The organism is Kluyvera sichuanensis, assembly GCF_014218705.1.
Classification (GTDB): Bacteria; Pseudomonadota; Gammaproteobacteria; order Enterobacterales; family Enterobacteriaceae; genus Kluyvera; species Kluyvera sichuanensis.
In genome coordinates, this window is sequence record NZ_JABBJF010000018.1 from 1 (window position 1) to 52,654 (window position 52,654).

Below are 52,654 nucleotides of genomic sequence, written 5' to 3' on the forward strand. Positions count from 1 at the left end.
CAGATTGTCTGATAAATTGTTAAAGAGCAGTGCAACACGGCTTTCGCTCACTGTTGCGAGGTGGCGTATATTACGCTTTCCTCTTTCAGAGTCAACCCTCATTTTCAGGTTTTTCTCTTCAACCGAACCGGCTAATTAGTGTGAAGTGATTCACGTTTGCCGTCTCAGTGGGTGCGCATTATAGGGAACTTTGTTTTTCACACAACCCCTTTTCTCACTTTTTTTTCTAAGTGTCGTTTTTTCACGCTTTTTGCGTCGTAAGTGTGCAATTTGCTTAATTTTTGAGATGAGAAACAACCAAATTGGGCCGATAATGGGAAGAAATCTCACCATGACACCGTTTCAAAGAGGTAAACATGTCTGCCGTTTTACGTCGCTATAAAGATTTATTCCCCGTCATCGGCGATCGCGTGATGATCGACGACTCTAGCGTGATCGTTGGCGACGTTCGTCTAGCTGATGATGTCAGCATCTGGCCACTGGTAGCTGCACGCGGTGACGTTAACTACATTCAGGTTGGCGCCCGCAGTAATATCCAGGATGGCAGCGTTCTTCACGTCACGCATAAATCAGCGAAAAACCCAGAAGGCAATCCGCTGATCGTTGGTGAGGATGTGACGGTCGGACATAAGGTCATGTTGCACGGCTGCACGATAGGCAATCGCGTATTGGTTGGTATGGGTTCTATATTACTGGACGGTGTCGTCGTAGAAGACGATGTGATGATTGGTGCCGGTAGCCTGGTCCCGCAACATAAGCGTCTGGAAAGCGGTTATCTTTATCTTGGCAGCCCGGTGAAACAGGTTCGTCCGTTGAAAGAGGCCGAACTGGAAGGGTTACGCTATTCGGCCAATAACTATGTGAAGTGGAAAAACGACTATCTGGATCAGGACAACCAAACCCAACCCTGATTATCTTCCTGCTGTTCACGAATAAGATCGCTGGCTTCCTCTTCCAGATCCCAGCGATTTTCGCAAAACAGCGAGAGCCACTGTTGAGACGTCTCGCCACCAAAGCGGCGCGCTATGATCTCAGCCCTGAGCGCGCACGTTAGCTGCATGCCGTTCACCAGCGCAGGGAAACAAACGGCCTCCACGTCCTCACGCCACTCTTCACGCTCGGGAAACTGGATCGCCTGGTTCATACACCCAGCTCGCGTTTTAGGGATGCAATCACCGGTTCGACATCCGGCAAAATCCCATGCCACAGTAATACCGCATGAGCAGCCTGGCCCACCAGCATACCGAGCCCATCAGCATAGCGTTTAGCGCCGTGCTCGGCACACCATGCGAGAAATGCGGTATCACCTTTCTGATAGAACATGTCATAGCAGCAAACATGATGGTTAATCAGCGACTCGGGGATAGGCGGCGTCTCTCCGGCAATACCGCTGGAGGTTGCATTAATGATGAGATCGAATTCGTGTCCGGAAAGCTCGGACATTGGGATGGCGTTGACGCTTCCAGTATGGTGGAACAATTCCGCTAATGTCTGGGCACGAGCATGGGTACGGTTGGTCAGCGTCACGTTACAATCCAGAGAGAGTAAAGGCAGCAGCACGCCACGAGCCGCTCCACCCGCGCCAATCAACAGCACACGATAGCCAGGCTTAATCAGCCCCAGACGTTCCAGGTCGCTCAGCAGACCAATGCCATCGGTGTTATCACCGAGAATTCGCCCATCATCAAGACGCTTAAGCGTGTTGACCGCCCCCGCCAGCGCAGCGCGTTCCGTCAGTTCATCTGCCCGGGCGAATGCCTCTTCTTTAAAGGGCACCGTGACATTGGCCCCCTTTCCACCCTGTTGGAAGAAGGTGTTTAGCGTATCGACGAAGCCATCCAGCGGCGCCAGCATACGCCCATAGGGGTGGGCGATACTCAACTGTTCGGCAAACTGCTGATGAATGAACGGTGATTTGCTGTGCGCAATCGGGTTACCAAAAACAACGTAGCTTTCCACGGTTTACCCCTGGCGAAAACGTTCGCCCGTCAGGGCATCAAGAATTTCAGATGGATTCAGTCGTCCCCCAGTCGGCGCATCAACCACCGGGAAATCATCACCAAACTGCGCAAGCACTTCGGCGGTGGTCCGGCACGGCGGCAGACCGGTCAGGTTTGCGCTGGTAGAAACCAACGGTTTACCGTAGGCCTCACAGAGTGCAATCACCACTGGGTGATCCGTGACACGAACGGCCAACGAGCTAAAACGACCGGTTAACCAACCTGGCGTGGTTGATTTCGCCGGGAAGACGAAAGTCACCGGGCCCGGCCAACGCGCAAACACGGTGGCGCGCTGCGCTTCGGTCAGCATGCTGTCGTCAATATAAGGTTTAAGCTGATCAAAGCTTGCGGCGATCAGGATTAATCCTTTCTCTACCGGGCGCTGTTTCAGCGCCAGCAGGCTCATGACGGCTTCTTCACTGTCGGGATCGCAACCAACGCCAAATACGGCTTCGGTTGGATAAGCGATGACTTCTTTATTGTTCAGAGCGACAACCGCACGCTGTACGGCCTCTGATGGCAGGTTTTTATTCACTGATTTGTTTCGCCGGTACCGGCTTTCCACATTGTTTGCTGGCACAAAAGCGTTTTACGCCCTGCGCCGTTTTCTTTTCGATAAGCAGCGGGTAATGGCACTCGGGGCACTCCCCCGCTACCGGAGTGAAGTTAATGACGAACTGACATTCCGGATAGCGATCGCAGGAATGAAAGTTTTTACCAAAGCGAGAACGGCGCTGCACCAGGTGCCCTTGCTGACACGCGGGACAGACGATTGCCGTTTCATCGGGTTTATCAATAACCTCAGTGTGTTCACATTCAGGATACTGGCTGCATCCAATGAACATGCCAAAGCGCCCCTGGCGCAACACCAGTACGGCACCACACTCTGGACATGACTGCCCCTCCAGAATTTTAACGATATGTCCATCCGCCTGGCTTTTCAGGGGACGAACGTAATCGCATTCCGGATAATGGGAACAGCCCAGAAACGGCCCGTGTTTACCGGACCGTATAACCAGTTCAGCCCCGCACTGCGGACAGGGCTCGTTTTTAGACACCGAAAACAGTGCAGATTTGGCCATAACAACTCTTGATGCCACAAAATGAATTAATGCAGCATACCTTCATTCGTCTCGAAGAGTAATTCTTCCATTTGTTGATAGGCGTTTTCGCAGCCCGGAAGATTGAACAGAACCATCAAAATGACCCACTTCAGTTCTTCCAGCTCAAACTCTGCGGTATCCAACGCCATGACGCGTTCAATCACCATTTCCCGCGTTTCGAGGTTCAGCACCTGAATCTGCTCAAGGAATAACAGGAATCCCCGGCAGCTGGCATCCAGTCGTTGACTCTCTTCCTCAGTGAAAATACGCACGGAGAGAGGGTCGGACGCAAGCTGCATCGGTTCTACGAGGCCTTCCTGATAGTCGGCGAGCTTTTCCAGCCATATTAGCGCGTTGAAGATATCTTCACGTTCGAACCCTGCATCGGTAAGATCCCGAGTCAGTTTGTCCTGATCCACGCGCATGTCTGTTTCTGTATGGATGTAGGTCTCAAACAAATACATTAGTACGTCGAACATGGCCTGCCCTCCTTAATCGGACATAGCCGCCGGGTACAGCTGCGATCCACCCTGCTAACTCCAGTTCAAGTAGCTGAGCCACGGTCACTGGCACAGGTTGGCCGGCACGTTCAGCGACGACGTCAACAGGTGTTACCTCATCTCCTACGTTAGCCAGGAGCTCAGGAAATGGCAATGCTACACATTCCTTATCTGCACAATTATTTGTCATTTCGGGCGGTTCGGACAAATGTCTGTTTAATCCAGGAAAAAGCGCCAGAATATCCTCAGGTTCCGTCACCATCATCGCCCCCTGCTTGATAAGCCAGTGCGGCCCTTCCATGCCAGGATTTCCCAGCGGGCCGGGTATCGCAAACACCTCTCGCCCTTGCTCGAGTGCGCACCTCGCTGTCACTAACGAGCCGCTACGCAGCGCGGCCTCCACCACCAGGACGCCACGGCTCAGACCGCTAATGATGCGGTTACGACGGGGGAAGTTATACGCCGCAGGCGCGGCACTTAACGGAAACTCAGAAACCAGCGCCCCGCCATGTTCAACAATCTGCTCAGCTAGCGCTCGGTGTCGATGGGGGTAAATATGAGCCAGGCCGCTACCCAGAATGGCGATAGTGTTCCCTTCCACCTGCAGGGCGCTACGATGCGCCACACCGTCAATACCCAATGCCAGACCGCTGGTGATAGTCACTCCCTGCCTCGCCAACACCTCACAAAAGTACCTCCCCCACCGTTCACCATAGTGTGAGTGATGGCGACTGCCGACAACCGCAAGCTGTGGAGAGCGTAATAATGTGAGATTGCCGTGCACGCACAGCACGGCGGGATAATCGCGGATAGCACGAAGCGGCTCAGGGTAATAAGGAGAGTCGGCGAGTAAAAGGTGGTTTCCTGGTATGTCCAACCAGCGCTGATTGTCCTCTATCTCGCTCTGCGTTAGGGCGAAAAATCGTTCGGCCTGCTTAATACTAAACCCTAACGCAAAGAGCGTCTGGCGAGTGATATTGCTTTCCCGGCGAAGCGTGCAAAGCGCATACAGCATCTCATCGCCATACAAATCATTTACCTTCATCAGCCGGAAGGCTATATCTTCTGGCGACATCCTTTCCCCCTTGCCACATGCGGCATCAGCAATCCTTGCGATTGGTCACTGATGCTGTCAATTAGAGGGGGTTTTGTCTAGAATAGAGGTAATAATCTTTCCTACTCCTGAACAGAACTCTGGATATTTATGGCAGTTTTGCAAGTATTACATATTCCGGACGAGCGTCTTCGCAAAGTCGCCGCACCGGTAAAAGAAGTGAATGAAGAAATTCAGCGAATTGTCGACGATATGTTCGAGACAATGTACGCCGAGGAAGGTATTGGCCTGGCGGCAACGCAGGTCGATATTCATCAACGCATTATCGTTATCGATGTGTCAGAGGATCGCGCCGACCAACTGGTGCTGATCAACCCTGAGCTGTTGGAAAAAGACGGTGACACCGGTATTGAAGAAGGTTGCCTGTCCATTCCTGAACAGCGCGCGCTGGTTCCTCGCGCTGAACGCGTGAAAATTCGCGCTCTCGACCGTAACGGTAAGCCGTTCGAGCTTGAAGCCGATGGTCTGCTGGCTATCTGCATTCAGCATGAAATGGACCACTTAGTCGGTAAACTGTTTATCGATTATCTTTCTCCGTTAAAACAGCAACGTATTCGCCAGAAAGTTGAGAAACTGGATCGCCTGAACGCGCGTGCCTAAGGATAAGGATTAACGTGTCAGATTCACTACGTATTATTTTTGCGGGTACCCCTGACTTTGCAGCGCGTCATCTTGACGCGCTGTTGTCGTCTGAGCACCAGGTCGTTGGTGTATTTACCCAGCCAGACCGCCCTGCCGGTCGCGGTAAGAAACTGATGCCAAGCCCGGTCAAAGTGCTGGCGGAAGAGAAAGGTATTCCGGTCTTCCAGCCAGTCTCACTGCGCCCTGAAGAAAACCAGAAGCTGGTCGCTGACCTGCAGGCTGACGTGATGGTCGTGGTCGCCTACGGGCTTATCCTGCCGAAAGCCGTGCTGGCTATGCCGCGCCTCGGCTGTATTAACGTTCACGGTTCCTTGCTGCCGCGCTGGCGTGGTGCTGCACCCATTCAGCGTTCGCTCTGGGCAGGTGATAGTGAAACCGGCGTCACCATCATGCAGATGGACGTAGGTCTGGATACGGGCGATATGCTGCATAAGCTCTCCTGCCCGATTACCGCTGAAGATACCAGCGCCAGCCTCTACGACAAACTGGCCGAACTGGGCCCGCAGGGACTGCTGCATACGCTGCATCTGCTGGCGACCGGCGCGGCTAAGCCTGAAGTTCAGGATGAAGCATTGGTCAGCTACGCTGAGAAGCTCAGCAAAGAAGAAGCGCTGGTTGACTGGACGCTCAGCGCAGCACAGCTTGAGCGCTGCATCCGCGCCTTCAACCCGTGGCCGATGAGCTACATCGTCATTGATGAGCAGCCGGTAAAAATCTGGCAGGCGACGGTGATTGATAAACCCGCCGGCGCCGAGCCAGGTACCATCCTGGAAGCGACTCGCCAGGGAATTCAGGTCGCAACCGGTGACGGTATCCTCAACCTTATTTCGCTACAGCCAGCGGGTAAGAAGGCGATGAGCGCACAGGATCTGCTGAATTCACGTCGGGAGTGGTTCATTCCCGGTAACCGTCTGCTTTGACGGTTCATACCTTTTAAAGCCCGGAGTCTCCGGGCATTTTTATTTTTGCGGTTATGAAAAAACATCTTAATTTACGCAGTATGGCGGCGCAGGCCGTAGAGCAGGTCGTCGAAAAGGGCCAGTCGTTAAGCAACGTGCTGCCTGCATTGCAGCAAAAAGTGGCCGATAAAGATAAAGCACTATTGCAAGAGCTGTGCTTCGGCGTGCTGCGCACACTCTCTCAGTTGGAATGGATGATCCAGCAGCTGATGGAGCGCCCGATGACGGGCAAACAGCGCACCGTCCACTATCTGATTATGGTTGGCTTTTATCAGTTGCTGCATACCCGTATTCCCCCGCACGCCGCGCTGGCCGAAACCGTTGAAGGTGCCGTGGTCATCAAGCGTCCGCAGCTCAAAGGGCTGATCAACGGAGTATTACGCCAGTTTCAACGTCGTCAGGAAGAGCTGCTGTCTGAATTCTCCCAAAGCGAACTGCGTTTTCTGCACCCGTCCTGGCTGGTGAAACGCATCAAGAATGCCTATCCGCAGCAGTGGGAAGCCATTCTTGAGGCCAACAACCAACGCCCGCCAATGTGGCTACGCGTCAACCGTAATCACCATACCCGCGATGCCTGGTTAGACTTACTGACGGAAGCAGGCATGACCGGTTTCCCGCACCCGGATTATCCAGATACCGTGCGTCTGGAAACACCTGCATCGGTGTTAGCATTACCAGGCTTCGAGCAGGGCTGGGTTACCGTACAGGACGCTTCCGCTCAGGGCTGCATGCGTTATCTACAGCCGGAAAACGGTGAGCAGATCCTGGATCTGTGCTGCGCGCCAGGGGGGAAAACCACACATATCCTGGAAGTCGCACCACAGGCTGACGTGCTGGCGGTTGATGTTGATGAAAAGCGCCTGTCACGCGTTTACGACAACCTTAAACGTCTTGGCATGAAGGCAACCGTTAAGCAGGGCGATGGCCGCTATCCAGAGCAATGGTGCGGCGAGCAGTTGTTCGATCGTATCCTGCTGGATGCGCCATGCTCCGCCACCGGGGTTATTCGTCGTCACCCGGACATCAAGTGGCTGCGCCGCGACCGCGATATCCCTGAGCTGGCTCAGCTGCAGGCTGAAATTCTCAATGCTACCTGGGCTCACCTGAAGCCGGGCGGTACGTTAGTTTATGCAACCTGTTCTATCCTGCCAGAAGAGAATCAGCAGCAAATTGCCGCGTTCCTGGCGCGGACACCTGATGCCGTGCTCAGCGATACAGGTACACCTGAACAGCCTGGCCAACAGAATTTACCGGGTGCAGAAGAAGGCGATGGTTTCTTCTACGCTAAGCTAATCAAGAAGTGATGAGATAACGGGTCGCAACTGATGAAAATTATCATTCTGGGTGCCGGACAGGTTGGCGGCACACTGGCGGAAAACCTGGTCGGGGAAAATAACGACATCACGATTGTCGATACTAACGGCGAGCGGCTGCGCAGCCTGCAGGATAAATTCGACCTGCGCGTGGTTCAGGGTCACGCTTCTCATCCCCGGGTACTGCGCGAAGCGGGTGCCGATGATGCCGATATGCTCGTCGCGGTGACCAGTTCAGATGAAACCAACATGGTTGCCTGCCAGGTGGCCTACTCACTGTTCAACACACCAAACCGTATCGCCCGTATCCGTTCCCCGGACTATGTACGCGATGCGGAGAAACTGTTCCACAGCGATGCCGTACCTATCGATCACCTGATTGCACCAGAACAGCTGGTTATCGATAACATCTACCGCCTGATTGAGTACCCAGGCGCGCTGCAGGTGGTAAACTTTGCCGAAGGTAAGGTGAGCCTGGCTGTCGTTAAAGCCTACTACGGCGGGCCTCTGGTGGGTAATGCGCTTTCGACTATGCGCGAACATATGCCGCATATCGATACCCGCGTAGCCGCTATTTTCCGTCACGACCGACCTATTCGCCCGCAGGGCTCAACTATCGTTGAGGCTGGGGATGAAGTCTTCTTTATTGCCGCATCGCAGCATATTCGAGCGGTAATGAGCGAGCTTCAGCGTCTGGAGAAACCATACAAGCGCATTATGCTGGTCGGCGGCGGGAACATCGGTGCAGGCCTGGCGCGCCAGCTGGAAAAAGATTACAGCGTGAAGTTGATTGAACGTAATCAACAGCGTGCGGCGGAGCTTGCTGAAAAGCTGCAGAATACGATCGTATTCTTTGGCGATGCATCGGATCAAGAACTGCTGGCGGAAGAACATATCGATCAAGTTGATCTGTTTATTGCCGTCACCAACGATGATGAAGCCAATATCATGTCAGCGATGCTGGCTAAGCGAATGGGCGCCAAGAAAGTGATGGTGCTGATTCAACGTAAAGCCTACGTTGATTTGGTGCAGGGGAGCGTTATCGATATTGCGATCTCCCCGCAGCAGGCAACGATCTCCGCACTGCTGAGCCACGTGCGTAAAGCGGATATTGTGGGCGTTTCTTCTCTTCGCCGCGGCGTTGCCGAAGCTATTGAAGCCGTCGCACACGGTGATGAAAGTACTTCGCGCGTAGTGGGCCGCGTTATCGATGAAATCAAACTGCCGCCAGGTACTATTATTGGCGCGGTGGTACGCGGAAATGACGTGATGATTGCTAATGACAATTTACGCATTGAGCAAGGCGACCACGTGATTATGTTCCTGACCGATAAAAAATATATTTCGGACGTGGAACGCTTGTTCCAGCCAAGTCCCTTCTTCCTTTAATTACCCAAAGGCGCTCAATAGAGCGCCTTTTTTATTAACCCGCTATTATTTAAGGGTTAATTAATACTGCCATATTTATTATCACCAATGGAAAATAGATAAACATTTGTTAAACTTATAAACGTCAGCTAGCACAAGGGAGAATAAAATGAGCATTATTAAAGAGTTTCGCGAATTCGCGATGCGAGGAAATGTTGTCGATTTGGCAGTGGGTGTCATTATTGGTGCAGCGTTTGGCAAGATTGTATCGTCATTAGTTGCGGACATCATCATGCCGCCGCTGGGGCTGCTCATTGGTGGGATTGATTTCAAGCAGTTCGCGGTAACGCTGCGCGATGCGCAAGGTGATGTACCGGCAGTGGTCATGCATTATGGCGTATTCATTCAGAACATCTTCGATTTTGTGATTGTTGCCTTCGCCATCTTTATGGCGATAAAACTTATCAACAAGCTTAACCGTAAGAAAGAGGAGCCAGCTGCTGCTCCTGCACCAACCAAAGAAGAAGTCCTGCTGTCTGAAATTCGTGACCTGCTGAAAGAACAGAACAACCGTTCTTAATCAGGCCGCAGAAAGCAGAAAGCCAGTGGTAAAAAAGCGCATCGCTTGTTTGCCACTGGCCTCCCGCCCGTACCCCTTACCGTGTTTTTCTTTCCGCAGATAGCTGCCTTTACCTTTCTTATTTTTCTCTACGCGCTGACGAAACAGCGGGTCATGTAATAGGGCTTCGATGGCATTGTCTTTAATCTGCCCCTTCGTATGCTGATAGCGGCTCATAACATCTCCTGATTGTGTGTTTATTACGCGGCGAGTGTAGATCTAATTATGTAAACACTCAACTCACATTTTACGATGCCCCCGCCCCCTCTTCCAGAATCCCGAGAATAGAGCAATGTTGGCTGCTATGCGCAGTCCCACAGCAGGCATCATTCAGCTGTTTTAGCGCGCGCTGCATCGCCTGCAGTTCTTCGATTCGAGATTCAACTTCGCTCAAGCGAGCCTGTACGATCCCTTTTGATTCCTGGCAGGTGTGGTGAGCGGGATCCACGCGGATCGAAAGTAATTCGCGGATTGACTCAAGAGTAAACCCCAACTGTCGGGCATAGCGAATAAACTTCAGGCGCTGAAGATCGTCCGCAGTATAAAGGCGAAAGCCGCCTTCAGTGCGAATATCATGGCTCATCATCTGCTGTTTTTCATAATAGCGCACGGTATCCGGCGTCACGCCGGCAAGCTTTGACAGTTCACCAATGCGGTACATAGCTACTCCTCGTTAATTTTACTCATCAGCTTATCGGCATAGTCACCGCGCAGAAAATCAGTACTTAATCCTGCTTGCTGCAATTTCAGTTCCATTAGCGCCAGTCGACGGCTCAGTTCCTGATAGCGCGCATCTTCCCGACGAATACCTTTCAGCAAATCGGCTAATTCAACGGCCTGCTTACGCTGCTCAAGTTCTGGGGGCAAACACCCCGCGTTCTTCAACAACCGATAGCCAGAACGTAACGCTTCGGGTACGGCGGAATCATCGTCAAGCACCAGTGGTTCACCCTGACCTGGCAGGTTATCAAACTCACCTTTGCGCTGCGCATCGGTAATATGGCGTTCGGCCCATTGATCCAGTAACCACATGTACCTACTCCGGAGAAATGAACAGAAAAGATACGACTATTGTAGAAGGGTGGGGGTAACGGGGATATAAAAAAACCCGCCGAGGCGGGTTTTTTTACTTTACTACAGATTACTCTGCAGCTGCTTCTGCTTTCGATTCTGAACGATCAACCAGCTCGATGTAAGCCATCGGCGCGTTGTCGCCTGCACGGAAGCCACACTTCAGAATGCGAGTGTAACCACCGGTACGGCTCGCGAAACGCGGGCCCAGTTCGTTAAACAGTTTTGCCACGATCTCGTTATCACGAGTACGGGCGAATGCCAGACGACGATTAGCAACGCTATCAGTCTTGGCAAGAGTAATCAGCGGCTCAACTACGCGACGCAGTTCTTTCGCTTTAGGCAGGGTCGTCTTGATGATTTCATGACGAACCAGTGAACCTGCCATGTTGCGGAACATAGCCTGGCGATGGCTGCTGTTGCGGTTCAGTTGACGACCACTCTTACGATGGCGCATGACCTTATCCTTCTCAGTAAAACCTTAACCTGTGATCCGGTTACTCGTCAGCAATGCTTGCCGGCGGCCAATTTTCCAGGCGCATGCCCAGAGAAAGACCACGTGAGGCCAGCACGTCTTTAATCTCGGTAAGAGATTTTTTACCCAGGTTAGGCGTCTTAAGAAGCTCAACCTCGGTACGCTGTACCAGATCACCGATATAGTGGATAGCTTCTGCCTTGAGGCAGTTAGCAGAGCGGACAGTCAATTCCAGATCGTCAACAGGGCGCAGCAGGATCGGATCGAATTCTGGTTTCTCTTCTTTCACTTCCGGCTGACGTACATCACGTAAGTCAACGAAAGCTTCCAGTTGTTCTGCCAGGATGGTTGCCGCACGACGAATCGCCTCTTCAGGATCGATTGTGCCGTTGGTTTCCATTTCGATGACCAGCTTGTCCAGGTCGGTACGCTGTTCTACACGCGCTGCTTCAACATTGTAGGCAATACGCTCTACAGGGCTGTAGCATGCGTCGACCAACAGACGGCCGATCGGGCGCTCATCTTCTTCCGAATGAATTCGGGCAGAAGCCGGCACATAACCGCGACCGCGCTGAACTTTGATACGCATGCTGATAGCTGCGTTCTCATCGGTCAGGTGGCAGATCACGTGCTGCGGCTTGACGATTTCGACATCACCATCATGGGTGATATCGGCTGCGGTCACAGGGCCAATGCCAGATTTATTCAAGGTAAGAATAACTTCATCTTTACCCTGAACTCTCACCGCCAGCCCTTTCAGGTTGAGCAGGATTTCAAGGATATCTTCCTGAACGCCTTCTTTGGTGCTGTACTCATGAAGTACACCATCAATCTCAACCTCGGTCACCGCGCAACCCGGCATCGATGAGAGCAGAATACGGCGCAGTGCGTTACCCAGAGTATGGCCAAAGCCACGCTCTAAAGGCTCAAGGGTCACCTTGGCGTGCGTCGAACTCACTTGCTCGATATCTACCAGGCGCGGTTTTAGAAACTCTGTCACAGAACCCTGCATTGTGTCCTCTCTTTGGTACTAAGCTTTACTTGGAGTAAAGCTCGACGATCAGGTGTTCGTTAATGTCCGCAGACAGATCAGAACGCTCAGGCTGACGCTTGAACGTGCCTTCCATCTTGCCAGCATCAACTTCCAGCCAGGTTGGCTTTTCACGCTGTTCAGCCAGCTCCAGAGCGGCTTTAACGCGAGATTGCTTTTTCGCTTTCTCACGGATGCTAACAACGTCATTCGCTTTAACCTGATAAGAAGCGATGTTAACAACACGACCGTTTACCATGACTGCTTTATGGCTAACCAGCTGACGTGCTTCTGCACGAGTGGCGCCAAAGCCCATACGGTATACTACGTTGTCCAGACGACCTTCCAGCAGAGCCAACAGGTTTTCACCGGTGTTGCCTTTCAGACGTGCTGCTTCTTTGTAATAGTTACGGAACTGACGCTCCAGCACGCCGTAGGTACGACGAACTTTTTGCTTTTCACGCAACTGCACACCATAGTCAGACAGACGCGGTTTACGCGCACCGTGCTGGCCAGGAGCTTGTTCAATTTTACACTTGGTATCGATCGCGCGAACGCCAGACTTAAGGAATAAGTCGGTGCCCTCACGACGGCTCAGCTTGAGCTTAGGACCCAAATATCTTGCCATTTTCTTTCTCCAACAAACCTGGAAAACGAAGCGTTATACGCGACGTTTCTTCGGCGGACGACAACCGTTATGAGGGATCGGAGTCACATCAGTAATATTAGTGATGCGGAAACCAGCGGCGTTCAGAGCACGAATAGTAGATTCGCGGCCTGGACCCGGACCTTTAACCATAACTTCCAGATTCTTGATGCCGTATTCTTTAACGGCGTCAGCGCAACGCTCTGCTGCAACCTGAGCTGCAAACGGAGTGGATTTACGCGAACCACGGAAACCGGAACCACCGGCTGTTGCCCAACCCAGCGCATTACCCTGACGATCGGTAATAGTTACGATGGTGTTGTTAAAAGAAGCATGGATATGAGCCACGCCATCAGAGACTTGTTTTCTTACACGCTTACGTGCACGAACTGGTGCCTTTGCCATTATTCAATCACCCCGATTATTTCTTGATCGGTTTGCGCGGTCCCTTACGGGTACGTGCGTTGGTCTTGGTACGCTGGCCGCGAACCGGGAGACCACGACGATGACGCAAACCGCGATAGCAACCAAGATCCATCAGGCGCTTGATGCTCATGCTAATTTCACGGCGCAGATCACCTTCAACGACAAATTTGGCAACTTCGTCACGCAGCGTGTCGATTTGTCCTTCAGACAGCTCACTGATCTTAACATTTTCAGCGATACCCGCAGCAGCCAGGATGGCTTTAGAACGGGTCTTGCCGACGCCATAGATCGAGGTTAACGCGATCACAGCATGTTTCTGATCAGGAATGTTAATGCCTGCTATACGGGCCACTATGCACTCCTACTATTTAATATGTACGCACCATGCTGAAAAGCCCGTTTTCAGGATACTCAAATGGAAACGTACAGACATACAAAAGATTGGCTGGCTAATCTAGCCAGCTCAACCCAACTTTGCAAGAAAAATATGCGAATAAATCAGCCTTGGCGCTGTTTATGCTTCGGCTCGGCGCTGCAAATCACACGGATGACACCATCACGCTTAACGATTTTGCAGTTACGGCATAATTTCTTGACGGAAGCACGAACTTTCATTTTTACTCTCCGTAACTTCTCGGGCGACCTTTTAGCGGCTATAGCCTTTGAGGTTCGCCTTCTTCAATGCAGACTCGTACTGACTTGACATCATCAGAGTTTGCACTTGAGCCATAAAGTCCATAATCACGACAACAACGATCAGTAGCGATGTCCCACCGAAGTAGAACGGCACTTTCATTGCATCACGCATGAACTCCGGGATCAGGCAGATAAAAGTAATATACAACGCACCAACGAGAGTCAGGCGAGTCATTACTTTATCGATATACTTCGCCGTTTGCTCTCCCGGACGAATTCCTGGTACAAATGCACCGGACTTCTTCAGGTTATCTGCTGTTTCACGCGGGTTGAAGACCAACGCCGTGTAGAAGAAACAGAAGAAGATGATTGCAGACGCATAGAGTAACACATAAAGCGGTTGCCCAGGCTGCAAATACAGCGAAATTGTTGTCAGCCAGTTCCAACCGGTACCGCCCCCGAACCATGACGCGATGGTCGCAGGGAACAGAATAATACTGGAAGCGAAGATTGCTGGGATTACCCCGGCCATATTCACTTTCAGCGGTAAATGTGTGCTCTGTGCAGCATAGACACGACGACCTTGCTGACGTTTCGCGTAGTTTACCACAATGCGGCGTTGACCACGTTCAACAAATACAACAAAGAACGTCACTGCAAACACTAATACTGCAACCAACAGCAACAGGAGGAAGTGCAGGTCGCCTTGACGTGCTTGCTCGATAGTATGGGCAATGGCTGGCGGGAGTCCCGCAACGATACCAGCGAAGATAATGATTGAGATACCGTTGCCGATACCACGCTCAGTAATCTGTTCGCCGAGCCACATCAGGAACATAGTCCCTGTAACCAGACTCACAACAGCGGTGAAATAGAATGCAAAGCCTGGATTGATTACCAGGCCCTGCATACCAGGCATATTCGGTAAACCGGTAGCAATACCGATTGACTGGAATATTGCCAGCACCAGAGTGCCGTAACGGGTGTACTGGCTGATCTTACGACGACCAGACTCCCCTTCTTTCTTGATTTCTGCCAGCGTTGGATGAACCACCGTCAGCAGCTGGATAATAATCGATGCCGAAATATACGGCATGATACCCAGGGCAAAGATAGAAGCACGGCTGAGAGCACCACCAGAGAACATGTTGAACATTTCAATGATAGTGCCTCGCTGTTGCTCAAGCAGTTTGGCAAGTACAGCGGCATCAATACCAGGGATCGGAATAAAAGAGCCAATACGGAACACAATAAGCGCACCGATTACAAACAACAGTCTGCGTTTCAGCTCGCCTAAGCCACCTTTGGCACTTTGAAAATCTAATCCCGGTTGTTTAGCCATCTGCTACTTATTCCTCGATTTTACCGCCAGCAGCTTCGATAGCAGCACGAGCGCCTTTAGTAACACGCAGGCCACGAACAGTTACCGGGGTAGAAACCTCACCAGACAGGATCACTTTCGCGAACTCGATCTGAATACCGATAATGTTAGCTGCTTTCAGCGTGTTCAGGTCAACAATACCGCCTTCCACTTTCGCCAGGTCAGACAGACGGACTTCCGCTGTAATCGCTGATTTGCGAGAAGTGAAGCCGAACTTCGGCAGACGACGGTACAGTGGCATCTGGCCACCCTCGAAACCACGACGTACGCCACCGCCAGAACGAGACTTCTGACCTTTGTGACCACGACCGCCGGTTTTGCCGAGGCCAGAACCGATACCACGACCCAGACGGCGACCCGCCTTTTTAGAGCCTTCGGCCGGAGACAGAGTATTTAAACGCATCTCTTACTCCTCAACTTTAACCATGAAGTAAACCGCGTTGACCATACCACGAACAGCAGGAGTATCCTCGCGTTCTACGGTGTGACCAATACGACGCAGACCCAGGCCAAGCAGCGTTGCCTTGTGTTTCGGCAGACGACCGATTGCACTGCGGGTTTGAGTAATTTTAATAGTCTTTGCCATGGTTTATTTCCCCAGAATTTCTTCAACGGATTTACCACGCTTGGCAGCGACCATTTCCGGAGATTTCATATTTTCCAGACCGTCGATAGTTGCACGAACCACGTTAATCGGGTTGGTGGAACCATACGCTTTAGCCAGAACGTTACGAACCCCAGCGACTTCCAGGACGGCGCGCATTGCACCACCGGCGATGATACCGGTACCTTCAGAAGCCGGCTGCATGAATACACGAGAACCCGTGTGAGTACCCTTAACTGGGTGCTGCAGGGTGCCGGTATTCAGCGCGACGTTAATCATATTGCGACGGGCTTTTTCCATCGCTTTCTGGATCGCTGCTGGAACTTCACGCGCTTTACCGTAACCAAAACCAACGCGACCGTTACCATCACCAACTACAGTCAGAGCTGTGAAGGAGAAAATACGACCACCTTTAACGGTTTTAGATACGCGGTTTACCGCGATCAGCTTTTCCTGCAGTTCGCCAGCTTGTTTTTCGATGTGAGCCATCTTACACCTCTACCTTAGAACTGAAGGCCAGCTTCACGGGCAGCATCTGCCAGTGCCTGGACGCGACCATGATATTGGAACCCGGAACGGTCAAAGGACACATCTTTGATGCCTTTTTCCAGAGCGCGTTCAGCGACAGCTTTACCCACAGCTGCTGCAGCGTCTTTGTTACCGGTGTACTTCAGTTGTTCAGCGATAGCTTTTTCTACAGTAGAAGCAGCTACCAGAACTTCGGAACCGTTTGGTGCAATGACCTGTGCGTAAATATGACGCGGGGTACGATGTACCACCAGGCGAGTTGCACCCAGCTCCTGGAGCTTGCGGCGTGCGCGGGTCGCACGACGGATACGAGCAGATTTCTTATCCATAGTGTTACCTTACTTCTTCTTAGCCTCTTTGGTACGCACGACTTCGTCGGCGTAACGAACACCCTTGCCTTTATAAGGCTCAGGACGACGGTAGGCGCGCAGATCAGCTGCTACCTGACCGATCACCTGCTTATCAGCGCCTTTCAGCACGATTTCAGTTTGAGTCGGACATTCAGCAGTAATACCTGCAGGCAGCTGATGCTCAACAGGGTGAGAGAAGCCTAAAGACAGGCTTACTGCATTCCCTTTGATCGCTGCACGATAACCTACACCAACCAGCTGAAGCTTTTTAGTGAAGCCTTCGGTAACACCGATAACCATTGAGTTCAGCAGGGCACGCGCGGTACCAGCCTGAGCCCAGCCGTCTACGTAACCATCACGTGGACCGAAGGTCAGGGCATTATCTGCCTGTTTAACTTCAACAGCATCGTTGAGAGTACGAGTCAGCTCGCCGTTCTTACCTTTGATCGTAATAACCTGACCGTTGATTTTTACATCAACGCCGGCAGGAACAACGACCGGTGCTTTAGCAACACGAGACATTTTTTCCTCCGATTAGGCTACGTAGCAGATAATTTCGCCACCAAGACCAGCCTGGCGCGCTGCACGATCAGTCATAACACCTTTAGAGGTAGAAACAACCGCGATACCCATGCCAGCCATAACTTTTGGCAGCTCGTCTTTGCGCTTATAAATACGCAGACCTGGGCGACTAACACGCTGAATGCTTTCTACAACAGCTTTACCCTGGAAATACTTAAGAGTAAGTTCCAGTTCCGGCTTGGTGTCGCCTTCAACTTTAAAATCTTCAATAAAACCTTCTTCCTTCAGCACGTTGGCAATTGCCACTTTCAGCTTGGAGGAAGGCATGGTGACCGCAGCTTTATTCGCGGCCTGACCGTTACGGATACGGGTCAGCATATCCGCGATCGGATCTTGCATGCTCATCTGTCTTTACTCCCGTGATTCAATTGGTAATTACCAGCTAGCCTTTTTCAAGCCTGGTACTTCACCGCGCATAGCGGCTTCACGAAGCTTGATACGGCTCAACCCGAACTTGCCCACATAGCCATGCGGACGACCAGTTTGACGGCAGCGTTTACGCTGACGAGACGGGCTGGAATCACGCGGCAGAGACTGCAGCTTCAGAACAGCATTCCAACGATCTTCGTCGGTTGCGTTCACATCAGAGATGATAGCTTTGAGTTCAGCGCGTTTAGCGAAGAATTTATCAGCTAAAGCTACGCGCTTTACTTCGCGTGCTTTCATTGATTGCTTAGCCATTCAGTAACCCTACCTTACTTGCGGAACGGGAAGTCAAAGGCAGCCAGCAGAGCACGGCCTTCTTCGTCAGATTTCGCAGTAGTGGTGATGGTAATATCCAAACCACGTACGCGGTCGACTTTATCGTAGTCGATTTCTGGGAAGATGATCTGCTCACGGACACCCATGCTGTAGTTACCACGGCCGTCGAATGACTTAGCGGACAAGCCACGGAAGTCACGGATACGTGGTACAGCAATAGTGATCAGGCGCTCAAAGAACTCCCACATGCGTTCGCCACGCAGAGTTACTTTACAGCCGATCGGATAGCCCTGACGGATTTTGAAGCCTGCAACAGATTTGCGTGCTTTGGTGATCAACGGCTTTTGACCGGAGATTGCTGTCAGATCAGCTGCTGCGTTATCCAGCAGTTTCTTGTCAGCGATCGCTTCACCAACACCCATGTTCAGGGTGATCTTCTCGACCCGAGGGACTTGCATGACAGAATTGTAGTTAAACTCAGACATGAGTTTAGCGACTACTTCGTCTTTGTAGTAATCATGCAGTTTCGCCATCGTACTACTCCAAATTACTTGATAGTTTCGCTGTTAGACTTGAAGAAACGGACTTTTTTGCCGTCTTCGAATCTAAAGCCTACACGGTCAGCCTTGCCGGTAGCCGCGTTGAACAGTGCAATGTTAGAGATCTGAATAGCTGCTTCTTTCTCTACAATGCCACCTGGTTGGTTCAGAGCCGGAACCGGCTTCTGGTGTTTCTTAACCAGGTTGATACCTTCAACGATAACCTTGCCGGAAGACAAGACATTCTTAACTTTACCGCGTTTACCTTTATCTTTACCGGTTAACACGATAACTTCGTCATCACGACGGATTTTCGCTGCCATGATTCGCTCCTTAGAGTACTTCTGGTGCCAGAGAGATAATTTTCATGAACTTCTCGTTACGAAGTTCACGAGTTACCGGCCCAAAAATACGCGTACCGATAGGTTGCTCGCTGTTATTGTTTAAAATAACGCATGCATTACCATCGAAGCGAATGACAGAACCGTCCGGGCGACGAACACCCTTCTTGGTGCGCACCACTACCGCCTTCAGCACATCACCTTTTTTGACCTTACCACGTGGAATTGCTTCCTTGATGGTGATCTTGATGATGTCGCCTACGCCTGCGTAGCGACGGTGCGAGCCACCCAGAACCTTGATACACATTACGCGACGTGCACCGGAGTTGTCGGCGACGTTCAGCATAGTCTGTTCTTGGATCATTTTAGTGCTCCGCTAATGTCAACTACTACTGAGACCCGAATTCAGGTCGTTAAAAAGCCCCATATCGAGGGCGCGGCATTATAACACCGCTTCAACGATAAGGGTAGAAAAAATAAACGGCTCATCGCTGAGCCGTTTATTCGTATCGAGAACGAGTACTGTATTACAGAACCGCTTTCTCTACAACGCGAACCAGCGTCCAGGACTTAGTCTTGGACAGTGGACGGCATTCACGGATTTCAACCTTGTCGCCGATACCACATTCGTTGTTCTCGTCATGTACGTGCAGTTTGGTCGTACGTTTGATGAATTTGCCGTATACCGGGTGTTTCACCATACGTTCGATAGCAACAACAATGGATTTCTCCATTTTTGCGCTAACTACGCGACCTTGCAGAGTACGGATTTTATCGGTCATTACGCACCCGCCTTCTGAGTCAGTAAAGTCTTAACGCGTGCAACATCACGACGAACCTGCTTCAGCAGGTGAGTCTGTTGCAGCTGGCCACTGGCAGCCTGCATGCGCAGGTTGAACTGCTCACGCAGCAGGTTCAGCAGCTCAGCGTTCAGCTCTTCAACGCTTTTTTCACGCAGCTCTTTTGCTTTCATTACATCACCGTCTTAGTTACAAAGGTGGTTTTGATCGGCAGTTTCGCTGCAGCGAGGCCGAATGCTTCACGGGCCAGCTCTTCCGGGACACCGTCCATTTCATACAGGACTTTACCCGGCTGGATCAAGGCAACCCAATACTCCACGTTACCTTTACCTTTACCCATACGCACTGCCAGCGGTTTCTCGGTGATCGGTTTGTCCGGGAATACACGGATCCAGATCTTACCTTGACGCTTAACTGCACGGGTCATTGCACGACGTGCTGCTTCGATCTGACGTGCAGTCAGACGACCACGGCCAACAGCTTTCAGGCCGAAGCTGCCGAAGCTAACATCCGTACCCTGCGCCAGACCGCGGTTACGGCCTTTGTGCACTTTACGGAATTTTGTACGCTTTGGTTGTAACATCAGCGACGCTCCTTATTTACGGCCTTTACGCTGCTGCTTTTTAGGTTGAGCAGCCGGTTCCGGTTGTTCAACAGCAGCCATACCACCCAGGATCTCACCTTTGAAGATCCATACCTTAACGCCGATTACACCGTAAGTGGTGTGCGCTTCAGAGGTGTTGTAGTCGATGTCAGCACGCAGAGTGTGCAGAGGTACGCGACCTTCGCGGTACCATTCGGTACGTGCGATTTCCGCGCCGCCCAGACGGCCGCTAACTTCAACTTTAATACCCTTCGCGCCCAGACGCATTGCGTTCTGTACAGCACGCTTCATAGCACGACGGAACATAACGCGACGTTCCAGCTGTGAAGTGATGCTGTCAGCAACCAATTTAGCATCCAGTTCAGGCTTACGAACTTCAGCGATATTGATCTGTGCAGGAACGCCAGCGATATCCGCTACGACCTTGCGCAGTTTTTCTACGTCTTCGCCTTTCTTACCGATAACGATGCCCGGGCGAGCAGTGTGAATGGTCACACGGATGCTCTTAGCCGGACGCTCGATAACGATACGAGATACGGACGCCTTAGCCAGTTCCTTAGTCAGGTACTGACGTACTTTAAAATCGCTGTCTAGGTTGTCAGCGAATTCTTTGGTGTTCGCAAACCAAGTAGAGTTCCATGGTTTTACAATACCCAGGCGAATACCATTAGGATGTACTTTCTGACCCATTGCTAGTCTCCAGAGTCTCAGCGATCGGACACAACCACAGTGATGTGGCTGGTGCGCTTCAGGATGCGATCTGCACGACCTTTAGCACGCGGCATAATGCGCTTCATGCTTGGGCCTTCGTCTACGAAAATTTTCGTAACTTTCAGATCATCAATGTCAGCGCCATCGTTGTGTTCAGCGTTAGCAATGGCAGATTCCAGAACTTTCTTGACCAGTACAGCCGCTTTCTTATTGGTGTAGGTCAGAATTTCCAGCGCCTGCGACACTTTCTTACCGCGAATCAGGTCAGCAACAAGGCGAACCTTCTGAGCAGAAGAACGAGCATGGCGATGTTGAGCTAAAGTTTCCATCTCTTCCTCCTACCTTATTTCTTCTTCGCTTTTTTATCAGCAGCGTGGCCGCGATAAGTACGAGTCGGTGCGAATTCACCCAGTTTGTGACCAACCATTTCGTCGGTTACAAATACCGGAACGTGCTGACGACCATTATGGACAGCGATGGTCAAACCGATCATGTTAGGAAAGATCGTTGAACGACGGGACCAAGTGCGCAGGGGCTTCTTGTCTCCGCTTTCCACCGCTTTCTCTACCTTCTTCAGCAAGTGCAGGTCAATAAAAGGACCTTTCTTGAGAGAACGTGGCATGGCTTATCCTCTAAAATTATTTGCTACGGCGACGTACGATGAATTTATCAGTACGCTTGTTGCTGCGGGTCTTCTTACCTTTGGTCTGCAGGCCCCACGGGGATACCGGGTGCTTACCAAAGTTACGACCTTCACCACCACCATGTGGGTGGTCGACTGGGTTCATCGCGGTACCGCGAACGGTAGGACGAACACCACGCCAGCGTGCAGCACCTGCTTTACCCAGAACGCGCAGCATATGCTCAGCATTGCCAACTTCGCCCAGAGTTGCACGGCATTCTGCTTCGACTTTACGCATTTCACCAGAACGCAGACGCAGGGTGACATAAGCACCATCACGAGCAACGATCTGAACGTAAGTACCAGCGGAACGTGCCAGCTGACCGCCTTTACCTGGTTTCATTTCTACGTTATGAACGGTAGAACCAACCGGGATATTGCGCATCGGCAGGGTGTTACCTGCTTTGATTGCAGCATCAACGCCAGACTGAATCTGGTCGCCAGCTTTCAGGCCTTTAGGGGCCAGGATGTAACGACGTTCGCCGTCTTTGTACAGAACCAGCGCGATGTTCGCGGAGCGGTTCGGATCGTACTCAAGACGTTCAACAATTGCCGGGATACCGTCTTTGTTGCGTTTGAAGTCAACAATACGGTAAGCCTGCTTGTGACCACCACCGATGTGACGAGTGGTGATGCGGCCATTGTTGTTACGACCACCGGATTTGCTGTTTTTTTCAACCAGCGGAGCAAAAGGTTTGCCCTTGTGCAGCTCTGGGTTGACCACTTTAACGACGTGGCGACGACCCGGAGATGTCGGTTTACATTTAACAACTGCCATTGTATTACTCCTCCGACTTACTCAGCGCCGCCGACGAAGTCCAGATTCTGGCCTTCCTTCAGGGTGACGTAAGCTTTTTTCCAGTCGCTACGACGACCGATACGCTGTCCGTGACGTTTAACTTTCCCTTTAACTACCAGGGTGTTAACGACTTCGACTTCGACTTCAAACAGTTTCTGCACAGCAGCTTTGATTTCTGCTTTGGTCGCGTCTTTGGCAACTTTGAGAACGATGGTATTGGTTTTTTCCATCGCAGTAGACGCTTTTTCAGAAACGTGCGGTGCGCGCAGCACCTTCAGCAGACGTTCTTCACGAATCATGCCAGCATCTCCTCAACTTGCTTAACAGCATCAGCAGTCATTACGACTTTGTCGAAGGCGATCAGGCTAACCGGGTCGATACCAGTTGCATCGCGTACGTCAACCTTGTGCAGGTTGCGCGCAGCCAGGAACAGGTTTTCGTCCAGCTCACCGGTGATGATCAGCACATCTTCCAGAGCCATGTCTTTCAGTTTCTGTGCCAGCAGCTTAGTTTTAGGCGCTTCAACAGAGAATGATTCGACAACGATCAGACGATCCTGACGTACCAGTTCGGACAGGATGCTTTTCAGCGCGCCGCGGTACATCTTTTTGTTAACTTTTTGACTGTGGTCCTGTGGACGAGCAGCGAAGGTCACGCCACCTGAACGCCAGATCGGGCTCTTGATAGAACCTGAACGCGCACGGCCGGTACCTTTCTGGCGCCATGGCTTTTTGCCTGAACCAGTTACTTCAGCACGAGTCTTCTGAGCACGAGTACCCTGACGAGCACCAGCTGCATAAGCAACAACAACCTGGTGAACCAGCGCTTCGTTGAAATCACGACCGAAGGTAGTTTCGGAAACAGTCAGCGCGCTCTGCGCGTCTTTCAATACTAATTCCATTGCTATCCCCTTACGCCTTCACAGCTGGTTTAACGATCAGGTCGCAACCGGTCGCACCCGGAACACCACCTTTAACCAGCAGCAGGTTGCGCTCAGCGTCAACGCGTACTACGTCAAGGCTCTGAACGGTGACACGTTCGTTACCCATCTGACCTGCCATTTTCTTGCCTTTGAACACTTTGCCCGGAGTCTGGTTCTGACCGATAGAACCCGGAACGCGGTGAGACAAGGAGTTACCGTGAGTAGCGTCCTGGGTACGGAAGTTCCAGCGCTTAACGGTACCAGCGAAACCTTTACCTTTAGAGGTACCGGTTACGTCAACTTTTTTAACGTCAGCAAACAGTTCAACGCTAATGTCCTGACCAACGGTGTATTCTTCACCATCTGCCAGACGGAACTCCCACAGGCCGCGGCCAGCTTCTACGCCAGCTTTAGCGAAGTGACCAGCTTCCGGCTTGGTTACACGGTTAGCTTTTTTAGCACCAGTGGTAACCTGAACAGCGCGATAGCCATCGTTAGCCAGATCTTTGATCTGAGTAACGCGGTTTGCTTCAACTTCGATAACGGTTACTGGGATAGAAACGCCATCTTCAGTGAAGATGCGGGTCATACCCACTTTTTTACCGACTAAACCAATCATTGTATCAACCTCTCAATCGCTCGATGACCTGATTAACCCAGGCTGATCTGCACGTCTACACCGGCAGCCAGGTCCAGACGCATCAGAGCATCAACGGTTTTTTCAGTTGGCTCAACGATGTCAACCAGACGCTTGTGAGTGCGAATTTCGTACTGATCACGCGCGTCTTTGTTGACGTGCGGGGAGATCAGAACGGTAAAGCGCTCTTTGCGGGTCGGCAGCGGGATCGGACCACGGACTTGCGCACCAGTGCGCTTAGCAGTCTCGACGATTTCCGCGGTTGATTGATCGATCAGACGATGATCAAACGCTTTCAGGCGGATACGGATTCTTTGGTTCTGCATGAGACCAGAGCTCCAATTATTTTATAGACGAAATAGTTACTCCTCAAACCCATTACGATTGATGGGAGAGTGTAACCGTTCTTACAGAGTTCCCCAATTGGGAACATTGTCTGGTATCGCTTACGCAGTACCGGTGGTTCATATTGAACCGCTGTCTATATTAGACAAGCCCGCGCATTATACACGTATACCCATACTAAGCAAGCCGCGTTTATAAATTAGTCAGTAAAGCCTGGAAGGCGGCTAGCAGAATCGGTGAACAAACTGCAACGATGGGTATGAGTCTGGATAGCCCTTCGTGAAAACGCGCATCGGCCGTTGCCGCCCCTCTCTTCGCCTCGCACACTGTCGGCATGACCTCTTATGGAAACCAATAATGATGCTTCCGGCCCTCCCCTTCTATCTTCTCTATGCCGTACTCAACATCATCCTGTGCTGGCAAGACTTCCGCACCGGGTTATTGCGTAACAGCTTTACCTGCCCTTTGCTTTGGGGAGGGTTACTAAGTCAGCTCTGTCTGAATCCAACAAGGAGTAACGAGGCACTATGGGGAGCGATTGCAGGCTATTGCGCGATGGCTCTCTTTTACTGGGGATACCGCGCACTGCGACGCTGTGAAGGCTTAGGGTATGGTGACGTAAAGTATGTGGCGGCACTCGGCGCCTGGCACGGCTGGCAATCTCTACCGCTGCTCGTGTTGGTGGCTACGTTGCTGGCGTGTGCCTTTATCGTGGGGAAGGCACTGTGGCTGCATCAGGCGGAGAATATAAAAAACCCGCTGCCTTTTGGACCATTTCTGGGGGCGGCGGGTTTTATTATGGCTGGCTTGTCTGCTTTTAACCTTCAACCTTAATCTGCGACTGCAGGTAGTTCTGCAAACCAATTTTGCCGATCAGATCCAGTTCGGTCTCCAGCCAGTCAATGTGATGTTCTTCCTCGGTGAGGATGGTAATCAACATATCACGGCTGACGTAGTCATGTACGCTATCAGCATAGGCAATGGCTTCACGCAGATCCTTCGCGCCGTCCAGTTCAAGCTTTAAGTCGGACTGCAGCATCTCTTCGACATCTTCGCCGATATGCAGCTTGCCAAGGTCTTGTAGATTAGGGATCCCTTCAAGAAACAGAATACGCTCAATGTACTGATCGGCGTGTTTCATTTCATCGATGGATTCGTGGTATTCAATATCGTTGAGGCGCATCAGGCCCCAGTTTTTGAACATTCTCGCATGGAGAAAGTATTGGTTGATTGCGACAAGCTCGTTTCCCAATAATTTATTGAGATAATTTATTATCTTAACATCACCTTTCATTATATAGACCCTCCGCTTCCACTTATTGAAGCGTAGAACGGCCTACCGGGATGTCAAAAAAGAAATCCGGGCTCAGGCAATCTCTTTGAACTCTGGCATTTGCATTAATTCGTCTTCCATCACCTCACGTGCAGCACGAACGCATTTACCGCATTGATTTCCAATAGGAATGCATTTTCTTAATTGCTGGAAAGACTGCGGATGAAACTGGCGTACTGCCTGGCGAATTTTTTTATCGCTGACGCCATTACACAAACAAACGTACATAACCACTCCCGTTCAATTTCTGAACAAAGTGTAAGTGAGAATAATTATGATTACAATAGCCAGACGCGAGAAGTCGCGTGAAATAAGGGATCAAATCGTGCGAAAAATATTGCGGGGATAAATAACAAAAAGCAAAAAGGGCACCGAAGTGCCCTTTTCAAGTGCAAAACTAATTAATCAATAATCAGCTCATTACTTTAGCAACAACGCCCGCACCTACAGTACGGCCGCCTTCACGGATTGCGAAACGCAGACCGTCGTCCATCGCGATTGGGTGGATCAGAGTCACAACCATCTTGATGTTGTCGCCTGGCATTACCATCTCAACGCCTTCTGGCAGTTCGATGGTACCGGTCACGTCAGTAGTACGGAAGTAGAACTGTGGACGGTAGCCTTTGAAGAACGGAGTATGACGGCCGCCTTCGTCTTTGGACAGAATGTACACTTCAGATTCGAACTTGGTGTGCGGCTTGATAGAGCCTGGCTTAGCCAGAACCTGACCACGTTCGATTTCTTCACGTTTGATACCACGCAGCAGAACACCAACGTTCTCACCAGCACGGCCTTCGTCCAGCAGTTTGCGGAACATTTCAACGCCAGTACAGGTAGACTTAGCAGTCTCTTTGATACCAACGATTTCAACTTCTTCACCAACTTTGATGATACCGCGCTCTACACGACCGGTAACAACGGTACCACGACCGGAGATGGAGAATACGTCTTCGATTGGCAGCAGGAACGGCTTATCGATAGCACGTTCTGGTTCTGGGATGTAAGAATCCAGGAAGCCAGCCAGTTCGATGATTTTTGCTTCCCACTCTGCTTCGCCTTCCAGCGCTTTCAGAGCAGAACCACGGATGATTGGGGTATCATCACCTGGGAAGTCGTACTGGGACAGAAGTTCACGAACTTCCATTTCAACCAGTTCCAGCAGCTCTTCGTCATCAACCATGTCGCATTTGTTCAGGAACACGATGATGTAAGGAACGCCTACCTGACGACCCAGCAGGATGTGCTCACGAGTCTGTGGCATAGGGCCATCAGTCGCAGCAACAACCAGGATCGCGCCGTCCATCTGCGCAGCACCGGTGATCATGTTTTTAACATAGTCGGCGTGGCCTGGGCAGTCTACGTGTGCGTAGTGGCGAGTCGGGGTGTCATATTCAACGTGGGAAGTGTTGATGGTGATACCACGAGCTTTTTCTTCTGGTGCGTTATCGATCTGGTCGAAAGCACGAGCAGCACCGCCGTAGGTTTTAGCCAGTACGGTAGTGATTGCAGCAGTCAGGGTAGTTTTACCGTGGTCAACGTGGCCGATGGTGCCGACGTTAACGTGCGGTTTTGTACGTTCAAATTTTTCTTTAGACACGGCTATATTCCTTACTATAGTGCTCTCCCCTTTGGAGAGAGCACGGGACTTAGGTTTTAATCCTGTGGATTATTTACCACGGGCTTCAATAACGGCCTGAGCAACGTTGTTCGGCGCATCGTCGTACTTCAGGAACTCCATGGAGTAAGAAGCACGGCCTTTGGTCAGTGAACGCAGCTGAGTTGCATAACCGAACATTTCGGACAGCGGAACTTCAGCGTGGATCACAACGCCAGTAACGTTGGATTCCTGACCTTTGAGCATACCACGACGGCGGCTCAAGTCACCGATAACGTCACCAGTGTTCTCTTCAGGAGTCTCTACTTCAACCTTCATGATAGGCTCAAGCAGAACTGGTTTCGCTTTCTTAAAGCCGTCTTTAAACGCCAGAGAAGCTGCCAGTTTAAACGCCAGTTCAGAGGAGTCAACGTCATGGTAAGAACCGAAGTGCAGACGAACACCCATGTCAACAACCGGGTAACCAGCCAGCGGGCCAGATTTCAGCTGTTCCTGGATACCTTTATCAACGGCAGGGATGTATTCGCCAGGGATTACACCACCCTTGATGTCGTTGATGAATTCGTAGCCTTTCGGGTTAGAACCCGGCTCCAGTGGGTACATGTCGATAACAACATGACCGTACTGACCGCGACCACCAGACTGCTTAGCGTGCTTACCTTCGATATCGGTAACTTTCGCGCGAATCGCTTCGCGGTAAGCAACCTGAGGTTTACCGACGTTCGCTTCAACGTTGAATTCACGCTTCATGCGGTCAACGATGATGTCGAGGTGCAGTTCACCCATACCGGCGATAATGGTCTGGTTAGATTCTTCATCAGTCCATACGCGGAATGATGGGTCTTCTTTAGCCAGACGGCCCAGAGCCAGACCCATTTTTTCCTGGTCAGCTTTGGTTTTTGGTTCTACTGCGATGGAGATTACCGGCTCTGGGAATTCCATACGTTCCAGAATGATAGGCGCATCTGGGTCACACAGAGTGTCACCGGTAGTTACGTCTTTCAGACCGATTGCAGCAGCGATGTCGCCCGCGCGAACTTCTTTGATCTCTTCACGTTTGTTAGCGTGCATCTGTACGATACGGCCGAAACGCTCACGTGCAGTTTTCACGGAGTTCAGTACGGTATCACCAGAGTTAACCACACCGGAATACACACGGAAGAAGGTCAAGTTACCAACAAACGGGTCGGTAGCAATTTTGAACGCCAGTGCAGAGAACGGCTCATCGTCGCTTGCGTGACGTTCTGCCGGAGTGTCTTTACCGTCGTCAAGGATACCGTTGATCGCAGGTACGTCGATTGGGGATGGCAGGTAATCAATTACCGCATCCAGCATCGCCTGAACACCTTTGTTCTTGAACGCAGAACCACAGGTTACCAGGATGATTTCGTTGTTCAGAACGCGCTGACGCAGAGCTTTTTTGATCTCTTCTTCAGTCAGTTCTTCACCACCCAGGTATTTCTCCATCAGCTCTTCTGAAGCTTCTGCAGCGGACTCGATCAGGTTCTGGTGCCATTCGTCAGCCAGGTCCTGCATGTCTGCTGGGATATCTTCATAAGTGAAGGTAACGCCTGCGTCTTCTTCGTTCCAGTTGATGGCTTTCATTTTCACCAGGTCAACAACACCGGTGAAACCTTCTTCAGCACCAATTGCCAGCTGCAGCGGAACAGGGTTCGCGCCCAGACGGGTTTTGATCTGACCAACAACTTTCAGGAAGTTCGCACCCATACGGTCCATTTTGTTAACGAACGCGATACGTGGAACTTTGTATTTGTTAGCCTGACGCCATACGGTTTCAGACTGTGGCTGAACACCACCAACTGCGCAGTAAACCATTACCGCACCGTCAAGAACACGCATGGAACGTTCTACTTCGATGGTGAAGTCAACGTGCCCTGGGGTGTCGATGATGTTTACGCGGTGCGGTTCATACTGCTTAGCCATACCAGACCAGAATGCAGTAGTCGCTGCGGAAGTGATGGTAATACCACGTTCCTGCTCCTGCTCCATCCAGTCCATGGTAGCGGCGCCGTCGTGAACTTCACCGATTTTGTGGTTTACACCGGTGTAGAACAGAATACGTTCGGTAGTAGTGGTTTTACCGGCGTCGATGTGCGCACTGATACCGATGTTACGGTAGCGTGCGATGGGTGTTGTACGAGCCATTTGATTCCTCGTTTATCTTTTTAGGCGTTCAGTTAAGTAACCCAAAGCGGGCTGCTTCGCTGAAGCGCCCGCCTGGTGACTAATACTCCGAAGGGATTACCAACGGTAGTGTGCGAACGCCTTGTTGGCTTCTGCCATACGGTGAACGTCTTCACGTTTCTTAACTGCAGTACCTTTGTTGTCTGCAGCGTCAGAAAGTTCGTTCGCCAGGCGCAGAGCCATGGATTTATCACCGCGTTTACGAGCAGCTTCAACGATCCAACGCATTGCCAGAGCATTACGACGGACCGGACGAACTTCAACTGGAACCTGATAAGTAGAACCACCTACGCGGCGGGACTTAACTTCGACAGTTGGGCGCACGTTTTCGAGCGCAACTTCGAATGCTTCCAGTTCATTTTTACCAGAACGCTGAGCCAGGGTCTCCAGCGCGCTGTATACGATTGATTCTGCAGTAGATTTTTTACCATCTACCATCAGAATGTTGACAAATTTAGCCAGCAGTTCTGATCCGAACTTAGGATCTGGCAGGATTTTACGCTGACCAATGACGCGACGACGTGGCATGGAAATACTCCGTTGTTAATTCAGGATTGTCCAAAACTCAAAGAGTTTGACATTAATATAAAACGTTTGGCCTTACTTAACGGAGAACCATTAAGCCTTAGGACGCTTCACGCCATACTTGGAGCGAGCTTGCTTACGGTCTTTAACGCCGGAGCAGTCAAGCGCACCACGAACGGTGTGGTAACGAACACCCGGAAGGTCTTTTACACGACCGCCACGGATCAGGATCACGGAGTGTTCCTGCAGGTTGTGACCTTCACCACCGATGTAGGAGGTAACTTCAAAACCGTTAGTCAAACGCACACGGCATACTTTACGCAGTGCGGAGTTTGGTTTCTTAGGAGTGGTGGTATATACACGGGTACATACACCACGTTTCTGCGGGCAGGCTTCCAGCGCTGGCACGTTGCTTTTTGCAACTTTGCGAGCACGTGGTTTGCGAACCAGCTGGTTAACTGTTGCCATTAAATAGCTCCTGGTTTTAGCTTTTGCTTCGTAAACACGTAATAAATCGCCTCATATAATATGAGGACGCGAAATTTTAGGGCCATGCCGAAAGGGTGTCAAGAAATATACAACGGCAAAGCTGCTACCAGGCGATCTGAGAGGCGTGTTTTACCGTTAACCTGACGAAGTCAGTATAGCTGACCATGATGACATCGCTCGAAATTTGAGCACAAAGACCGCGCGCTTGCACATCTTCATTCAACACGTAGATGGATATGGGGGCCGCGCGGAGAATTTCAAGGAAGCGGCTGTTTTCAACCGCTGCCAGCACGCCATCGGCGATCAATAGCAGGTCATCACCGTCGTCCATCAGGCGGGTAATCCCGCTAATGTCGGCATGCCAGGGTGAGGTGCGTAGCGTATGCAGCATAAGGGCCTCAGAAGTGCAGGATCACATCGTAGTCGTTAAGGCGATGGCGCAGGGCATCCGCTTCCAGCGGCTCGACGTCGGTGACAAACGTCGTCTCTGTCGTTAGCCCACGTTCGCGCAGCGACGCCGCGCAGATCCAGCAATTTTCGATATCGTAGAGCGAAAGCAGCTTGAAGGTGGCAATGTAGTCGCGAGCGAGAATAACGCCCGGTTGCTGCTGGCCGAGTAACTGAAACACGCCATCGCCCACAAAAAACACGCCCAGGTCTTCGCTCAGGGCTGATGTCGCCAGTAATGCATCCAACCCTTCCCTACCGGTGCTACTGCCATGCGGGGCGGAGGAAAAAACAAACGCAACTCGTTTCATCAGAACTGTACCATTCGATCGCAGGTTAGCGCGGCTTCGGCCAGCGAGCCTAGTCCGCTCAGCGAAAAGCCGGGCTGGAGATTAAACGTCGGCAGACCAAGCTGTCGAGCCTCGGTTTCATCGGTCACGCCACGGCGCAGCGCGGCGGCCACGCAGATATGCAACGCCACGCCATTTTCGTCATGCAATGATTGCCAGGCGCGGACCAAATCGAATTCATCGCTGGCGGGCGAGGTCAGCTGATTGGCGTTATAGACCCCTTCCCGATAGAAAAATACGCAGGCTATCTCGTGACCCTCCGCCAGTGCAGCTTTCGCAAACTGCAGCGCGCTGCTCGCCTGCTGGGTGCCATACGCGGGGCCGGTCACCATCAGGGCAAAACGCATTACTTATCTTGCCCCAGGAAATCACCGCTCTTGAACTGGCGGATGTAGAGATAGACGGTGTGTTTGGAGATGTTCAGGCGATCGGCAACCTGGTTAATCGCATCCTTGATATCAAAGATGCCTTTCTCATAAAGATTGAGCACGATCTGGCGATTCTTGGCGTTATTGGAAACGTTGCGATCGGCATTCACCTCTTCGATAGTGAACTCCAGCGTCTGGGTGACCAGGTCCTCAACGGAGGAAGCGAAGTTAACCGCAGAGCCGACTTCCGGCGTTTCCGGCGGAATAAAGGTGTTCATGATTTGCGAGAACGGGACATCGAGGTTCATGTTGATGCACAGTAAGCCGATAACCCGATGGTCACGGTTACGGATGGCGATGGTAACGGACTTCATCAGTACGCCGCTTTTGGCGCGAGTAAAATAGCATTTGGAAACGCTGCTATCTGCCCCGGTCATATCATGCAGCATCCGCAGCGCGAGATCGGTAATCGGAGAACCGATTTTACGCCCGGTATGTTCGCCGTTCGCGATGCGTATTGCCGAGCATTTTAGATCCTGAAGTGAATGCAACACGATTTCGCAGTGGGAACCAATGAGCATCGCCAACCCGTCCACAACCGCTTCGTAGGATTTTAGAATATCGAAGTCAGTTTGATCGAAAGGACGTTGATCCAGTAAATCAAGTTCACTGGTTTCGTTGGTTAAAAGCGACCTGGACATGAAAAAAAGCACTCCTTTTCAGGAGCCTGTCGTTATGTTGTCAGGGCAGGCTCATCACTATTAGGGGCATCTAAAGTAATACAGCGCATAAGGCGCTTTCCAGCATTAATTATATCCTGTAGATAATAAAAAGCCGCCGCCCATTGGGCGGCGGCTTTCGCAATCTTATTTTTTGCTGGCTTCGGCCGCTTTATCAGCCGGCGCAGCGTCTGGCTGTGCCTCGGCTTTCGGTGCCGGTTTGATGTCTAACAGTTCAACATCGAAGACCAGGGTGGAGTTAGCCGGGATACCCGGAACGCCGGTTTTGCCGTAAGCCAGATCCGGTGGGATAACCAGCTGGATTTTACCGCCCTTCTTGATGTTTTTCAGACCTTCGGTCCAGCCAGGGATAACGCCGTCCAGACGGAAGGAGAGAGGTTCACCGCGGGTGTAAGAGTTATCGAACTCTTTACCGTCGATCAGCGTACCTTTGTAGTTAACCACAACGGTGTCACTGTCTTTCGGCGCGTCGCCAGTACCCGCTTTCTCTACTTTGTACAGCAGGCCAGTAGAAGAGGTTTTCACGCCTTTCTCTTTAGCGAACTTGTCACGGAAAGCCTTACCTTTTGCTTCGTTGTCAGCGGCGTCTTTTTCCATCTTCGCCTGAGCGGAGGTCTTCACGCGAGTTTCAAACGCCTGCAGAGTTTGTTCGATCTCTTGATCGGACAGTTTGCTCTTATCAGCAAACGCGTCCTGAACACCGGCGATCAGCTGGTCTTTATCCAGTTTGATGCCCAGTTTTTCCTGTTCTTTCAGAGAGTTTTCCATGTAACGACCCAGCGATGCGCCCAGTGCATAGGCAGATTTCTGGTCGTCATTTTTGAATGCAGCTTTGCTGTCTGCTGCCGGAGCCGCTTTCGCGTCCGCAGCTGGTGCAGCTTTAGCAGCAGCGTCAGCTGCGAAGGTCAGAGGTGCATTCAGTGCAACGGCCATTGTGGTTGCCAGAAGCGTTACTTTAAACAGTGATTTCATCCATCTCTCCAGGGCCGGGGCCTCTCGCCCCAATGTTAACTAAATGAGAAGCGTACTATAGAACGTTGTAGAGGAAATCTACATATGAACGCTTCTCATATCGACTCTTTTCAGACTCTTTTTGTTTAAATTAGTTTCCAGCGTCGCAAAGAGAGGCTGCGCGGCCGGGCAAAGTTGCGTAGAATCCGCGGCGATTGCGGTGATAACAGTAGAGAGGACATCATGCAGGAAACGACTATCGAAGCGCGTCTGGCTGAGCTTGAAAGCCGTCTGGCCTTTCAGGAGATCACCATTGATGACCTTAACATGACGGTCACAGCGCACGAGATGGAAATGGCGAAGCTGCGCGAGCATCTGCGTCTGCTGACCGAAAAGCTCAAGGCCAGCCAGCCGTCAAACATGGCGTCACCGTCTGAAGAGACGCCACCACCTCATTATTGAGGCGTAAAAAAAGCGGGTATTCCCCGCTTTTTTTGTATCCATCGTTCTACAGAACGAGAGGGATTAGTGGCAACCGCAGCCGCCGTGGCCTTTACCGCCACCGCCGCAGCAGCCTTCGCCGCCGTGGTCGTGACCGTGGTCATGGCCGTGACCGCCGCAGCAACCGTCGTGGTCGTGGTCATGATCGTGGTCGTGACCGTTCGCACCGTGAACGTGGCCATGAGCCAGTTCTTCTTCGGTCGCTTCGCGGATAGCAACAACTTCAACGTTGAACTTCAGGTTCTGGCCAGCCAGCATGTGGTTGCCGTCAACCACAACGTGGTCGTCTTCAACTTCGGTGATTTCAACCGGTACTGGACCCTGGTCGGTTTCAGCCAGGAAGCGCATGCCAACCTGCAGTTCGTCAACGCCCATGAAGACGTCTTTAGGAACGCGCTGCACCAGGTTTTCGTCGTACTGACCGTAAGCGTCGTTAGCTTGAACAGCAACGTCGAATTTATCACCAACTTCGTGACCGTCCAGCGCGTTTTCCAGGCCGGAGATCAGGGAACCGTGACCATGCAGGTAGTCAAGCGGTGCACTTACCGGAGACTCATCAACCAATACACCGTCTTCTGTACGTACCTGATAGGCCAGGCTGACCACCAGGTCTTTTGCTACTTTCATGATATCTCCTGAGCATGGGAATATTTTAGTGGCGCAGATTGTAGCGGAATTCTACACCCGTGTACCCATAAGCTTAAAAAAAGACAGCACGGATCGCTACTCCGGATGAAAAATACCGATCACTTGTTCCTCTTTGCGAACGTGTTCGCGGGCTTCTTTATCCGCCTCACGCATCTGGTGTCCGCACTTAACGCACTCAACCACATCGATATTATTCTCGCGCCACATCGCCATTGAATCCTGGGCCTGACACGACGGGCACTTCGCGCCCGCGATAAAACGTTTACGTACCGCCATACTCACCTTCTATTCAAATTCGTCCCAGCCGTCCAGCTGCCGCCGCTCTTGTTGCATTTCGCGCTGGAAGATCTCCTCCAGCTCTCGTCTCGCTTCCCGCACGCGAGAAATTTGTTGGGTATCGCTGTGTACCGGCATCAGCTCACGCAGCATGCGCATATCCAGCCGCTTGAAGTGCAACTGTGCGCGCTGCGCCTGATGCGGGTGCATACCGGTGGAGATAAGCGCCTTGCGCCCCAGTTCCAGCGCACTGGAAAAGGTCTCACGGGAAAACTGTACCACGCCCGCCTGCAGCAGTTCGTGCGCCTCCACACGTCCTCGCGCACGGGCCATAATCTTCAGATGCGGGAAGTGCTGCTGGCAGATCTCCACCAGCTTCATGGTATCTTCCGGCTCGTTGCAGGTGATAACGATCGACTGCGCCTGCTCAGCGCCTGCCGAACGCAGCAATTCAACCTGGGTTGCATCACCGTAGTAAACCTTATAGCCGTATTTGCGCATCAGGTTAACCGCGCTGATATCGCGCTCCAGGACGGTGATCCGCAATTTGTTGGCCATCAGCAGGCGACCAATCACCTGCCCGAAGCGACCAAACCCCACTACAATCACCTGTGGCTTATCGTCATCCACCCACGGCGCTTCGTCTTCTTCTTCCGGCCCGTTAAAGCGGCGCGACAGCGTGAGGTCGACGAGCTTCATCAGCAGCGGCGTGGTCATCATCGACAGCGTCACGACCACCAGCAGCAGCGACATCTGGTCGCCCTTAAAGACTTTAAACGACGAGGCTGCCGAGAAGAGCACAAAGGCGAACTCACCGCCCTGGCTCAGCACACCGGCAAACTGCATCCGCTCCGAACTGCGCATGCCGTGCAGATGCGCCAGCAGATACAGCACCAGCGTTTTCACCGCCACCAGCAATGCCACGCAGCCAATCACCACCAGCAGATGGGTGTAGAGCACGCCGAGGTTGAGCGACATTCCCACCGAGATAAAGAACAGCCCCAGCAGCAGCCCTTTAAACGGCTCGATGGCAATTTCCAGCTCGTGGCGGTATTCACTTTCCGCCAGCAGGACGCCAGCGATAAAGGTGCCCAGCGCCATCGAGAGGCCCAGCGCGTCCATGAACAGCGCCGACCCCAGAACCAACAACAGCGTGGCGGCGGTAAAGACTTCGCGCACCCCGGAGCTGGCAATAAAACGAAATACCGGGCGCAGCAGGTAGCGCCCGCCAATCAGCATGCCGCCGAAGGCAAGGACTTTCAAGCCGACGGTTTGCCAGTCAAAATGCTCGTCACCGGCACCGGCCAGCAGCGGCACCAGCGCCAGCGCGGGGATGACCGCCAGGTCCTGGAACAACAGCACCGAGAAGCCAAGCTGCCCGGATTCGCTACGGTTCATCCCCTTCTCACGCATCAATTGCAGCGCCATCGCGGTCGACGACATCGCAAGGCCAATGCCGCCAATCACCGCGGCCTGCCAGGAGAAGTGGGTGAGCATCAACAGCCCGCCGAGGATCGTCGCGCTGAAAATCACCTGCGCCGCACCGATGCCAAAGATGGGGCGTCGTAGCTGCCATAGCTTAGCCGGGTTCAGTTCCAGGCCGATGATAAACATCAGGAACACCACGCCCAGCTCAGAGAAGTGGAGAATTTCATCCACATCGCTGATAAAGCCGAGCCCCCACGGGCCGATGGCGATCCCCGCCAGCAGATAACCTAATACCGCACCGATACCCAGCCGCGCTGCCAGTGGCACCGCGGCCACCGCCGCAAAGAGAAACAGCACTCCAGCCAGTAATAAATCAGAACCTTCCATCATCGTCCCCCTGCCGTTATCGGCGCAGCTAGCCAGTCGGCATAGGCTTTCGCATGGTTTGCCAGCTCATCAGGCGGCTGACGTCGCGCCCAGTAGATGATGATTGGGCTCAGCCAGTGCATATGGCACATGGCGGCCGTCAGTTCGAACGGACGCAGAATATCGCTCATCGGGTAGCGATTGAGCCCGTCATGGCGGTAGGCGCTTTCCGGCTCCCCGGTGGTAATCACGCTACGCCAGTACTTTCCTTCCAGCTGATTTCCCCCGATGCCGCTGGCGAAACCACGGCTCAGCACACGGTCCAGCCACTCTTTCAAGAGCGACGGGCAGCTGTAGGTATAAAGAGGATGTTGAAACACGATGACATCATGTTCGCGCAGCAGCGCCTGCTCGCGAGGAATATCGATAAAAAAATCAGGGTAGTGCGCGTAGAGATCGTGCACGGTTACGTTGCTTAACTGCGAAGCCGGTTTAAGCAAAACCCGGTTAGCGACCGAGTCCTGTGATTCCGGATGGGCATAGACAAGCAGTACTTTCGCCGTCTGTGACATCATTCCCCTCCCGGGCGTCAATCACATCCTCTTTCTGGTAGCTGAACGCAACCGGAATGATTTTGTGTATAGTCATCGTTTTGGGCTACCATTGCGGCCCGGTCTAGCGATTCGCTTACCACATTACATTACCACAATGACAATTTAACATATTCAGAACATACGGCGCCTTATGATTGTTTTCTCCTCGTTACAAATTCGTCGCGGCGTGCGCGTCCTGCTGGATAACGCATCGGCCACCATCAACCCAGGGCAGAAAGTCGGCCTGGTGGGGAAAAACGGCTGCGGCAAATCCACACTGCTGGCGCTGCTGAAAAACGAGATAAGCGCCGACGGCGGCAACTTTACCTATCCGAGCAGCTGGCAGTTGGCGTGGGTAAACCAGGAAACGCCTGCGCTGCCGCAGCCTGCTCTGGACTATGTCATTGACGGTGACCGTGAATACCGCCAGCTCGAAGCCCAGTTAAACGATGCCAACGAACGCGATGATGGCCACGCCATTGCCACCGTTCACGGCAAACTGGACGCGATTGATGCGTGGACCATCCGCTCTCGCGCCTCCAGCCTGCTGCACGGCCTCGGCTTCAGCAACGAACAGCTCGACCGCCCGGTCAGCGACTTCTCGGGCGGCTGGCGTATGCGCCTCAACCTGGCGCAAGCGCTGATTTGTCGATCCGACCTGCTGCTGCTCGATGAACCGACCAACCACCTGGACCTCGATGCGGTTATCTGGCTGGAAAGATGGCTCAAAAGCTATCAGGGCACGCTGATCCTGATTTCTCACGACCGCGACTTCCTCGATCCGGTCATCGACAAGATTATTCATATCGAACAGGAAACGATGTTCGAGTACACCGGCAACTACAGCTCGTTTGAGGTGCAGCGCGCTACCCGCCTCGCTCAGCAGCAGGCGATGTACGAAAGCCAGCAGGAGCGCGTGGCGCATCTGCAAAGCTATATCGACCGTTTCCGCGCCAAGGCCACCAAAGCCAAGCAGGCGCAGAGCCGTATCAAAATGCTCGAGCGTATGGAGCTGATTGCCCCGGCCCACGTCGATAACCCGTTCCACTTCAGCTTCCGCGCGCCGGAAAGCCTGCCGAACCCTCTGCTTAAGATGGAAAAGGTCAGCGCTGGCTACGGTGACCGCACCATTCTGGAATCTATCAAACTGAACCTGGTACCGGGCTCGCGTATCGGCCTGCTGGGCCGCAACGGCGCGGGTAAATCGACGCTGATTAAGCTGCTAGCGGGCGAACTGGAACCGCTGCACGGTGAAATCGGCCTCGCCAAAGGCATCAAGCTGGGCTACTTCGCTCAGCATCAGTTGGAGTTCCTGCGCGCGGACGAATCTCCGCTGCAGCATCTGGCCCGTATGGCACCGCAGGAGCTGGAGCAGAAGCTGCGTGATTACCTTGGCGGCTTCGGCTTCCAGGGCGATAAAGTCACCGAGCAAACCGCCCGTTTCTCCGGCGGCGAGAAAGCCCGTCTGGTGCTGGCGCTGATCGTCTGGCAGCGCCCGAACCTGCTGCTGCTCGATGAACCGACTAACCACCTTGACCTCGATATGCGTCAGGCGCTGACCGAAGCATTAATCGACTTCGAAGGCGCGCTGGTTGTGGTCTCGCACGACCGTCACCTGATTCGTTCCACTACCGACGATCTCTATCTGGTGCATGATAAGAAGGTCGAACCGTTCGACGGCGACCTGGAAGATTATCAGCAGTGGCTGAGCGACGTGCAGAAGCTGGAAAACCAGGCCGACGACACGCCGAAAGAGAACAACGCCAACAGCGCTCAGTCGCGTAAAGACCAGAAGCGCCGCGAAGCGGAACTGCGCACCCTAACCCAACCGCTGCGCAAAGAGATTACCCGTCTGGAAAAAGAGATGGAGAAACTCAACGCGCAGTTGGCGAAGGCAGAAGAGAAGCTCGGCGACAGCGGTCTGTATGAACCAGGCCGTAAAGCCGAAATGACCGAATGCTTACAGCTGCAGGCCAGCGCCAAGTCCGGGCTGGAAGCGTGTGAAATAGCATGGCTCGAGGCGCAGGAGCAGCTTGAGCAGATGATGCAAAACGACTGATTGCCTGAGGCGGACGATGAACCTGTCAATCACCGACGATATTACCTTCCGCAAGCTGACCATCTTCATGACCTTTATGGAGAAGGGTAACATCGCCCGCACCGCCGAGGCGCTGAACATCAGCGGCGTCAGCGTTCACCGGGCGCTGCACACGCTGGAAGAAAACGTTCGTTGTCCGCTGTTCGTGCACAAAGGGCGTAATCTTATCGCCCAGCCTGCGGCGTGGACGCTGCTGGAGTACTGCCAGGAAGTCACCCAGTTGATGGAGCGAGGTCTGGAAGAGACGCGCAAAACAGCAGGGGTTGGCCAGGGGCGTTTACGTGTTGGCACGCTTTACTCGCTGACGCTGGAGACGGTGCCGCACCTGATTATGGGCATGAAGCTGCGCCGTCCGGACCTGGAGCTCGATCTCACGATGGGCTCCAACGAAGCGCTGTTGAAGATGCTGGAAGATGGCGTGCTGGACGCCATCCTCATCTCCATCTCCGAAAGCGAAATCGACCGCAACAGCCTCGAAGTCCTCCCTCTGTTCCACGACGATATCTACCTCGCTGCACCCATGTCCGCCACGCTGGACGCCACCATGAAAGCGGATCTGCGCCACTATCGTAACGAGAAGTTTGTCTCGCTAGCGGAAGGGTTTGCGACCTATGCCGGTTTCCAGGAAGCATTTCACATCGCCGGGTTTGAGCCGGAAATCGTCACCCGTGTAAACGACATATTCTCAATGCTCAGTCTGGTACAAGCAGGGGTGGGGTTCTGTTTGATGCCGGGGCGAATGAAGAAGATGTATGAGAATACCGTGAAGCTGCAAAAGCTCGCTGAGCCCTATCAGATGCAGCAGCTTATCGCGATTGTCTTTGCCCGCAACCGCGAGCGTGACCCAAGCCTGCTGGCGCTGGCCGCCGAAGGGCGCATGTATGCCAGGACGCTGAATCAAAGCGGCTGATTGCCGGATCTGCGTATCACAATGTAGCCCGGACGAGACGCGCAACGTCGACTCCGGGGAAGTCCCGGCGTCGCTTCGCTCGGCCGGGCTACTACGGTAAATGCTGACTACGACCGTAGGCGTTTCGCCAGGTGCACGGCAACATCCACGCCGCTGCGATCCAGAGAAATAGATTCCCCTTCCCACGCCGCCTGCCGCGTCAAGCAGGTCAGGATGCCGCCGGGTGGCATTTCAATCGCCAGTCGCGCTTCGCGTTCGTTAGCGGAGATAACCGCCTCCTGCCAGCGCACCGTGCGCGCCATATTCATCGCCAGATCGTCAGCAATCCGCTCCGGCTGCCACAGCACACGACCGGTACTGCCGCTCAGATAGGCGTAGCGCGGGCGGGAAAGCGTCACATGGCTGAACGCCTCAACCAGCTTTTGCGCAGGCCTGGCGAGTAGCTCGCAGTGTGACGGCACGCTCACGGCCAGACGAGGTGCCTTGCTGGCCCCTTTAGCCATCGCGCGTTTTGCCACATCTGCCATCGCGTCATCAGGGCCGGCAATCACAATCTGCGTTTCGGCATTCAGGTTAGCGATATAGGTGCCGCTGCCTGCCACCAGGCTTTCCACCTGAGCGAGCGTCAGCCCCATAATTGCCGTCAGACCGTAGCCGTGCGGATAGGCCTGCTCCATTAAGTCGCCGCGCAGCGCCACCAGCGTCAACGCGTCGGCAAAATCAAGCGCACCGGCAACCACCGCCGCCGGGTAGGCGCCAATGGAGAGCCCGCTGACGATATCCGGTACCACGCCACGACGCTCCAGCTCACGCGCCCAGGCGACGCCAGCAATCAGCAGAGACAGCTGAACCGCTCGGGTATGTTTCAGCGCTTCAGAGCTATCCAGTGAATCAACTTCAGCGCCCAGCACGTCACGTGCCTGGGCCAGCACCGTCCCCGGTAGGTTTTGCAGCATACCTTCATGCTGCGTCCCCTGCCCCGGGAAGGTAAACAGAATTTTCATGACTCCTCCCTGCCCCACGGATCGCGAACCAGTTGCGGCCCCTGTGAGGTTTTTAACAGCGCTTTTCCATCCCGCAGCCATTCATTGAGGGCAAATCCACCGCGCGGGGTATCCACCTGGGTATCCGCCCGGCATAGCCCGCCCGTCAGCTGCTGCTGCCACTTCTCCAGCGCTTCTCGGGAGAGCGGCTGCGGCGCGCGGATCAGTAGATCCAGATCGCTTGCCGCGTGGATCACCGGGATCCCGGTTGCCAGCGCATAGCCGGTACTGCCAGTAATGCCCCACGTCCACGGCCACGCCTGCTGCGCCAATAACAAAGCCACCTGAAGCGGTGGCTGAGAGATAAAGGGCGAACGCAGGAGCGACAGCGGGTCCACCAGCGATTCCGGCGTGCAGACGCGGACGACCGCCCCTGCTTTCACCCAACCGGCGGCACGCTGGTCGCGCTTCATCCCGCGGACGCCCACGGGAATGCGCCCCTGCGCATCAACATCACGTCGCACCACCACCGGCAGGCCGCTATGCCAGACGGTATCCACCCAGGATTCCGTGACATCTTCAAGCGCGTCGCGCGCGTTCAGCCAGATAAGGTCGTGTGGACGTAATGTTGTGCTCATGATTTAAATTCCTGAAGTCAGCGAGATAAACAGCGGCAGCGACAGGATACACAGTACGGAGCTCAACAGCAGCACGGCTTCTGCATCCGGCGACTGCACGCCAAAGCGGTTACCGAATACCACACCGAAGAAACCAGCGGACAGCGCAATCATCAGAATAGCGGTGATCGCCACGGAACCATGCAGGCCGAAAATCAGCACGATACCCCAGGCAATAGCCGGTTGAATCAGCAGCTTGGCGATGGTTGAGGTAATCACCACGGTGTTGATCTGCAGTTTACGCGCAGAGAGGATCACACCAGTCAGGAACAGCGCCGCTGCGGTAGCAGACAGACCCAGCGGTTTGATCGCCGCCAGCACCAGTTCCGGCATTTTGATGCCAATCGCGGAGAGGATAACCCCCAGCAGCGGGCCCATTACGATAGGTTTTTTAATTGAGCGCCACATCAGCACCGGCAGCATGGAGAGCGTAGAACCGGAATTACCGCCTTCAGCACGCGCTTTTTCGCGTTCGAGGATCAGTAAGCAGAAGGGCGTCATCAACACGGAACCACAGGCAATGGAAACGGCAACGGACAGCGAAGTCGAAGACGCTTCACCCAGCACGCTACCCAGAATCGGCAGACCCAGCGCGGCGTAGTTTGGCAGCGCCACGGTCAGGGTCAGTACGGCGGCATCCTGTGGGGACTTTTTGAAGACGTTGGTCGCCATAAAGTAGATAGCGGCATAGGTAATCCACATCGCCAGGGTCAGCACCAGAATCAGCGGCGACTGGGCGACGATACCCGCCCACGGTGTTTGTACCGTGGCGCTGAACAGCGCAGCTGGCAAGGCAAAGTCCATCACGAAGATATTGAGCAGGGAGACATTTTTGTTATCGACCATTTTGGCCTTACCGGCCCAGAATCCCAGCAGCATGATGACGAAAATCGGAGCAAGAGCATGAACAATTACGTAAGTCATATTTCACCTGTAATGAAAAAAAGTTAGCACTGGCGCGATGATTATTATTTTTCAGATGCAGGAGCCCTCATGGGCGCTGGGAAGCGCCCATGGAGCCGTACATCCGGCAGGTCTCTTTTTTTACTTACCAGCTTGCTCGCATGCGTTCGCGTACGAGGGCAGAGCTGCGGCGATTGTCGGCACCCAGGCGGCTTTTCAGCGTCGGGTCCTGACGAGCGTCGTTGATGGCCTGTTGCAGAGTGTCTTTCACCAGCGTCAGGTCTTGTGTAGATGGGGCATCCGGATTGCTGATATCCAGCAGGTTTTCCAGCAGGCCCAGGGTGGCGTAGTTACTGATGTCATATGCCATCGGCGGAATGGTTGCCGCCAGTTTTTCCAGCGCCTCAACGGTACGCAGGGTAATGCGTGCCGCGGATTCTTTGCCCATCGCGTGGATCAGTACGCCTTTGTCGTTAAAAGCGATCAGACGGTTTGCCTGATAACCGTGTGCCAGAAACGCACCGGACATCGCTTTACCGACGATAAGGCCAATCACCGGGTGACCTGCCAGACGCGCATTGGCATACGCCGCTGCGGCACCGGCCAGCGCCTGGTGAATACCAAAGCCTTCTTCACGACGACCATAGGCCTGGCTGGCGACGTCAATCACCGCCACAATCGGGCGTTTCACCGCGCTGTTGGCATCGGCGGCGACGGTTTCGCTCACCACTTTTGCCAGCGTCCAGCCTTCCAGCAGACCCACTTCGCCTTTGGTGGCACGCGGGTAGTGGTTATGGGCATCCGGAACGACGGCGATAAAACGCACGACTTCACCGTTCAGCTCACCATCAGCGGCCTGCACGGATGGGCACAGCCCTGCAATACGTTTGGCACCTGGAACCAGCGTTTCCAGCCATAATTCGCCACGGCTAATTACGTTACTCATCATTTCACCTCCCGGGCGAAGAGCGCTTTAATCTGTTCTGAATCGGCCTGTTTGCGGGTGTCGAAATGGCTCAGGCGATCGAGATACCAGTCGTAGTTATCCGTGCGATGTTTTGCCGGAACGCCTTTCGCCAGCGCCTCGTTCATGGCGGCTTTCACCGCGTTCACGCCGTCATTAACCAGCGCTTCTACCAGTCCGCTTTGGTAGCGAACTTCACCACCGGTCATGCTCCAGATAAACGGACGGTCGCGGGAGTCGTACTCTTCAATCCCGGCTTCCTGTTCGATAACCTGCGGGCCGTTCAGGCCGAGACGCGCTTCGCGGGTCACAATCAGATAGCTGCACAGCGCCGCCGCGATGGACATCCCACCGAAGCAGCCTACGGTACCGGCCACAATACCAACGACCGGGGTATAACGGCGCAGATCAACAATCGCCGCGTGAATATCGGCAATCGCCGCCAGACCAAGGTTGGCTTCCTGCAGACGAACGCCGCCGGTTTCCAGACTCAGTACCGCCTGGGTAGGAATGCCGTTACGGTTATCTTCCGCCGCCAGCTCCAGTGCGGCCGCCATTTTGGCACCGGACACTTCGCCCATGCTGCCGCCCTGGAATGCGCCTTCAATCGCCACCACAACGGCCGGTTTGCCGTTGATAGTGCCTTTGGCTACCACCATGCCGTCATCGGCCTGCGGAACAATGCCCTGCGCCCCCAGCCACGGCGACATCACGCCTTCAAACGGGTCGAGCAGTTCACGGTAGCTGCCTTCATCCAGCAGCGCATGCGCACGCTGGCGCGCTTTTAATTCGATAAAACTGCGATCATCACGCATAGCTCACCTCTTCAAAAACCTGTTCGATACGGATGCGCGCCACGCCCGGCGTCGCGCCGAAGTCGTGAATAGTCAGTTTGCCTGCCGGCAGGCTGCTGACCGTTTGCAGACGGTTGAACAGCGCTTCCCAGCGGCTGGTGCTGTTATCGACAGAAGTGGTGATATCAATGGTTAACGTCTGGCTCTGGTCGGCGGTGAATAACACCTCCATATCCCCGGAGCCCACAACGCCTGCCAGCGCTTTGCCGCTTAAGGTGCGGCTGGCCGGTACGGTTAACGTAATGTGTTCCATAACATCCTCTTAATGCTTTAAATAAGGCGATTCGACGTGATTTCGACGCGATCGAGAAACAGCGTGGCGGCAAGCAGGTCGGCAGCGCCGCCCGGTGAAGCGTTCAGCGCCAGCATCTGGCTATCCAGTTCCGCCAATGCCGCCTGACCTGCCGGATGCGCGCTACCGCCCGCATTCAGCACCGCACGGGCGCCGTCCTGCATGGCATCAAGCCCTTCCAGCCCTGCGCGAGACAGCACGCAGGTATCGGTCAGCGAGGTCATGATGGCCATCAGCGCATCCAGCCTCGCGTGCGTCTCGCTACTACCGTTCAGGCGGCTTAAACGCAGCTGCGGCAGCGCACGCTGCATCACGTGCGGAAACGCCTGCTGAGCTTCTTCGCGAGCGCCCGGTACGCGATAACGATGCGTCGCGCGAAGCCCTTTGCTGAAGACCTTCGGCGCAGCGTTATCCGGCAGTTTCGCCAGTTCCGCAGCGGTGGCGGCTATCTGCTGCGCGCCACCGGTACCGCCGTGCATCGCCACGGCGCTCACCAGCAACCCCAGCGCCCAAATCGCGCCGCGATGGGTATTCACGCCGCTGGTCGCGGCCATCATCTGCTGCTCGCCTTCACGGCCGAGTCGCCCTATGGTTTGTCTGAGCGCGATATCCGCTGGACGCTGCCAGCTTTGTTGCGCCAGCGCCTGAAACGTGGAGGTCAGGCTGTGCGCTGAGCGTTCCATCAACGCCAACGATAAATCGTGGTGTGCGCCGTTCCCCCGACTGTCCACCAGACCGGGTTTCGGGCTTAACCGTGCTTCGTCAATCAGACACTGCGTGGCGGTTCGCGCCAGCCATTCGGCACCGCCTTCAACCTGAATCTGGGGCAGAAGTTTCATTACCAGCTCCGGAATTTCGCAGGTGGGTTGTAAAGACCGCCGGACCATTCCACCAGATCAGCGACGCTACCGGCCGCCAGCAGCGAACGGGTCGCGTCGGTACGACGAATACCCATATCTTCCGGATAAACCACCTTGCCGCTCTGACGCAGTTCGGCAACGCGCTTAGCGTCAACGCCCAGGCCGATATCGGTGATACCCGCGACCGCAGCGACCATTGCACGGCGCTCTTCAAGGTCTTTGGCACGATAGAGGTAGGCGATACCTTCTTCCGTCAGCACGTGGGTCACGTCGTCGCCGTAGATCATCACCGGAGCCAGCGGCATCCCAGAGGATTTAGCCACTTCCACAGCATCGAGTTTTTCGACGAAGGTTGGCTTCACGCCCGCCTGGAAGGTTTCGACCATCTGCACCACCAGTTTTTTACCGCGCTGCATTGGGTCTGGTTCGGTGATCATGTTCAGCCAGGCTGGCGTCGCATGACGACGGCCGTGCGGGTCATGACCCATGTTTGGCGCGCCGCCGAAGCCGGAGAGACGACCGCGGGTCACGGTGGAGGAGTTGGCGTAGCCATCAACCTGCAGGGTTGAGCCGATAAACATATCCACCGCGTACTGGCCTGCCAGCTGGCAGAAGGCGCGGTTAGAACGCATCGAGCCGTCGGAACCGGTAAAGAAGATGTCAGGACGGGCGCGGATGTACTCTTCCATCCCCAGCTCGCCGCCGAAGCAGTGCACGCTTTCTACCCAGCCGCTCTCAATCGCTGGAATCAGCGTTGGATGCGGGTTCAGCGTCCAGTGTTTACAGATTTTGCCTTTCAGGCCGAGCTGTTCGCCGTAGGTTGGCAGCAGCAGTTCGATAGCGGCGGTGTTAAAGCCGATACCGTGGTTCAGCGACTGAACCTGATGTTCTGCGTAGATGCCTTTAATCGCCATCATCGCCATCAGGATGTGTTCCTGTTTGATGAGACGCGGGTCGCGGGTAAACAGCGGTTCGATAAAGAACGGCTTGTCGGCTACGACGACGAAGTCAACCCAGGAACCTGGGATATCGACGCGCGGCAGGTCACATTCGTCGTCCACCAGCTCGTTCACCTGTGCGATGACGATGCCATCGTGGAACGCGGCGGCTTCAACTAACGCAGGGGTATCTTCGGTGCTCGCCCCGGTATAGAGGTTACCTTTGCGGTCGGCTTTAAAACCGGCAATCAGCGCGACGTTCGGCGACAGGTCAACGTACAGACGGGAATAGAGTTCGATGTAGGTATGGATGGCACCGATTTCCAGCAGGCCATCTTCCAGCAGTTGCGAAATACGCAGGCTCTGGGTACCGGAGAAGGAGAAGTCCAGCTTGCGGGCGATCCCTTTTTCGAAGATATCCAGATGCTCGCTGCGGCCGACGCTCGGCATAATCATGTGCAGGTCGTGCACAATCTGCGGGTTAACCTCTGCCAGCATGCGAGACAAGAAGTCTGCCTGCTTTTGGTTATTCCCTTCTAATACCACGCGGTCACCCGGCGCGATCAGTTTTTCCAGCATTGCGGTCAGGTCTGCGGTCGGCAGAACCTTGCCCTGCACCGGTACGGAAGCCAGACGTCGCTGTTTTTCGGTGCGACGTGTGTTCCAGACGCGTGCTGGTGTTTGCCCAGATAACATTATTAACCTCCTGATTCAGCTAATCATTTTGATTGCTTAACACTGAAAAGATTGTGCACCCTGGCGAGAAAGTCATCAATTAAGCGTAGGAAAGAATCATTAGCCTAAGAGTAATAATTGAAGTAACAATTTGTGATTAAGATCAGATCCTGGCGGGATAAAAACGACTACCGATGCCTCATTTTCATAAACACGATGGCAAAGTGACGGTATAGTAGGCGCAGATTCCAGGTAAACATCGCCGAGTTATGACTGAAACAACCCACCACGATCTCAGTATCGACACCTCCAGCAGCGCGGACTTCGTCCCCATGCGCGGTATCAGCAACCGTCATCTTCAGACCATGCTGCCGCGGCTGCTTCGTCGAAAACTGCAATTCACCCCGCACTGGCAACGCCTTGAGTTGCCGGACGGCGACTTCGTCGATTTAGCGTGGAGTGAAGACCCGGCGGGTGCGCTGCATAAGCCTCGTCTGGTGGTGTTTCATGGTCTGGAGGGCAGCCTACACAGCCCGTACGCGCATGGCCTGATTAACGCGGCGAAAGAACAGGGCTGGCTGGGCGTGGTGATGCATTTTCGCGGCTGCAGCGGTGAGCCGAACCGCCTGAACCGGATTTATCACTCAGGTGAAACGGAAGACGGTACCTGGTTCCTGAACTGGCTGCAGCGTGAATATGGTAAAGCACCAACGGCGGCGGTCGGGTACTCGCTTGGCGGCAATATGCTGGCCTGCCTGCTGGCCAAAGAAGGTGATGACGTGCCGATAGATGCGGCAGTGATTGTCTCCGCGCCATTTATGCTGGAAGCCTGCAGCTACCATATGGATAAAGGCTTCTCGCGAGTCTATCAGCGCTACCTACTGAACCTGCTGAAAGGCAACGCCGCCCGTAAGCTCAAAGCCTATCCCGGCTCGCTGCCGGTGGATCTGCGTCAGCTGAAAAGCATGCGCCGCATCCGCGAGTTCGACGATTCGATCACCTCGAAGATCCACGGCTTTGCCGACGCGATCGATTACTACCGTCAATGTAGTGCGATGCCGATCCTAAGCAAAATCACCAAGCCGACGCTGATCATCCACTCAAAAGACGATCCGTTTATGGACCATCACTCTATTCCTGCCCAGGAAGAGTTGCCGGATAACGTCGTCTACCAGCTTACTGAGTACGGCGGCCATGTCGGGTTTATCGGCGGCACCCTGCGTCACCCGGAAATGTGGCTGGAAAAACGCATCCCCGACTGGCTGATGCCGTGGTTAGGAGCAAAAGCATGATGATTCCCTGGCAGGATATCGACCCGGAGACGTTGGATAATCTGATTGAAAGCTTTGTCTTGCGCGAAGGCACTGATTATGGTGAATATGAACGTTCACTTGCGCAAAAGGTCGCCGACGTCAAACACCAGCTACAAACAGGCGAAGCGGTGCTGGTCTGGTCTGAGCTTCACGAGACCGTCAACATCATGCCCCGTAACCAATTTCGCGGTTAACTATACTCTAACGATAGGGAGCGTTTTACCCGCTTCCGTTGTCGTCTGTTCAGGGAGTTATTCGCATGTCTGCCAAACATCCGGTCATTGCCGTTACCGGCTCCAGCGGAGCAGGAACCACCACCACCAGCCTCGCGTTTCGTAAAATCTTTGCTCAGCTCAACCTGCGCGCGGCGGAAGTCGAAGGCGACAGCTTTCACCGCTATACCCGTCCGGAAATGGATATGGCTATCCGCAAGGCCCGTGACCTTGGCCGCCATATCAGCTACTTCGGCCCGGATGCCAACGACTTTGGCCTGCTGGAACAGACCTTTCGCGACTACGGCCTGAACGGGCAAGGGAAATCGCGTAAATACCTGCATACCTACGACGAGGCGGTGCCGTGGAACCAGGTGCCCGGTACGTTTACGCCGTGGCAGCCGCTGCCGGAACCGACCGATGTGCTGTTCTATGAAGGACTGCACGGTGGCGTCGTTACCCCGCAGCACGATGTGGCTCGCCATGTCGATCTGTTGGTCGGCGTGGTACCGATTGTTAACCTGGAGTGGATTCAGAAGATGATCCGCGACACCAGCGAGCGCGGTCACTCTCGTGAGGCGGTGATGGATTCCGTCGTGCGGTCAATGGAAGACTACATCAACTTCATTACCCCGCAGTTCTCCCGCACTCATATCAACTTCCAGCGCGTGCCAACGGTCGACACCTCTAACCCATTTGCGGCCAAAAGCATTCCGTCGCTGGACGAGAGTTTCGTGGTGATTCACTTCCGTAATCTCGACCACATCGACTACCCGTGGCTACTGGCCATGTTGCAGGGTTCATTTATCTCGCATATGAATACGCTGGTCGTTCCCGGCGGGAAGATGGGGCTGGCGATGGAATTAATCATGACGCCGCTGGTGCAGCGTCTGATGGAAGGTCGGAACTAGCACCAAGACCAGGTAGCCCGGACGAGGCGCGCGAGCACCGACGCCGGGAATGGCCCCGGCGTCACTACGTTCGGCCGGGCTACGTCTGGCATGTAATCAGCCTTCAATCACTTCGTAAGAGTGAGTGATGTTCACCGCTTTTTCGAGCATCAGCGCAACCGAGCAGTATTTCTCAGCAGAGAGATCGACCGCGCGCGATACCGCCGCATCCTTCAACGCTTTACCGGTGACGATAAAGTGCAGGTTGATGTGCGTAAACAGACGCGGGGCTTCTTCACGACGCTCGGAGGTGAGCTTCACTTCGCAGTCGGTCACGTCATTGCGACCTTTTTGCAGGATGGAGACCACGTCAATCGCGCTGCAACCGCCGGCGGCCATCAGCACCACTTCCATCGGGCTTGGCGCTTTATCGCCAGAGTTACCGTCCATCAAAATTTGGTGGCCTGAAGCTGACTCACCGAGGAAGGTTAACCCCTCAACCCATTTCACACGCGCTTGCATAATATTTAACTCCCAGGTTGCAATTTTCTTCTCAGATTACGCGCACATAACAATTCTCGCAATGGAAGGCGATCGACGTCATGCTGAAGCGAGACACCAGGAGACACACGGCAAAAGCTATGCTAAAACAGTCAGGATGCTACGGTAATACATAAACGTACTGCATGTATGCAGAGGACATCACATTACAGGCTGCGACCCTATTCGACAGCCGACTTCCCAGGTAACGGGAAGGATACTATTGCAACCAGTGGCTGCAATGTTTTTGCCGCTGGGAAGAGCTTATAACAGAGGATAACCGCGCATGGTGCTTGGCAAACCGCAAACAGACCCTACTCTCGAATGGTTCTTGTCTCATTGCCATATTCATAAGTACCCATCGAAGAGCACGCTGATTCACCAGGGTGAAAAAGCAGAGACGCTGTATTACATCGTAAAAGGCTCCGTGGCTGTACTCATCAAGGACGAAGAAGGTAAAGAGATGATCCTCTCTTACCTCAACCAGGGCGATTTTATCGGCGAGCTGGGTCTGTTCGAAGAAGGCCAGGAACGCAGCGCATGGGTACGAGCAAAAACCGCTTGTGAAGTTGCTGAAATCTCTTATAAAAAATTCCGTCAGCTGATCCAGGTAAACCCGGACATTCTGATGCGTCTCTCTTCTCAGATGGCGCGTCGTCTGCAGGTCACTTCCGAAAAAGTCGGTAACCTGGCCTTCCTGGACGTTACCGGTCGTATCGCACAGACTCTGCTGAACCTGGCAAAACAGCCTGATGCGATGACCCACCCAGACGGTATGCAGATTAAAATCACCCGTCAGGAAATCGGTCAGATCGTTGGCTGCTCCCGTGAAACCGTGGGCCGTATTCTGAAAATGCTGGAAGATCAGAATCTGATCTCCGCGCACGGCAAAACCATTGTCGTTTACGGTACCCGCTAATCCGGCCCAAAATGGCGTATTGTGAAAGCAATACGCCATTTTTGTTTTCCCCCTATGTGGCGCAGGCTGATTTACCACCCGGAAGTCAACTATGCACTGCGGCAAACGCTGGTGTTATGCCTGCCGGTTGCCATCGGGCTGCTTCTCGGCCATCTCCAGCAAGGTCTGCTGTTCTCCTTAGTGCCCGCCTGCTGCAATATCGCGGGTCTCGACACGCCGCATAAACGCTTTTTTAAGCGCCTGATTATTGGCGGCTGCCTGTTTGCTGGCTGTAGCCTTGCCGTACAGCTACTGCTGGAACACGACATTCCCCTACCGTTGATTCTCACCGGGCTGGCGCTGCTGCTGGGCGTCACGGCGGAAATCAGCGCGCTGCACGGGCGACTACTGCCTGCCTCGCTGATTGCTTCCATCTTTACCCTTAGCCTGGCGGGTAATATGCCCATCTGGGAGCCATTGCTGCTCTACGCGCTGGGCACGCTCTGGTACGGGCTGTTTAACTGGTGGTGGTTCTGGATGTGGCGCGAACAGCCGCTGCGGGAATCGCTGAGCCTGCTCTATCGCCAGCTTGCCGAATACTGCGAGGCTAAATATAGCCTGCTGACCCAGCACACCGACCCGAGCACCGCGCTGCCGCCGCTGCTGACTCGCCAGCAGAAAGTGGTGGATCTGATTTCCCAATGCTATCAGCAGTTACACATGCTTGCGGCTAACCAGCATAACGATTACAAGCGGCTGCTGCGCGCCTTCCAGGTGGGGCTCGATTTACAGGAGCATATCTCCGTCAGCCTGCACCAGCCGGAAGAGGTACAAAAGCTGGTTGAACGCAGCCACGCCGAAGCGGTGATCCGCTGGAACGCCCAGACCGTCGCGGCACGCCTGAGGGTACTGGCAGACGATATTCTCTATCACCGCTACCCGACTCGCTTCAATATGGATAAGCAGATCGGCGCGCTGGAAAAAATTGCCGACCAGCATCCGGATAACCCGGTCGGTCAGTTTTGCGCCTGGCACTTCAGCCGTATCGCCCGCGTGCTGCGCTCCCAGCGCCCACTCTACCCGCGTGACCTGATGGCCGATAAACAGCGCCGCCTGCCGCTATTCCCGGCGCTTAAAAACTACCTGTCGCTGAAATCTCCGGCCCTGCGCAACGCCGCCCGGCTCAGCGTGATGCTGAGCATCGCCAGCCTGATGGGCGTCGCGCTGCACCTACCGAAGCCTTACTGGATCCTGATGACGGTGCTGCTGGTCACGCAGAACGGCTACGGCGCGACCCGCGTACGTATTTTCCACCGCGCGGCGGGCACGCTGGCGGGGCTGGTGATTGCCGCCGTCGTCCTGCACTTCCATGCGCCGGAAGGG

The 52,654-nt window shown here is 53.6% G+C and carries 76 protein-coding genes (1 of these 76 cut by a window edge); 15 read left to right on the plus strand and 61 right to left on the minus strand.

What is annotated here, in order from left to right; all coding sequences use genetic code 11:
- Positions 1-356: 356 nt before the first annotated feature.
- Positions 357-911 (plus strand): gamma carbonic anhydrase family protein, encoded by a 555-nt coding sequence (locus HII27_RS16655; RefSeq protein ID WP_185668938.1) that lies wholly within the window; start codon positions 357-359, stop codon positions 909-911.
- On the opposite strand, the gene HII27_RS16660 is transcribed toward HII27_RS16655, so the two are convergent.
- The 6 genes from HII27_RS16660 to dprA are packed head-to-tail and all read right to left on the minus strand — an operon-like array spanning position 887 to position 4,678.
- Positions 887-1,144, minus strand: coding sequence for a DUF1488 family protein (locus tag HII27_RS16660; protein ID WP_185668939.1), 258 nt, complete (start codon positions 1,142-1,144; stop codon positions 887-889). The two genes, HII27_RS16655 and HII27_RS16660, sit on opposite strands and share 25 nt — an antisense overlap.
- Positions 1,141-1,959, minus strand: coding sequence for a shikimate dehydrogenase (aroE, locus tag HII27_RS16665; protein WP_185668940.1), 819 nt, complete (start codon positions 1,957-1,959; stop codon positions 1,141-1,143). Before aroE ends, HII27_RS16660 begins: the two co-directional genes overlap by 4 nt.
- Before the next feature lie 3 nt (positions 1,960-1,962).
- Entirely contained in the window at positions 1,963-2,535 is a 573-nt protein-coding gene (tsaC, locus tag HII27_RS16670; RefSeq protein ID WP_185668941.1) for an L-threonylcarbamoyladenylate synthase type 1 TsaC, read from the minus strand.
- On the minus strand, positions 2,528-3,082 hold the full coding sequence (locus HII27_RS16675) for a DNA topoisomerase family protein (protein WP_185668942.1): 555 nt from the start codon (positions 3,080-3,082) through the stop codon (positions 2,528-2,530). Before HII27_RS16675 ends, tsaC begins: the two co-directional genes overlap by 8 nt.
- A gap of 26 nt (positions 3,083-3,108) precedes the next feature.
- On the minus strand, positions 3,109-3,582 hold the full coding sequence (smg, locus tag HII27_RS16680) for a DUF494 family protein Smg (RefSeq protein ID WP_123650834.1): 474 nt from the start codon (positions 3,580-3,582) through the stop codon (positions 3,109-3,111).
- Positions 3,554-4,678, minus strand: coding sequence for a DNA-protecting protein DprA (gene dprA / locus HII27_RS16685; RefSeq protein WP_185668943.1), 1,125 nt, complete (start codon positions 4,676-4,678; stop codon positions 3,554-3,556). The genes smg and dprA overlap by 29 nt, the downstream gene beginning before the upstream one ends.
- A gap of 129 nt (positions 4,679-4,807) precedes the next feature.
- On the opposite strand from dprA, the gene def reads away from it, so the two are divergent.
- From def to mscL, 5 genes are all read left to right on the plus strand, one after another.
- The gene (gene def, locus HII27_RS16690; RefSeq protein ID WP_185668944.1) at positions 4,808-5,317 is read left to right on the plus strand and encodes a peptide deformylase; all 510 of its coding nucleotides are present in this window, start codon (positions 4,808-4,810) and stop codon (positions 5,315-5,317) included.
- A gap of 14 nt (positions 5,318-5,331) precedes the next feature.
- A complete protein-coding gene (gene fmt / locus HII27_RS16695; RefSeq protein ID WP_185668945.1) occupies positions 5,332-6,279 on the plus strand; it encodes a methionyl-tRNA formyltransferase in 948 nt (315 codons plus the stop codon).
- Positions 6,280-6,332: 53 nt separating this feature from the next.
- Positions 6,333-7,622 (plus strand): 16S rRNA (cytosine(967)-C(5))-methyltransferase RsmB, encoded by a 1,290-nt coding sequence (gene rsmB / locus HII27_RS16700; RefSeq protein ID WP_185668946.1) that lies wholly within the window; start codon positions 6,333-6,335, stop codon positions 7,620-7,622.
- 21 nt (positions 7,623-7,643) lie between these two features.
- Positions 7,644-9,020 carry a Trk system potassium transporter TrkA gene (trkA, locus tag HII27_RS16705; RefSeq protein ID WP_035895001.1) on the plus strand — a complete coding sequence of 459 codons (1,377 nt, stop codon included), beginning with the start codon at positions 7,644-7,646 and terminating at the stop codon, positions 9,018-9,020.
- A gap of 148 nt (positions 9,021-9,168) precedes the next feature.
- The gene (gene mscL, locus HII27_RS16710; protein WP_185668947.1) at positions 9,169-9,579 is read left to right on the plus strand and encodes a large-conductance mechanosensitive channel protein MscL; all 411 of its coding nucleotides are present in this window, start codon (positions 9,169-9,171) and stop codon (positions 9,577-9,579) included.
- Here mscL and HII27_RS16715 read toward each other — a convergent pair whose 3' ends face one another.
- From HII27_RS16715 to rpsJ, 31 genes are all read right to left on the minus strand, one after another.
- Entirely contained in the window at positions 9,580-9,795 is a 216-nt protein-coding gene (locus HII27_RS16715; protein WP_185668948.1) for an alternative ribosome-rescue factor A, read from the minus strand.
- Positions 9,796-9,865: 70 nt separating this feature from the next.
- Positions 9,866-10,279 carry a Zn(2+)-responsive transcriptional regulator gene (gene zntR, locus HII27_RS16720; protein WP_035894995.1) on the minus strand — a complete coding sequence of 138 codons (414 nt, stop codon included), beginning with the start codon at positions 10,277-10,279 and terminating at the stop codon, positions 9,866-9,868.
- Positions 10,280-10,281: 2 nt separating this feature from the next.
- Entirely contained in the window at positions 10,282-10,650 is a 369-nt protein-coding gene (locus tag HII27_RS16725; protein ID WP_185668949.1) for a DnaJ family domain-containing protein, read from the minus strand.
- A gap of 109 nt (positions 10,651-10,759) precedes the next feature.
- On the minus strand, positions 10,760-11,146 hold the full coding sequence (rplQ, locus tag HII27_RS16730; protein ID WP_035894993.1) for a 50S ribosomal protein L17: 387 nt from the start codon (positions 11,144-11,146) through the stop codon (positions 10,760-10,762).
- Between the two features lie 40 nt (positions 11,147-11,186).
- A complete protein-coding gene (locus tag HII27_RS16735) occupies positions 11,187-12,176 on the minus strand; it encodes a DNA-directed RNA polymerase subunit alpha (RefSeq protein WP_002919219.1) in 990 nt (329 codons plus the stop codon).
- Positions 12,177-12,201: 25 nt separating this feature from the next.
- Positions 12,202-12,822 carry a 30S ribosomal protein S4 gene (gene rpsD, locus HII27_RS16740; protein WP_185668950.1) on the minus strand — a complete coding sequence of 207 codons (621 nt, stop codon included), beginning with the start codon at positions 12,820-12,822 and terminating at the stop codon, positions 12,202-12,204.
- Between the two features lie 33 nt (positions 12,823-12,855).
- Positions 12,856-13,245: a 30S ribosomal protein S11 gene (rpsK, locus tag HII27_RS16745; protein ID WP_001029758.1), complete on the minus strand. Its 390-nt coding sequence runs from the start codon at positions 13,243-13,245 to the stop codon at positions 12,856-12,858.
- Between the two features lie 16 nt (positions 13,246-13,261).
- Positions 13,262-13,618, minus strand: coding sequence for a 30S ribosomal protein S13 (gene rpsM / locus HII27_RS16750; RefSeq protein WP_013364454.1), 357 nt, complete (start codon positions 13,616-13,618; stop codon positions 13,262-13,264).
- A 146-nt stretch (positions 13,619-13,764) separates the two neighbouring features.
- Positions 13,765-13,881 carry a 50S ribosomal protein L36 gene (gene rpmJ, locus HII27_RS16755; protein ID WP_000868187.1) on the minus strand — a complete coding sequence of 39 codons (117 nt, stop codon included), beginning with the start codon at positions 13,879-13,881 and terminating at the stop codon, positions 13,765-13,767.
- 31 nt (positions 13,882-13,912) lie between these two features.
- Positions 13,913-15,244 (minus strand): preprotein translocase subunit SecY, encoded by a 1,332-nt coding sequence (gene secY / locus HII27_RS16760; protein ID WP_035894987.1) that lies wholly within the window; start codon positions 15,242-15,244, stop codon positions 13,913-13,915.
- A 7-nt stretch (positions 15,245-15,251) separates the two neighbouring features.
- On the minus strand, positions 15,252-15,686 hold the full coding sequence (rplO, locus tag HII27_RS16765; protein ID WP_035894986.1) for a 50S ribosomal protein L15: 435 nt from the start codon (positions 15,684-15,686) through the stop codon (positions 15,252-15,254).
- Positions 15,687-15,689: 3 nt separating this feature from the next.
- Positions 15,690-15,869, minus strand: coding sequence for a 50S ribosomal protein L30 (gene rpmD, locus HII27_RS16770; protein WP_003863301.1), 180 nt, complete (start codon positions 15,867-15,869; stop codon positions 15,690-15,692).
- A gap of 3 nt (positions 15,870-15,872) precedes the next feature.
- On the minus strand, positions 15,873-16,376 hold the full coding sequence (gene rpsE / locus HII27_RS16775) for a 30S ribosomal protein S5 (RefSeq protein ID WP_015962744.1): 504 nt from the start codon (positions 16,374-16,376) through the stop codon (positions 15,873-15,875).
- Between the two features lie 14 nt (positions 16,377-16,390).
- Positions 16,391-16,744 carry a 50S ribosomal protein L18 gene (rplR, locus tag HII27_RS16780; protein WP_000358960.1) on the minus strand — a complete coding sequence of 118 codons (354 nt, stop codon included), beginning with the start codon at positions 16,742-16,744 and terminating at the stop codon, positions 16,391-16,393.
- A gap of 9 nt (positions 16,745-16,753) precedes the next feature.
- A complete protein-coding gene (gene rplF, locus HII27_RS16785) occupies positions 16,754-17,287 on the minus strand; it encodes a 50S ribosomal protein L6 (protein ID WP_185668951.1) in 534 nt (177 codons plus the stop codon).
- Between the two features lie 12 nt (positions 17,288-17,299).
- Positions 17,300-17,692 (minus strand): 30S ribosomal protein S8, encoded by a 393-nt coding sequence (gene rpsH, locus HII27_RS16790; protein WP_003031127.1) that lies wholly within the window; start codon positions 17,690-17,692, stop codon positions 17,300-17,302.
- Positions 17,693-17,722: 30 nt separating this feature from the next.
- On the minus strand, positions 17,723-18,028 hold the full coding sequence (gene rpsN, locus HII27_RS16795) for a 30S ribosomal protein S14 (protein ID WP_035894983.1): 306 nt from the start codon (positions 18,026-18,028) through the stop codon (positions 17,723-17,725).
- A 14-nt stretch (positions 18,029-18,042) separates the two neighbouring features.
- Positions 18,043-18,582, minus strand: coding sequence for a 50S ribosomal protein L5 (rplE, locus tag HII27_RS16800; protein ID WP_064541635.1), 540 nt, complete (start codon positions 18,580-18,582; stop codon positions 18,043-18,045).
- 14 nt (positions 18,583-18,596) lie between these two features.
- Positions 18,597-18,911, minus strand: coding sequence for a 50S ribosomal protein L24 (gene rplX / locus HII27_RS16805; protein WP_035894981.1), 315 nt, complete (start codon positions 18,909-18,911; stop codon positions 18,597-18,599).
- Between the two features lie 10 nt (positions 18,912-18,921).
- Positions 18,922-19,293: a 50S ribosomal protein L14 gene (rplN, locus tag HII27_RS16810; RefSeq protein ID WP_000613954.1), complete on the minus strand. Its 372-nt coding sequence runs from the start codon at positions 19,291-19,293 to the stop codon at positions 18,922-18,924.
- A 163-nt stretch (positions 19,294-19,456) separates the two neighbouring features.
- The gene (gene rpsQ / locus HII27_RS16815) at positions 19,457-19,711 is read right to left on the minus strand and encodes a 30S ribosomal protein S17 (protein WP_185668952.1); all 255 of its coding nucleotides are present in this window, start codon (positions 19,709-19,711) and stop codon (positions 19,457-19,459) included.
- On the minus strand, positions 19,711-19,902 hold the full coding sequence (gene rpmC / locus HII27_RS16820; protein WP_002919754.1) for a 50S ribosomal protein L29: 192 nt from the start codon (positions 19,900-19,902) through the stop codon (positions 19,711-19,713). The genes rpsQ and rpmC overlap by 1 nt, the downstream gene beginning before the upstream one ends.
- Positions 19,902-20,312 carry a 50S ribosomal protein L16 gene (gene rplP, locus HII27_RS16825; RefSeq protein WP_035894979.1) on the minus strand — a complete coding sequence of 137 codons (411 nt, stop codon included), beginning with the start codon at positions 20,310-20,312 and terminating at the stop codon, positions 19,902-19,904. Before rplP ends, rpmC begins: the two co-directional genes overlap by 1 nt.
- Positions 20,313-20,324: 12 nt before the next feature.
- Positions 20,325-21,023, minus strand: a complete 699-nt coding sequence (gene rpsC, locus HII27_RS16830; RefSeq protein ID WP_006817277.1) for a 30S ribosomal protein S3 — start codon at positions 21,021-21,023, stop codon at positions 20,325-20,327.
- A 17-nt stretch (positions 21,024-21,040) separates the two neighbouring features.
- Positions 21,041-21,373 (minus strand): 50S ribosomal protein L22, encoded by a 333-nt coding sequence (rplV, locus tag HII27_RS16835; protein WP_035894978.1) that lies wholly within the window; start codon positions 21,371-21,373, stop codon positions 21,041-21,043.
- A 14-nt stretch (positions 21,374-21,387) separates the two neighbouring features.
- On the minus strand, positions 21,388-21,666 hold the full coding sequence (gene rpsS, locus HII27_RS16840; RefSeq protein WP_001138117.1) for a 30S ribosomal protein S19: 279 nt from the start codon (positions 21,664-21,666) through the stop codon (positions 21,388-21,390).
- Positions 21,667-21,682: 16 nt separating this feature from the next.
- Positions 21,683-22,504 (minus strand): 50S ribosomal protein L2, encoded by an 822-nt coding sequence (gene rplB, locus HII27_RS16845; protein ID WP_035894977.1) that lies wholly within the window; start codon positions 22,502-22,504, stop codon positions 21,683-21,685.
- A 17-nt stretch (positions 22,505-22,521) separates the two neighbouring features.
- Entirely contained in the window at positions 22,522-22,824 is a 303-nt protein-coding gene (gene rplW, locus HII27_RS16850; RefSeq protein WP_000617546.1) for a 50S ribosomal protein L23, read from the minus strand.
- On the minus strand, positions 22,821-23,426 hold the full coding sequence (gene rplD / locus HII27_RS16855) for a 50S ribosomal protein L4 (protein WP_003031119.1): 606 nt from the start codon (positions 23,424-23,426) through the stop codon (positions 22,821-22,823). Before rplD ends, rplW begins: the two co-directional genes overlap by 4 nt.
- Positions 23,427-23,436: 10 nt before the next feature.
- The gene (gene rplC / locus HII27_RS16860) at positions 23,437-24,066 is read right to left on the minus strand and encodes a 50S ribosomal protein L3 (RefSeq protein WP_035894971.1); all 630 of its coding nucleotides are present in this window, start codon (positions 24,064-24,066) and stop codon (positions 23,437-23,439) included.
- A gap of 32 nt (positions 24,067-24,098) precedes the next feature.
- Positions 24,099-24,410 carry a 30S ribosomal protein S10 gene (gene rpsJ / locus HII27_RS16865; RefSeq protein WP_001181005.1) on the minus strand — a complete coding sequence of 104 codons (312 nt, stop codon included), beginning with the start codon at positions 24,408-24,410 and terminating at the stop codon, positions 24,099-24,101.
- A 379-nt stretch (positions 24,411-24,789) separates the two neighbouring features.
- On the opposite strand from rpsJ, the gene HII27_RS16870 reads away from it, so the two are divergent.
- The gene (locus tag HII27_RS16870) at positions 24,790-25,263 is read left to right on the plus strand and encodes a prepilin peptidase (RefSeq protein WP_185669005.1); all 474 of its coding nucleotides are present in this window, start codon (positions 24,790-24,792) and stop codon (positions 25,261-25,263) included.
- On the opposite strand, the gene bfr is transcribed toward HII27_RS16870, so the two are convergent.
- The 11 genes from bfr to fkpA all read right to left on the minus strand — a co-directional run bounded on the left by bfr (position 25,247) and on the right by fkpA (position 33,473).
- Positions 25,247-25,723: a bacterioferritin gene (bfr, locus tag HII27_RS16875; protein WP_185668953.1), complete on the minus strand. Its 477-nt coding sequence runs from the start codon at positions 25,721-25,723 to the stop codon at positions 25,247-25,249. The genes HII27_RS16870 and bfr overlap by 17 nt on opposite strands.
- A gap of 72 nt (positions 25,724-25,795) precedes the next feature.
- A complete protein-coding gene (bfd, locus tag HII27_RS16880; RefSeq protein WP_035894970.1) occupies positions 25,796-25,990 on the minus strand; it encodes a bacterioferritin-associated ferredoxin in 195 nt (64 codons plus the stop codon).
- Positions 25,991-26,174: 184 nt separating this feature from the next.
- On the minus strand, positions 26,175-27,359 hold the full coding sequence (gene tuf, locus HII27_RS16885) for an elongation factor Tu (RefSeq protein WP_046491013.1): 1,185 nt from the start codon (positions 27,357-27,359) through the stop codon (positions 26,175-26,177).
- Between the two features lie 69 nt (positions 27,360-27,428).
- Positions 27,429-29,543 carry an elongation factor G gene (gene fusA, locus HII27_RS16890; RefSeq protein WP_123650843.1) on the minus strand — a complete coding sequence of 705 codons (2,115 nt, stop codon included), beginning with the start codon at positions 29,541-29,543 and terminating at the stop codon, positions 27,429-27,431.
- Positions 29,544-29,639: 96 nt separating this feature from the next.
- Positions 29,640-30,110, minus strand: coding sequence for a 30S ribosomal protein S7 (gene rpsG, locus HII27_RS16895; protein ID WP_035894363.1), 471 nt, complete (start codon positions 30,108-30,110; stop codon positions 29,640-29,642).
- A 90-nt stretch (positions 30,111-30,200) separates the two neighbouring features.
- Entirely contained in the window at positions 30,201-30,575 is a 375-nt protein-coding gene (gene rpsL / locus HII27_RS16900) for a 30S ribosomal protein S12 (protein WP_000246815.1), read from the minus strand.
- Positions 30,576-30,699: 124 nt separating this feature from the next.
- Positions 30,700-30,987: a sulfurtransferase complex subunit TusB gene (gene tusB / locus HII27_RS16905; protein WP_185668954.1), complete on the minus strand. Its 288-nt coding sequence runs from the start codon at positions 30,985-30,987 to the stop codon at positions 30,700-30,702.
- 7 nt (positions 30,988-30,994) lie between these two features.
- A complete protein-coding gene (tusC, locus tag HII27_RS16910; protein WP_185668955.1) occupies positions 30,995-31,354 on the minus strand; it encodes a sulfurtransferase complex subunit TusC in 360 nt (119 codons plus the stop codon).
- Positions 31,354-31,740, minus strand: a complete 387-nt coding sequence (tusD, locus tag HII27_RS16915; protein WP_035894366.1) for a sulfurtransferase complex subunit TusD — start codon at positions 31,738-31,740, stop codon at positions 31,354-31,356. The genes tusC and tusD overlap by 1 nt, the downstream gene beginning before the upstream one ends.
- A complete protein-coding gene (locus HII27_RS16920; RefSeq protein ID WP_035894367.1) occupies positions 31,740-32,462 on the minus strand; it encodes a helix-turn-helix transcriptional regulator in 723 nt (240 codons plus the stop codon). The genes tusD and HII27_RS16920 overlap by 1 nt, the downstream gene beginning before the upstream one ends.
- 165 nt (positions 32,463-32,627) lie before the next feature.
- On the minus strand, positions 32,628-33,473 hold the full coding sequence (fkpA, locus tag HII27_RS16925) for an FKBP-type peptidyl-prolyl cis-trans isomerase (RefSeq protein WP_185668956.1): 846 nt from the start codon (positions 33,471-33,473) through the stop codon (positions 32,628-32,630).
- Between the two features lie 222 nt (positions 33,474-33,695).
- Here fkpA and HII27_RS16930 point away from each other — a divergent pair, with 222 nt between their 5' ends.
- On the plus strand, positions 33,696-33,914 hold the full coding sequence (locus HII27_RS16930) for a protein SlyX (RefSeq protein WP_185668957.1): 219 nt from the start codon (positions 33,696-33,698) through the stop codon (positions 33,912-33,914).
- A gap of 63 nt (positions 33,915-33,977) precedes the next feature.
- On the opposite strand, the gene slyD is transcribed toward HII27_RS16930, so the two are convergent.
- From slyD to kefG, 4 genes are all read right to left on the minus strand, one after another.
- A complete protein-coding gene (gene slyD, locus HII27_RS16935) occupies positions 33,978-34,580 on the minus strand; it encodes a peptidylprolyl isomerase (protein WP_035894370.1) in 603 nt (200 codons plus the stop codon).
- Between the two features lie 96 nt (positions 34,581-34,676).
- A complete protein-coding gene (locus HII27_RS16940; protein ID WP_035894371.1) occupies positions 34,677-34,877 on the minus strand; it encodes a YheV family putative zinc ribbon protein in 201 nt (66 codons plus the stop codon).
- 9 nt (positions 34,878-34,886) lie between these two features.
- A complete protein-coding gene (gene kefB / locus HII27_RS16945) occupies positions 34,887-36,692 on the minus strand; it encodes a glutathione-regulated potassium-efflux system protein KefB (RefSeq protein WP_185669006.1) in 1,806 nt (601 codons plus the stop codon).
- Positions 36,692-37,243: a glutathione-regulated potassium-efflux system ancillary protein KefG gene (gene kefG, locus HII27_RS16950; RefSeq protein ID WP_185669007.1), complete on the minus strand. Its 552-nt coding sequence runs from the start codon at positions 37,241-37,243 to the stop codon at positions 36,692-36,694. Before kefG ends, kefB begins: the two co-directional genes overlap by 1 nt.
- Positions 37,244-37,415: 172 nt before the next feature.
- On the opposite strand from kefG, the gene HII27_RS16955 reads away from it, so the two are divergent.
- Together HII27_RS16955 and HII27_RS16960 are read left to right on the plus strand one after the other, a co-directional pair.
- On the plus strand, positions 37,416-39,323 hold the full coding sequence (locus HII27_RS16955) for an ABC transporter ATP-binding protein (RefSeq protein WP_185668958.1): 1,908 nt from the start codon (positions 37,416-37,418) through the stop codon (positions 39,321-39,323).
- Positions 39,324-39,339: 16 nt separating this feature from the next.
- Complete coding sequence (locus HII27_RS16960; protein WP_185668959.1) at positions 39,340-40,272, plus strand: LysR family transcriptional regulator; 933 nt, start codon at positions 39,340-39,342, stop codon at positions 40,270-40,272.
- A gap of 107 nt (positions 40,273-40,379) precedes the next feature.
- On the opposite strand, the gene mdcH is transcribed toward HII27_RS16960, so the two are convergent.
- The 8 genes from mdcH to mdcA all read right to left on the minus strand — a co-directional run bounded on the left by mdcH (position 40,380) and on the right by mdcA (position 47,439).
- Entirely contained in the window at positions 40,380-41,276 is an 897-nt protein-coding gene (gene mdcH, locus HII27_RS16965) for a malonate decarboxylase subunit epsilon (RefSeq protein ID WP_185668960.1), read from the minus strand.
- Positions 41,273-41,893 carry a malonate decarboxylase holo-ACP synthase gene (locus tag HII27_RS16970; protein ID WP_185668961.1) on the minus strand — a complete coding sequence of 207 codons (621 nt, stop codon included), beginning with the start codon at positions 41,891-41,893 and terminating at the stop codon, positions 41,273-41,275. Before HII27_RS16970 ends, mdcH begins: the two co-directional genes overlap by 4 nt.
- Before the next feature lie 3 nt (positions 41,894-41,896).
- Complete coding sequence (locus HII27_RS16975; RefSeq protein WP_185668962.1) at positions 41,897-42,856, minus strand: AEC family transporter; 960 nt, start codon at positions 42,854-42,856, stop codon at positions 41,897-41,899.
- Positions 42,857-42,980: 124 nt separating this feature from the next.
- A complete protein-coding gene (gene mdcE / locus HII27_RS16980; RefSeq protein ID WP_185669008.1) occupies positions 42,981-43,781 on the minus strand; it encodes a biotin-independent malonate decarboxylase subunit gamma in 801 nt (266 codons plus the stop codon).
- Positions 43,781-44,614, minus strand: coding sequence for a biotin-independent malonate decarboxylase subunit beta (locus tag HII27_RS16985; protein ID WP_185668963.1), 834 nt, complete (start codon positions 44,612-44,614; stop codon positions 43,781-43,783). The genes mdcE and HII27_RS16985 overlap by 1 nt, the downstream gene beginning before the upstream one ends.
- Entirely contained in the window at positions 44,607-44,906 is a 300-nt protein-coding gene (gene mdcC / locus HII27_RS16990; RefSeq protein WP_185668964.1) for a malonate decarboxylase acyl carrier protein, read from the minus strand. Before mdcC ends, HII27_RS16985 begins: the two co-directional genes overlap by 8 nt.
- A 17-nt stretch (positions 44,907-44,923) precedes the next feature.
- Positions 44,924-45,784, minus strand: a complete 861-nt coding sequence (locus tag HII27_RS16995) for a triphosphoribosyl-dephospho-CoA synthase (RefSeq protein WP_185668965.1) — start codon at positions 45,782-45,784, stop codon at positions 44,924-44,926.
- Positions 45,784-47,439 carry a malonate decarboxylase subunit alpha gene (gene mdcA / locus HII27_RS17000; RefSeq protein WP_185668966.1) on the minus strand — a complete coding sequence of 552 codons (1,656 nt, stop codon included), beginning with the start codon at positions 47,437-47,439 and terminating at the stop codon, positions 45,784-45,786. Before mdcA ends, HII27_RS16995 begins: the two co-directional genes overlap by 1 nt.
- A gap of 248 nt (positions 47,440-47,687) precedes the next feature.
- Between mdcA and HII27_RS17005 the strand changes: the two genes are divergently transcribed.
- The 3 genes from HII27_RS17005 to HII27_RS17015 all read left to right on the plus strand — a co-directional run bounded on the left by HII27_RS17005 (position 47,688) and on the right by HII27_RS17015 (position 49,854).
- Positions 47,688-48,710, plus strand: a complete 1,023-nt coding sequence (locus HII27_RS17005; RefSeq protein WP_185668967.1) for a hydrolase — start codon at positions 47,688-47,690, stop codon at positions 48,708-48,710.
- Positions 48,707-48,925, plus strand: a complete 219-nt coding sequence (locus HII27_RS17010; protein WP_185668968.1) for a YheU family protein — start codon at positions 48,707-48,709, stop codon at positions 48,923-48,925. Before HII27_RS17005 ends, HII27_RS17010 begins: the two co-directional genes overlap by 4 nt.
- Positions 48,926-48,990: 65 nt before the next feature.
- A complete protein-coding gene (locus HII27_RS17015; RefSeq protein WP_185668969.1) occupies positions 48,991-49,854 on the plus strand; it encodes a phosphoribulokinase in 864 nt (287 codons plus the stop codon).
- A 96-nt stretch (positions 49,855-49,950) separates the two neighbouring features.
- Here HII27_RS17015 and HII27_RS17020 read toward each other — a convergent pair whose 3' ends face one another.
- A complete protein-coding gene (locus tag HII27_RS17020; RefSeq protein WP_035894387.1) occupies positions 49,951-50,355 on the minus strand; it encodes an OsmC family protein in 405 nt (134 codons plus the stop codon).
- Between the two features lie 304 nt (positions 50,356-50,659).
- On the opposite strand from HII27_RS17020, the gene crp reads away from it, so the two are divergent.
- Both crp and HII27_RS17030 read left to right on the plus strand, forming a co-directional pair.
- Positions 50,660-51,292 carry a cAMP-activated global transcriptional regulator CRP gene (crp, locus tag HII27_RS17025; protein WP_000242758.1) on the plus strand — a complete coding sequence of 211 codons (633 nt, stop codon included), beginning with the start codon at positions 50,660-50,662 and terminating at the stop codon, positions 51,290-51,292.
- Positions 51,293-51,346: 54 nt separating this feature from the next.
- Positions 51,347-52,654, plus strand: the 5' portion of a protein-coding gene (locus HII27_RS17030) for a YccS/YhfK family putative transporter (protein WP_185668970.1). The gene runs 768 nt beyond the window's last position; the window shows 1,308 of its 2,076 coding nt (coding positions 1-1,308); its start codon is at positions 51,347-51,349; its stop codon lies off the right edge, out of view.

Excerpts from the sequence above, each read along its gene's own strand:
- HII27_RS16655 (WP_185668938.1), top strand. The coding sequence starts at position 357 with ATGTCTGCCGTTTTACGTCGCTATAAAGATTTATTCCCCGTCATCGGC.
- HII27_RS16660 (WP_185668939.1), bottom strand. The coding sequence starts at position 1,144 with ATGAACCAGGCGATCCAGTTTCCCGAGCGTGAAGAGTGGCGTGAGGAC.
- HII27_RS16675 (WP_185668942.1), bottom strand. The coding sequence starts at position 3,082 with ATGGCCAAATCTGCACTGTTTTCGGTGTCTAAAAACGAGCCCTGTCCG.
- smg (WP_123650834.1), bottom strand. The coding sequence starts at position 3,582 with ATGTTCGACGTACTAATGTATTTGTTTGAGACCTACATCCATACAGAA.
- dprA (WP_185668943.1), bottom strand. The coding sequence starts at position 4,678 with ATGTCGCCAGAAGATATAGCCTTCCGGCTGATGAAGGTAAATGATTTG.
- def (WP_185668944.1), top strand. The coding sequence starts at position 4,808 with ATGGCAGTTTTGCAAGTATTACATATTCCGGACGAGCGTCTTCGCAAA.
- rsmB (WP_185668946.1), top strand. The coding sequence starts at position 6,333 with ATGAAAAAACATCTTAATTTACGCAGTATGGCGGCGCAGGCCGTAGAG.
- trkA (WP_035895001.1), top strand. The coding sequence starts at position 7,644 with ATGAAAATTATCATTCTGGGTGCCGGACAGGTTGGCGGCACACTGGCG.
- mscL (WP_185668947.1), top strand. The coding sequence starts at position 9,169 with ATGAGCATTATTAAAGAGTTTCGCGAATTCGCGATGCGAGGAAATGTT.
- HII27_RS16715 (WP_185668948.1), bottom strand. The coding sequence starts at position 9,795 with ATGAGCCGCTATCAGCATACGAAGGGGCAGATTAAAGACAATGCCATC.
- zntR (WP_035894995.1), bottom strand. The coding sequence starts at position 10,279 with ATGTACCGCATTGGTGAACTGTCAAAGCTTGCCGGCGTGACGCCGGAT.
- HII27_RS16725 (WP_185668949.1), bottom strand. The coding sequence starts at position 10,650 with ATGTGGTTACTGGATCAATGGGCCGAACGCCATATTACCGATGCGCAG.
- rplQ (WP_035894993.1), bottom strand. The coding sequence starts at position 11,146 with ATGCGCCATCGTAAGAGTGGTCGTCAACTGAACCGCAACAGCAGCCAT.
- HII27_RS16735 (WP_002919219.1), bottom strand. The coding sequence starts at position 12,176 with ATGCAGGGTTCTGTGACAGAGTTTCTAAAACCGCGCCTGGTAGATATC.
- rpsD (WP_185668950.1), bottom strand. The coding sequence starts at position 12,822 with ATGGCAAGATATTTGGGTCCTAAGCTCAAGCTGAGCCGTCGTGAGGGC.
- rpsK (WP_001029758.1), bottom strand. The coding sequence starts at position 13,245 with ATGGCAAAGGCACCAGTTCGTGCACGTAAGCGTGTAAGAAAACAAGTC.
- rpmJ (WP_000868187.1), bottom strand. The coding sequence starts at position 13,881 with ATGAAAGTTCGTGCTTCCGTCAAGAAATTATGCCGTAACTGCAAAATC.
- secY (WP_035894987.1), bottom strand. The coding sequence starts at position 15,244 with ATGGCTAAACAACCGGGATTAGATTTTCAAAGTGCCAAAGGTGGCTTA.
- rplO (WP_035894986.1), bottom strand. The coding sequence starts at position 15,686 with ATGCGTTTAAATACTCTGTCTCCGGCCGAAGGCTCTAAAAAGGCGGGT.
- rpmD (WP_003863301.1), bottom strand. The coding sequence starts at position 15,869 with ATGGCAAAGACTATTAAAATTACTCAAACCCGCAGTGCAATCGGTCGT.
- rpsE (WP_015962744.1), bottom strand. The coding sequence starts at position 16,376 with ATGGCTCACATCGAAAAACAAGCTGGCGAACTGCAGGAAAAGCTGATC.
- rplR (WP_000358960.1), bottom strand. The coding sequence starts at position 16,744 with ATGGATAAGAAATCTGCTCGTATCCGTCGTGCGACCCGCGCACGCCGC.
- rplF (WP_185668951.1), bottom strand. The coding sequence starts at position 17,287 with ATGTCTCGTGTTGCTAAAGCACCGGTCGTTGTTCCTGCCGGCGTTGAT.
- rpsH (WP_003031127.1), bottom strand. The coding sequence starts at position 17,692 with ATGAGCATGCAAGATCCGATCGCGGATATGCTGACCCGTATCCGTAAC.
- rpsN (WP_035894983.1), bottom strand. The coding sequence starts at position 18,028 with ATGGCTAAGCAATCAATGAAAGCACGCGAAGTAAAGCGCGTAGCTTTA.
- rplE (WP_064541635.1), bottom strand. The coding sequence starts at position 18,582 with ATGGCGAAACTGCATGATTACTACAAAGACGAAGTAGTCGCTAAACTC.
- rplX (WP_035894981.1), bottom strand. The coding sequence starts at position 18,911 with ATGGCAGCGAAAATCCGTCGTGATGACGAAGTTATCGTGTTAACCGGT.
- rplN (WP_000613954.1), bottom strand. The coding sequence starts at position 19,293 with ATGATCCAAGAACAGACTATGCTGAACGTCGCCGACAACTCCGGTGCA.
- rpsQ (WP_185668952.1), bottom strand. The coding sequence starts at position 19,711 with ATGACCGATAAAATCCGTACTCTGCAAGGTCGCGTAGTTAGCGCAAAA.
- rpmC (WP_002919754.1), bottom strand. The coding sequence starts at position 19,902 with ATGAAAGCAAAAGAGCTGCGTGAAAAAAGCGTTGAAGAGCTGAACGCT.
- rplP (WP_035894979.1), bottom strand. The coding sequence starts at position 20,312 with ATGTTACAACCAAAGCGTACAAAATTCCGTAAAGTGCACAAAGGCCGT.
- rpsC (WP_006817277.1), bottom strand. The coding sequence starts at position 21,023 with ATGGGTCAGAAAGTACATCCTAATGGTATTCGCCTGGGTATTGTAAAA.
- rplV (WP_035894978.1), bottom strand. The coding sequence starts at position 21,373 with ATGGAAACTTTAGCTCAACATCGCCATGCTCGTTCTTCTGCTCAGAAG.
- rpsS (WP_001138117.1), bottom strand. The coding sequence starts at position 21,666 with ATGCCACGTTCTCTCAAGAAAGGTCCTTTTATTGACCTGCACTTGCTG.
- rplB (WP_035894977.1), bottom strand. The coding sequence starts at position 22,504 with ATGGCAGTTGTTAAATGTAAACCGACATCTCCGGGTCGTCGCCACGTC.
- rplW (WP_000617546.1), bottom strand. The coding sequence starts at position 22,824 with ATGATTCGTGAAGAACGTCTGCTGAAGGTGCTGCGCGCACCGCACGTT.
- rplD (WP_003031119.1), bottom strand. The coding sequence starts at position 23,426 with ATGGAATTAGTATTGAAAGACGCGCAGAGCGCGCTGACTGTTTCCGAA.
- rplC (WP_035894971.1), bottom strand. The coding sequence starts at position 24,066 with ATGATTGGTTTAGTCGGTAAAAAAGTGGGTATGACCCGCATCTTCACT.
- rpsJ (WP_001181005.1), bottom strand. The coding sequence starts at position 24,410 with ATGCAGAACCAAAGAATCCGTATCCGCCTGAAAGCGTTTGATCATCGT.
- HII27_RS16870 (WP_185669005.1), top strand. The coding sequence starts at position 24,790 with ATGCTTCCGGCCCTCCCCTTCTATCTTCTCTATGCCGTACTCAACATC.
- bfr (WP_185668953.1), bottom strand. The coding sequence starts at position 25,723 with ATGAAAGGTGATGTTAAGATAATAAATTATCTCAATAAATTATTGGGA.
- bfd (WP_035894970.1), bottom strand. The coding sequence starts at position 25,990 with ATGTACGTTTGTTTGTGTAATGGCGTCAGCGATAAAAAAATTCGCCAG.
- fusA (WP_123650843.1), bottom strand. The coding sequence starts at position 29,543 with ATGGCTCGTACAACACCCATCGCACGCTACCGTAACATCGGTATCAGT.
- rpsG (WP_035894363.1), bottom strand. The coding sequence starts at position 30,110 with ATGCCACGTCGTCGCGTCATTGGTCAGCGTAAAATCCTGCCAGATCCT.
- rpsL (WP_000246815.1), bottom strand. The coding sequence starts at position 30,575 with ATGGCAACAGTTAACCAGCTGGTTCGCAAACCACGTGCTCGCAAAGTT.
- tusB (WP_185668954.1), bottom strand. The coding sequence starts at position 30,987 with ATGCTGCATACGCTACGCACCTCACCCTGGCATGCCGACATTAGCGGG.
- tusC (WP_185668955.1), bottom strand. The coding sequence starts at position 31,354 with ATGAAACGAGTTGCGTTTGTTTTTTCCTCCGCCCCGCATGGCAGTAGC.
- tusD (WP_035894366.1), bottom strand. The coding sequence starts at position 31,740 with ATGCGTTTTGCCCTGATGGTGACCGGCCCCGCGTATGGCACCCAGCAG.
- HII27_RS16920 (WP_035894367.1), bottom strand. The coding sequence starts at position 32,462 with ATGTCCAGGTCGCTTTTAACCAACGAAACCAGTGAACTTGATTTACTG.
- fkpA (WP_185668956.1), bottom strand. The coding sequence starts at position 33,473 with ATGAAATCACTGTTTAAAGTAACGCTTCTGGCAACCACAATGGCCGTT.
- HII27_RS16930 (WP_185668957.1), top strand. The coding sequence starts at position 33,696 with ATGCAGGAAACGACTATCGAAGCGCGTCTGGCTGAGCTTGAAAGCCGT.
- slyD (WP_035894370.1), bottom strand. The coding sequence starts at position 34,580 with ATGAAAGTAGCAAAAGACCTGGTGGTCAGCCTGGCCTATCAGGTACGT.
- HII27_RS16940 (WP_035894371.1), bottom strand. The coding sequence starts at position 34,877 with ATGGCGGTACGTAAACGTTTTATCGCGGGCGCGAAGTGCCCGTCGTGT.
- kefB (WP_185669006.1), bottom strand. The coding sequence starts at position 36,692 with ATGGAAGGTTCTGATTTATTACTGGCTGGAGTGCTGTTTCTCTTTGCG.
- kefG (WP_185669007.1), bottom strand. The coding sequence starts at position 37,243 with ATGTCACAGACGGCGAAAGTACTGCTTGTCTATGCCCATCCGGAATCA.
- HII27_RS16955 (WP_185668958.1), top strand. The coding sequence starts at position 37,416 with ATGATTGTTTTCTCCTCGTTACAAATTCGTCGCGGCGTGCGCGTCCTG.
- HII27_RS16960 (WP_185668959.1), top strand. The coding sequence starts at position 39,340 with ATGAACCTGTCAATCACCGACGATATTACCTTCCGCAAGCTGACCATC.
- mdcH (WP_185668960.1), bottom strand. The coding sequence starts at position 41,276 with ATGAAAATTCTGTTTACCTTCCCGGGGCAGGGGACGCAGCATGAAGGT.
- HII27_RS16970 (WP_185668961.1), bottom strand. The coding sequence starts at position 41,893 with ATGAGCACAACATTACGTCCACACGACCTTATCTGGCTGAACGCGCGC.
- HII27_RS16975 (WP_185668962.1), bottom strand. The coding sequence starts at position 42,856 with ATGACTTACGTAATTGTTCATGCTCTTGCTCCGATTTTCGTCATCATG.
- mdcE (WP_185669008.1), bottom strand. The coding sequence starts at position 43,781 with ATGAGTAACGTAATTAGCCGTGGCGAATTATGGCTGGAAACGCTGGTT.
- HII27_RS16985 (WP_185668963.1), bottom strand. The coding sequence starts at position 44,614 with ATGCGTGATGATCGCAGTTTTATCGAATTAAAAGCGCGCCAGCGTGCG.
- mdcC (WP_185668964.1), bottom strand. The coding sequence starts at position 44,906 with ATGGAACACATTACGTTAACCGTACCGGCCAGCCGCACCTTAAGCGGC.
- HII27_RS16995 (WP_185668965.1), bottom strand. The coding sequence starts at position 45,784 with ATGAAACTTCTGCCCCAGATTCAGGTTGAAGGCGGTGCCGAATGGCTG.
- mdcA (WP_185668966.1), bottom strand. The coding sequence starts at position 47,439 with ATGTTATCTGGGCAAACACCAGCACGCGTCTGGAACACACGTCGCACC.
- HII27_RS17005 (WP_185668967.1), top strand. The coding sequence starts at position 47,688 with ATGACTGAAACAACCCACCACGATCTCAGTATCGACACCTCCAGCAGC.
- HII27_RS17010 (WP_185668968.1), top strand. The coding sequence starts at position 48,707 with ATGATGATTCCCTGGCAGGATATCGACCCGGAGACGTTGGATAATCTG.
- HII27_RS17015 (WP_185668969.1), top strand. The coding sequence starts at position 48,991 with ATGTCTGCCAAACATCCGGTCATTGCCGTTACCGGCTCCAGCGGAGCA.
- HII27_RS17020 (WP_035894387.1), bottom strand. The coding sequence starts at position 50,355 with ATGCAAGCGCGTGTGAAATGGGTTGAGGGGTTAACCTTCCTCGGTGAG.
- crp (WP_000242758.1), top strand. The coding sequence starts at position 50,660 with ATGGTGCTTGGCAAACCGCAAACAGACCCTACTCTCGAATGGTTCTTG.